38 protein-coding genes are annotated in these 48,182 nt (G+C 59.7%); 19 read left to right on the top strand and 19 right to left on the bottom strand.

Features of this window, described 5'->3' with window-relative positions; translation table 11 throughout:
- Positions 1–75: 75 nt before the first annotated feature.
- The 4 genes from F8N85_RS30545 to F8N85_RS30530 all read left to right on the top strand — a co-directional run bounded on the left by F8N85_RS30545 (position 76) and on the right by F8N85_RS30530 (position 3,564).
- The gene (locus F8N85_RS30545) at positions 76–786 is read left to right on the top strand and encodes an ABC transporter ATP-binding protein (RefSeq protein WP_150803151.1); all 711 of its coding nucleotides are present in this window, start codon (positions 76–78) and stop codon (positions 784–786) included.
- 1 nt (position 787) lies between these two features.
- Positions 788–2,053 carry an ABC transporter permease gene (locus F8N85_RS30540; protein WP_150807167.1) on the top strand — a complete coding sequence of 422 codons (1,266 nt, stop codon included), beginning with the start codon at positions 788–790 and terminating at the stop codon, positions 2,051–2,053.
- Between the two features lie 79 nt (positions 2,054–2,132).
- Positions 2,133–2,651 carry a DUF3299 domain-containing protein gene (locus F8N85_RS30535; protein WP_150807166.1) on the top strand — a complete coding sequence of 173 codons (519 nt, stop codon included), beginning with the start codon at positions 2,133–2,135 and terminating at the stop codon, positions 2,649–2,651.
- Positions 2,652–2,880: 229 nt separating this feature from the next.
- Positions 2,881–3,564 carry an OmpW/AlkL family protein gene (locus F8N85_RS30530; protein WP_150807165.1) on the top strand — a complete coding sequence of 228 codons (684 nt, stop codon included), beginning with the start codon at positions 2,881–2,883 and terminating at the stop codon, positions 3,562–3,564.
- Between the two features lie 60 nt (positions 3,565–3,624).
- Here the strand turns inward: F8N85_RS30530 and F8N85_RS30525 are convergent, their stop codons facing one another.
- Positions 3,625–4,554 carry an NAD-dependent epimerase/dehydratase family protein gene (locus F8N85_RS30525; protein ID WP_150807164.1) on the bottom strand — a complete coding sequence of 310 codons (930 nt, stop codon included), beginning with the start codon at positions 4,552–4,554 and terminating at the stop codon, positions 3,625–3,627.
- A complete protein-coding gene (locus F8N85_RS30520; protein ID WP_150807163.1) occupies positions 4,547–5,431 on the bottom strand; it encodes a sugar nucleotide-binding protein in 885 nt (294 codons plus the stop codon). Before F8N85_RS30520 ends, F8N85_RS30525 begins: the two co-directional genes overlap by 8 nt.
- Positions 5,432–5,679: 248 nt before the next feature.
- Here F8N85_RS30520 and F8N85_RS30515 point away from each other — a divergent pair, with 248 nt between their 5' ends.
- Positions 5,680–10,002: a DEAD/DEAH box helicase gene (locus tag F8N85_RS30515; RefSeq protein ID WP_150807162.1), complete on the top strand. Its 4,323-nt coding sequence runs from the start codon at positions 5,680–5,682 to the stop codon at positions 10,000–10,002.
- 141 nt (positions 10,003–10,143) lie between these two features.
- Here the strand turns inward: F8N85_RS30515 and F8N85_RS30510 are convergent, their stop codons facing one another.
- Positions 10,144–12,201 carry a mechanosensitive ion channel family protein gene (locus F8N85_RS30510; RefSeq protein WP_412072524.1) on the bottom strand — a complete coding sequence of 686 codons (2,058 nt, stop codon included), beginning with the start codon at positions 12,199–12,201 and terminating at the stop codon, positions 10,144–10,146.
- 202 nt (positions 12,202–12,403) lie between these two features.
- Entirely contained in the window at positions 12,404–13,504 is a 1,101-nt protein-coding gene (gene gbcB / locus F8N85_RS30505) for a glycine-betaine demethylase subunit GbcB (protein WP_150807160.1), read from the bottom strand.
- Between the two features lie 288 nt (positions 13,505–13,792).
- Here gbcB and gbcA point away from each other — a divergent pair, with 288 nt between their 5' ends.
- Entirely contained in the window at positions 13,793–15,085 is a 1,293-nt protein-coding gene (gene gbcA, locus F8N85_RS30495; protein WP_150643988.1) for a glycine-betaine demethylase subunit GbcA, read from the top strand.
- An 856-nt stretch (positions 15,086–15,941) separates the two neighbouring features.
- Here gbcA and F8N85_RS30490 read toward each other — a convergent pair.
- The 8 genes from F8N85_RS30490 to F8N85_RS30455 all read right to left on the bottom strand — a co-directional run bounded on the left by F8N85_RS30490 (position 15,942) and on the right by F8N85_RS30455 (position 25,950).
- Positions 15,942–16,895: an RHS repeat-associated core domain-containing protein gene (locus F8N85_RS30490; protein WP_150807159.1), complete on the bottom strand. Its 954-nt coding sequence runs from the start codon at positions 16,893–16,895 to the stop codon at positions 15,942–15,944.
- Positions 16,896–17,575: 680 nt separating this feature from the next.
- Positions 17,576–18,142 (bottom strand): GNAT family N-acetyltransferase, encoded by a 567-nt coding sequence (locus tag F8N85_RS30485; protein WP_150807158.1) that lies wholly within the window; start codon positions 18,140–18,142, stop codon positions 17,576–17,578.
- A 23-nt stretch (positions 18,143–18,165) separates the two neighbouring features.
- A complete protein-coding gene (locus tag F8N85_RS30480) occupies positions 18,166–18,942 on the bottom strand; it encodes an electron transfer flavoprotein subunit beta (RefSeq protein WP_150807157.1) in 777 nt (258 codons plus the stop codon).
- 16 nt (positions 18,943–18,958) lie between these two features.
- Positions 18,959–20,179: an electron transfer flavoprotein subunit alpha/FixB family protein gene (locus tag F8N85_RS30475; RefSeq protein ID WP_150807156.1), complete on the bottom strand. Its 1,221-nt coding sequence runs from the start codon at positions 20,177–20,179 to the stop codon at positions 18,959–18,961.
- Positions 20,179–22,143 carry a dimethylglycine demethylation protein DgcB gene (gene dgcB, locus F8N85_RS30470; protein ID WP_150807155.1) on the bottom strand — a complete coding sequence of 655 codons (1,965 nt, stop codon included), beginning with the start codon at positions 22,141–22,143 and terminating at the stop codon, positions 20,179–20,181. The genes F8N85_RS30475 and dgcB overlap by 1 nt, the downstream gene beginning before the upstream one ends.
- 147 nt (positions 22,144–22,290) lie before the next feature.
- Positions 22,291–24,351: a dimethylglycine demethylation protein DgcA gene (dgcA, locus tag F8N85_RS30465; protein WP_150807154.1), complete on the bottom strand. Its 2,061-nt coding sequence runs from the start codon at positions 24,349–24,351 to the stop codon at positions 22,291–22,293.
- Between the two features lie 15 nt (positions 24,352–24,366).
- The gene (locus F8N85_RS30460; RefSeq protein WP_150807153.1) at positions 24,367–24,897 is read right to left on the bottom strand and encodes a DUF5943 domain-containing protein; all 531 of its coding nucleotides are present in this window, start codon (positions 24,895–24,897) and stop codon (positions 24,367–24,369) included.
- 75 nt (positions 24,898–24,972) lie between these two features.
- Positions 24,973–25,950 carry a dipeptidase gene (locus F8N85_RS30455; protein ID WP_150807152.1) on the bottom strand — a complete coding sequence of 326 codons (978 nt, stop codon included), beginning with the start codon at positions 25,948–25,950 and terminating at the stop codon, positions 24,973–24,975.
- 220 nt (positions 25,951–26,170) lie between these two features.
- Here F8N85_RS30455 and F8N85_RS30445 point away from each other — a divergent pair, with 220 nt between their 5' ends.
- Positions 26,171–26,572: a lysozyme inhibitor LprI family protein gene (locus tag F8N85_RS30445; RefSeq protein WP_150807150.1), complete on the top strand. Its 402-nt coding sequence runs from the start codon at positions 26,171–26,173 to the stop codon at positions 26,570–26,572.
- Between the two features lie 4 nt (positions 26,573–26,576).
- Here the strand turns inward: F8N85_RS30445 and F8N85_RS30440 are convergent, their stop codons facing one another.
- Positions 26,577–27,815: a type II toxin-antitoxin system HipA family toxin gene (locus F8N85_RS30440; RefSeq protein ID WP_150807149.1), complete on the bottom strand. Its 1,239-nt coding sequence runs from the start codon at positions 27,813–27,815 to the stop codon at positions 26,577–26,579.
- Entirely contained in the window at positions 27,812–28,108 is a 297-nt protein-coding gene (locus F8N85_RS30435) for a helix-turn-helix domain-containing protein (RefSeq protein ID WP_150807148.1), read from the bottom strand. Before F8N85_RS30435 ends, F8N85_RS30440 begins: the two co-directional genes overlap by 4 nt.
- A gap of 264 nt (positions 28,109–28,372) precedes the next feature.
- Here F8N85_RS30435 and F8N85_RS30430 point away from each other — a divergent pair, with 264 nt between their 5' ends.
- Entirely contained in the window at positions 28,373–28,789 is a 417-nt protein-coding gene (locus F8N85_RS30430) for a DUF3010 family protein (protein ID WP_150807147.1), read from the top strand.
- 108 nt (positions 28,790–28,897) lie between these two features.
- Here the strand turns inward: F8N85_RS30430 and F8N85_RS30425 are convergent, their stop codons facing one another.
- Positions 28,898–29,869 carry a GlxA family transcriptional regulator gene (locus tag F8N85_RS30425; RefSeq protein WP_150807146.1) on the bottom strand — a complete coding sequence of 324 codons (972 nt, stop codon included), beginning with the start codon at positions 29,867–29,869 and terminating at the stop codon, positions 28,898–28,900.
- A 195-nt stretch (positions 29,870–30,064) separates the two neighbouring features.
- Here F8N85_RS30425 and choX point away from each other — a divergent pair, with 195 nt between their 5' ends.
- From choX to F8N85_RS30400, 5 genes are all read left to right on the top strand, one after another.
- On the top strand, positions 30,065–31,009 hold the full coding sequence (choX, locus tag F8N85_RS30420) for a choline ABC transporter substrate-binding protein (RefSeq protein WP_150807145.1): 945 nt from the start codon (positions 30,065–30,067) through the stop codon (positions 31,007–31,009).
- A 72-nt stretch (positions 31,010–31,081) separates the two neighbouring features.
- Entirely contained in the window at positions 31,082–31,969 is an 888-nt protein-coding gene (locus F8N85_RS30415; RefSeq protein ID WP_150807144.1) for a 3-keto-5-aminohexanoate cleavage protein, read from the top strand.
- 218 nt (positions 31,970–32,187) lie between these two features.
- Positions 32,188–33,153 (top strand): L-carnitine dehydrogenase, encoded by a 966-nt coding sequence (locus F8N85_RS30410; protein ID WP_150807143.1) that lies wholly within the window; start codon positions 32,188–32,190, stop codon positions 33,151–33,153.
- Positions 33,154–33,315: 162 nt separating this feature from the next.
- Positions 33,316–33,792 carry a thioesterase family protein gene (locus F8N85_RS30405; RefSeq protein ID WP_150807142.1) on the top strand — a complete coding sequence of 159 codons (477 nt, stop codon included), beginning with the start codon at positions 33,316–33,318 and terminating at the stop codon, positions 33,790–33,792.
- 23 nt (positions 33,793–33,815) lie between these two features.
- Entirely contained in the window at positions 33,816–34,979 is a 1,164-nt protein-coding gene (locus F8N85_RS30400; RefSeq protein ID WP_150807141.1) for a gamma-butyrobetaine dioxygenase, read from the top strand.
- Between the two features lie 102 nt (positions 34,980–35,081).
- On the opposite strand, the gene F8N85_RS30395 is transcribed toward F8N85_RS30400, so the two are convergent.
- A complete protein-coding gene (locus F8N85_RS30395; RefSeq protein WP_150807140.1) occupies positions 35,082–36,026 on the bottom strand; it encodes an RHS repeat-associated core domain-containing protein in 945 nt (314 codons plus the stop codon).
- 418 nt (positions 36,027–36,444) lie between these two features.
- Between F8N85_RS30395 and F8N85_RS30390 the strand changes: the two genes are divergently transcribed.
- Entirely contained in the window at positions 36,445–36,708 is a 264-nt protein-coding gene (locus F8N85_RS30390; protein ID WP_150807139.1) for a hypothetical protein, read from the top strand.
- A gap of 199 nt (positions 36,709–36,907) precedes the next feature.
- On the opposite strand, the gene F8N85_RS30385 is transcribed toward F8N85_RS30390, so the two are convergent.
- Both F8N85_RS30385 and F8N85_RS30380 read right to left on the bottom strand, forming a co-directional pair.
- Positions 36,908–38,011, bottom strand: coding sequence for a GlxA family transcriptional regulator (locus F8N85_RS30385; RefSeq protein ID WP_150807138.1), 1,104 nt, complete (start codon positions 38,009–38,011; stop codon positions 36,908–36,910).
- 501 nt (positions 38,012–38,512) lie between these two features.
- Positions 38,513–39,889, bottom strand: a complete 1,377-nt coding sequence (locus F8N85_RS30380) for an L-serine ammonia-lyase (RefSeq protein ID WP_150807137.1) — start codon at positions 39,887–39,889, stop codon at positions 38,513–38,515.
- A 433-nt stretch (positions 39,890–40,322) separates the two neighbouring features.
- Here F8N85_RS30380 and F8N85_RS30375 point away from each other — a divergent pair, with 433 nt between their 5' ends.
- The 3 genes from F8N85_RS30375 to choV all read left to right on the top strand — a co-directional run bounded on the left by F8N85_RS30375 (position 40,323) and on the right by choV (position 43,359).
- Positions 40,323–41,270, top strand: coding sequence for a choline ABC transporter substrate-binding protein (locus F8N85_RS30375; protein ID WP_150807136.1), 948 nt, complete (start codon positions 40,323–40,325; stop codon positions 41,268–41,270).
- Between the two features lie 68 nt (positions 41,271–41,338).
- Positions 41,339–42,184, top strand: coding sequence for a choline ABC transporter permease subunit (gene choW / locus F8N85_RS30370; RefSeq protein ID WP_150807135.1), 846 nt, complete (start codon positions 41,339–41,341; stop codon positions 42,182–42,184).
- Positions 42,181–43,359: a choline ABC transporter ATP-binding protein gene (choV, locus tag F8N85_RS30365; RefSeq protein WP_150645410.1), complete on the top strand. Its 1,179-nt coding sequence runs from the start codon at positions 42,181–42,183 to the stop codon at positions 43,357–43,359. The genes choW and choV overlap by 4 nt, the downstream gene beginning before the upstream one ends.
- A 254-nt stretch (positions 43,360–43,613) precedes the next feature.
- Here the strand turns inward: choV and F8N85_RS30360 are convergent, their stop codons facing one another.
- Positions 43,614–45,554, bottom strand: a complete 1,941-nt coding sequence (locus F8N85_RS30360) for a BCCT family transporter (RefSeq protein ID WP_224795778.1) — start codon at positions 45,552–45,554, stop codon at positions 43,614–43,616.
- 472 nt (positions 45,555–46,026) lie between these two features.
- Between F8N85_RS30360 and betI the strand changes: the two genes are divergently transcribed.
- Together betI and betB are read left to right on the top strand one after the other, a co-directional pair.
- Positions 46,027–46,620 (top strand): transcriptional regulator BetI, encoded by a 594-nt coding sequence (gene betI, locus F8N85_RS30355; protein WP_150645411.1) that lies wholly within the window; start codon positions 46,027–46,029, stop codon positions 46,618–46,620.
- 108 nt (positions 46,621–46,728) lie between these two features.
- A partial coding sequence (gene betB / locus F8N85_RS30350) for a betaine-aldehyde dehydrogenase (RefSeq protein ID WP_150807133.1) occupies positions 46,729–48,182 on the top strand: 1,454 nt, incomplete at its 3' end.

The raw sequence follows: 48,182 nt of genomic DNA, 5'->3' as shown, positions 1-48,182 counted from the left end.
CGCGGGCAAGTCGGATCGCCGCACCGCCGCCCCCACAAGGACCGCGTATGACTTCACAGACGATATCTATTTCACATGACCCAAGCACTTATCGAACTGTCTGACCTGAGCTTCAGTTGGCCAGGACATCCGCAGTTGCTGGACATCCCGGCGTTTCGCCTGGACGCCGGTGAAACGCTGTTCCTCAAAGGTCCCAGCGGCAGCGGCAAGACCACACTGCTCGGCCTGCTCGGCGGGGTGCAAAAGCCCGATCGCGGCAGCATTCGCCTGCTCGGCCAGGAATTGACCGAACTTTGCGCCGGCGCCCGCGATCACTTTCGGGTCGATCACACCGGCTACATCTTCCAGCAGTTCAACTTGCTGCCGTTTCTCTCGGTGCGCGAGAACGTTGAACTGCCCTGCCACTTCTCGAAACTGCGCGCCAGCCGTGCTATCCAGCGCCACGGCAGTGTCGATCAGGCCGCTGCCACGCTGCTCGCGCACCTGGGGCTGAAAGATCCAGCACTGCTTGGCAGACGTGCCGATTCATTGTCCATCGGCCAGCAACAACGGGTTGCCGCGGCCCGGGCGCTGATCGGCCAGCCGGAGTTGGTGATCGCCGACGAGCCGACTTCGGCGCTGGACTATGACGCCCGCGAGGCGTTTATCCGTTTGTTGTTCGCCGAATGCCGCGATGCAGGGGCCAGCCTGTTGTTCGTCAGCCACGATCAAAGCCTGGCGCCGTTGTTCGATCGCAATCTGTCGCTGGCCGAACTCAATCGCGCCGCCACACCGTTCGAGGTTTGAGATGTATTTGTTTCGTCTAGCCATGGCCAGCCTGGCTAACCGCCGCTTCACCGCGATCCTTACCGCGTTCGCCATCGCCTTGTCGGTGTGCCTGTTGCTGGCGGTCGAGCGTGTGCGCACCGAAGCCCGCGCCAGTTTCGCCAGTACTATCAGCGGCACGGACCTGATCGTCGGCGCCCGTTCCGGATCGGTCAACCTATTGCTGTACTCGGTGTTCCGCATTGGCAACGCCACCAATAATATCCGCTGGGACAGCTTCGAACATTTCGCCAGCAACCCGAAGGTGAAGTGGGCGATCCCGATGTCCCTCGGCGATTCCCATCGAGGTTATCGAGTGATGGGCACCACCGACGCCTACTTCCAGCACTACCAGTACGGTCGTCAACAACGCCTGCAACTGGCCGGAGGCCGCGCCTTCGCCAGCGACCCGTTTGAAGTGGTACTCGGTGCCGAGGTCGCTGACGCCCTGCATTACAAACTCGGCGACAAACTGGTGCTGGCCCACGGCGTGGCGGTGATCAGCCTGGTCAAACACGACGACAAACCGTTCACCGTGGTCGGCATTCTCAAGCGCACCGGCACCCCGGTGGACCGCACGCTGCACATCAGCCTCGGCGGCATGGAAGCCATCCATATCGACTGGCAGAACGGCGCGCCGGCCAGGGGCAACGGTCGCATCAGCGCCGATCAGGCACGCAACATGGACCTGACACCGCAAGCCATCACCGCGTTCATGCTCGGACTCAACAGTAAGATTTCGACCTTTGCCGTGCAGCGCGAGATCAATGAGTTCCGTGGCGAGCCGATGCTGGCAATCCTCCCAGGCGTGGCCTTGCAGGAACTCTGGAGTTTGATGGGCACCGCTGAAAAAGCCTTGTTTGTGATTTCCTTGTTCGTGGTGCTGACCGGGCTGATCGGCATGCTCACGGCGATTCTCACCAGCCTCAACGAACGCCGCCGAGAGATGGCGATCCTGCGTTCGGTCGGCGCCCGGCCGTGGCATATCGCGACCCTGCTGGTGCTTGAAGCCTTTGCCCTGGCATTGTCCGGGGTAATTGCCGGATTGGGGTTGTTGTACCTGAGCATCGCCGTGGCGCAAGGTTATGTGCAGTCGACTTACGGTTTGTACCTGCCGCTGGCCTGGCCAAGCGAATATGAGTGGACGCTACTTGGCGGTATCCTGCTCGCCGCGTTGCTGATGGGCTGCGTGCCGGCCTGGCGCGCCTATCGACAATCGTTGGCCGATGGCCTGTCCATTCGTTTGTGAGTGTTTATAAGCATCTGTTTATGACCGCCCTTTTTATCGCTCTCTGTTTATGAGCACCCGTTTTATGAGGAGCCACGTCATGTCCCGCGCCCTGCTTGCGCTGTTATTGCTGGTCGCCATGCCGTTGTGGGCCGCCGAACCGATCGACCTGACCTGGTCGGAAATGATCCCGCCGGATGCGGCGCCGGAAGTCCCGAACATGACACCGCTGCACGACCTGTCGAAACTCGGCGACGCCCTGGCCGCCGAAGCTGCACCTGCGGCCAGGCAGGACATGCCCAACGCACCGGTAGTGAAAAGCCTCGACGGCAAGGACATCAGGCTGCCTGGCTATATCGTGCCGCTGGAAGTCAGCGAAGAAGGCCGCACCACGGAGTTTCTGCTGGTGCCGTATTTCGGCGCCTGCATTCACGTGCCGCCACCGCCATCGAACCAGATCGTCCACGTCAAAAGCGAGGTCGGGGTGAAACTCGACGAGCTGTATCAGCCCTATTGGATCGAGGGGGCGCTGCAGGTCAAGGCCTCCAGCAGTGAACTGGCGGATGCCGGGTATCAGATGGATGCCGAGAAGATTTACGTGTACGAATTGCCGGAGTAAGACCGACCGTTATGCGTCGCCCGCGATGGCGCCAAGATCGCAGCCGGAGGCAGCTCCTACAGGGCGCGCGTACACCCATGAGTCCGCGGTGGTACTCAATCGGCGTAGGAGCTGCGCCAGGCTGCGATCTTTTTTGGCCATCACGGTTTCATTGAGCTGAGTCAAAGCCTCGTTCCTGATGCTCTCTACCATTGGACGCAGACAACTTGAATCGTCCTTCGGAGCCTCCATGCACAAGTCTTTGCTTAGCGCTTCCCTGTTTGCCCTCGCGCTCGCAGCCCCGCTTGCTCACGCTCACCAAGCCGGTGATTTCATCGTTCGTGCCGGTGCCATTACCACCGCGCCTAACGAAGACAGCGGTGAGCTGAAACTTGACGGAGCGAAGGTTTCCGGCACCAAAGCGACCCTGACCAGCGACACCCAGTTGGGCCTGACATTCGCCTACATGATCACCGACCACGTCGGCCTCGAACTGCTGGCGGCCACACCGTTCGAGCACGAAGTCGGCGTCAAAGGCCTGGGCCCGGCGCTGGACGGCAAGCTTGCCGACGTCAAACAACTACCCCCGACCTTGTCGCTGCAGTACTACCCGCTGGATGCTTCGTCCAGGTTCCAGCCCTATGCCGGTGTCGGTATCAACTACACCCTGTTCTTCGACGAAGAACTGACCAGCCAGCGTAAAAACGAAGGTTTCAGCAACCTGAACCTGAAGGATTCGGTGGGTATCTCCGGGCAACTGGGCTTCGACTACATGGTTACCGAACACATGCTGGTCAACGCCTCGGTCTGGTACGTCGACATTGACACCGAAGCCAGCGTTGACGGCCCGACCGCCCTGGGCGTCGGCCGCACCAAAGTCGACGTGGACGTCGATCCATGGGTCTACATGGTAGCTATCGGCTACAAGTTCTGAGTCAACGACAATAAAAAAGGCGCCTCAACCGGGCGCCTTTTTCATGTTTTCAATAAAGCTTCAACGCCCCAGCAACCGCGCAAGCCCGACACTCATCGGTGTCTGTTCAGGAAACTTGAAACGCTGCAGCAGCCGCTGATTATTCGCCCGCGAGTGACGGATATCACCGGAACGCGCCGGACCATAGGTCACCGGCGGCAACTCCCCCACCACCTCGGCCAGGGCTGCGAGCATTTGCTTGAGCGTGGTTGCCTGGTTCAGCCCGACGTTGACCGCGCCCGTTTCCACCTGCGGCGCCTCGATGGCCTGCACCAGTACGTCCACCAGGTCTTCGACATACACGAAATCGCGAGTCTGCTCACCGTCACCGAATACTGTGATCGGCAGACCCTTTTGCGCCCGCTCGCTGAAAATGCTGATCACTCCGGAATACGGCGATGACGGATCCTGGCGCGGACCGAAGATGTTGAAGAAGCGGAACACCACCGGCTCCAGCTCGTGCTGACGGCGGTAGAAGTCGAGGTAGTACTCGCTCGCCAGTTTGTCCGCGGCATAAGGCGTCAGCGGTGCCTTTGGTGTGTCTTCGTCGATCGACTCACCCTCGCCATTGTTGCCATAGACCGCTGCGCTCGAGGCGAACAGCACACGTTTGACCCCGGCCTGACGCATCGCTTCGCAGACATTCAGGGTGCCAATGAAATTGCTCTGATGGGTGCGCACCGGGTCATCTACCGAGGCCTGCACCGAAGCCACGGCCGCAAGATGAGCGACCGCCTGGCAACCGAGCATGGCCCGCACCATCAGAGCGGCGTTGGCGACATCACCTTCGATAAGTTCGAGCCGAGGGTTGTCCAGTGCCAGGTTGCTGCGTTTGCCGGTGGACAAGTCATCGAGAATCCGCACCGAATGACCCTTGGCGAGCAAGGCGTCGACCAGGTGCGAACCAATAAAACCAGCACCGCCGGTAATCAAAACAGGGCCGTCAGCCATGGCGATAAAACCTATCCAGTAAGCCCGGGAGTGCCGCTCGCCAGGCGCGCGGCTTGATCCCGAAGGTGTGGAGAATTTTCTTGCAGGCCAATACCGCGTGCTGTGGCTCTTCGGCAGCATCCGGGCGCGCGGCATGGGCTTGTGCAGTCGGCGACTCAATTGCTAACGAGTGTAGCTGACGCGCCTCGGTCAGGATCGCCTGGCCCAATGCCAGCGGCGTGGTCGCTTCCTGCCCGGCGTAGTGGTAGGTGCCCCACAGCGGTGCCGAGCAATCCAGTTGCTTGAGCACCGAGATAATCACTCGCGCCGCATCATCCACCGGCGTCGGGTTGCCCCGCCGGTCATCGGCCATCAGTAATTCTTCAGGTTGTTCAGCACGCGCAAGGAAACGCCCAAGGGTTCCGTCGGCGCTGTCATCGAGCAGCCAGCCAAATCGCAACAACACATGTTGTGGACAGGTCGCACGGACACTCTGCTCGATCCGCCACAAGGCCTGGCCACGCGAGCCTAGCGGTACCGGTTCGTCTTTTTCGCTATAGGCCGTGGCCCGCGAACCATCGAACACCCGATAGCTGGACGGTTGCAGCAGGACGATGTTGTGATGCTTGCACAGCTCGGCAAGCCGCTCGATCGCCCGTTCCTGGCCGGCCAGGCGCGCCTCGGGTACCGACTCCGCCTGAAACCAGTCGAAGTAGTACGCAAGATTGATCAAAGCATCCGGCCGGGTGTCGTCGAGCAGTTGCGTCAGGCTCGCGGCATCCCAGCCGGCTTCTGGCGGACGGGGGGCGAGGAAACCGATGTCTTCCTCCGCACCGAGGCGAATCAGCGCCTGCCCAAGGGCATTTCCGCCGCCCAGTAACATAAGGCGCATTCGCATAGAGTCAGCAGGCCCAGTCTGTGTAGAACGATGGTTTTATCGCAAAGCCTTATGGGCCTTACCGTTGATAATGACCAGAATCGTTGCATTTTGCGGGTTTCCAGCGCAACCGTCACCCGTAAATAGTATATCCGCTGTATTGCGCGGTCTTTGTGGGACCGGGCTTGCCCGCGAAGACGACCTTGGAACCCATGACGATCCTGGGTCAGGACTTGCAACTTTGCGTGTCCACCCGCATAAATCTCTTCATGAATCTTCCCGAATCAGCGGACAACGCCCTGACGGGTTTTCACCCCGCCGTCAGCGCCTGGTTCAACGCGACTTTCCCCTCGGTCACCGCCGCTCAGGCCCAGGCGTGGCCGTTGATCCGCCAGCGCCGTTCGACCCTGGTCGCCGCGCCCACCGGCTCGGGGAAGACCCTGACTGCGTTTCTCGCAGTGCTGGATGACCTGGTCCATCGCGGCCTGGAGCACGGTGGCCAACTGCCGGACGAAACGCTGGTGGTCTACGTCTCGCCGCTCAAGGCACTGTCCAACGATATTCAGATCAACCTGCAAAACCCGCTGGCGGGGATAACCGAGCAATTGCGGCGCATGGGTTTGCCTCAGTTGCAGATCAACACCGCAGTGCGTACCGGCGACACCCCGCAAAAAGACCGCACGGCCATGCGTAAAAGTGCCCCGCATATTCTGGTGACAACCCCGGAATCGTTGTACGTGTTGCTTGGTTCGGACTCCGGCCGACGCATGCTCGGCAGCGTGCGCACGCTGATCGTCGACGAAATTCACGCCATCGCTGGCAGCAAGCGTGGCAGTCATCTGGCCCTGAGCCTGGAACGCTTGCAAGCACTGTGTCGCGAACCCTTGATGCGCATCGGTCTGTCAGCCACGCAAAAGCCCATCGAAGCAGTGTCGCGCTTTCTGGCAGGTCGCGACCGCCCTTGCGAGATTGTCGACATTGGCCACGCCCGCCCACGGGACCTGGCCATCGAGGTGCCGCCGGTGCCGTTATCGGCAGTGATGGCCAATGACGTCTGGGAGCTGGTGTATGACCGGCTCGCCGTGCTCGCCCGCGAACACCGGACCACGCTGATTTTCGTCAACACCCGGCGCCTGGCCGAACGCCTGAGCCGTCATTTGAGCGAACGTCTGGGCAAAGAAGCGGTGGCGGCCCACCATGGCAGCCTGGCCAAGGAGTTCCGCCTGGACGCCGAACAACGGCTCAAGCGAGGCGACTTGCAAGTGCTGATCGCCACCGCATCGCTGGAACTGGGCATCGATATCGGCGATGTCGACCTGGTCTGTCAGATCGGTTCGCCGCGCTCTATCGCGGCCTTCCTACAACGGGTCGGTCGCTCCGGACACCAGGTCGGCGGCACTCCCAAGGGACGGTTGTTCGCCACCACCCGCGATGACCTGATCGAATGCGCGGCCCTGCTCGACTGCGTGCGCCGCGGTGAACTCGACACCTTGTTGATCCCCACGGCACCGCTGGATGTTCTGGCCCAGCAAATCGTCGCCGAAGTCAGCTGCCAGGAATGGCAAGAGCAGCCGTTGCTGGAGATGATCCGCCGCGCCTGGCCCTATGCCGGGCTCGATGAAGAGCACTACCAGGCCATATTGCGGATGCTCGCCGAGGGCTACAACGGTCGGCAGGGCATCCGTAGCGCCTACCTGCATCGCGATGCCCTGACCCGTACCCTGCGCGGCCGGCGCGGCAGCAAACTGACCGCCGTGACCAGCGGCGGAACCATCCCGGACAACGCCGACTACAGCGTCCTGCTGGAACCCCAGAGTCTGAACATCGGCAGCGTCAACGAGGACTTTGCCGTTGAAAGCATCGCCGGCGACATCTTCCAGCTGGGCAATACCTCGTACCGGATCCTGCGGGTCGAAACCGGCAAGGTTCGGGTCGAAGACGCCCAGGGACAACCGCCGACCATCCCCTTCTGGCTCGGCGAAGCACCGGGGCGCAGTGCGGAACTGTCGTTCGCCGTGGCGCGCTTGCAAGCCCGCCTCGATGAATTGCTCGGCGCGACGCCCGGCGAACTACAAAGCAGTCTCGACTGGTTGACCGACAGCCTCGGCCTGGATTTCGCCAGCGCCGGGCAGCTGGTGGAATACCTGGCGCGTGCACGTTTGACCCTGGGCGCCTTGCCATCCAGGGACACGCTGATCATGGAGCGGTTTTTCGATGAGTCCGGCGGTACCCAGCTGATCATCCACAGCCCGTTCGGTAGCCGGATCAATCGCGCCTGGGGTCTGGCGCTGCGCAAGCGTTTTTGCCGTACCTTCAACTTCGAGTTACAGGCCGCCGCCAGCGAGGACGCCATCGTGTTGTCGCTGTCCACCAGCCACAGCTTCGAGCTGGATGAAGTCTGGCGCTACCTCAACAGCAACAGCGCCGAGCACACCCTGATTCAGGCCGTGCTGGAGGCGCCGTTGTTCGGCGTGCGCTGGCGCTGGAATGCCGGCGTCGCACTGGCCCTGCCACGTTATAGCGGCGGCCGCAAAATCCCGCCGCAGATCCAGCGGATGAAAAGCGAAGACCTGATCGCCAGCGTGTTTCCCGATCAGATCGCCTGCCTGGAAAACCTCGCAGGGGAACGGGAAATTCCCGAGCATCCGCTGGTGGAACAAACCCTCGATGACTGCCTGCACGAGGCCATGGACAGCGAAGGTTGGCTCGCCTTGCTGCGACGCATGGAGAACGGCGAAATCCGCTTGATCAGCCGCGACCTGCCGGCCCCCTCGCCCCTGGCCGCAGAGATTCTGAGCGCGCGGCCCTACACCTTTCTCGATGACGCACCGTTGGAAGAGCGGCGCACCCAGGCTGTGCTCAACCGCCGTTGGAGCGACCCGCAATCGACCGATGACCTCGGTGCCCTGGATATCGAGGCGATTCAAGCGGTGCGCGACGAAGCCTGGCCGACGCCCACCGGTGCCGATGAAATGCACGAAGCGTTGATGAGCCTGACGTGCATTACTGATGCCGAGGCGCAAGCCAATGAGCAGTGGCTGACCTGGCTGCAGGCCCTGGCCGACACTGGTCGCGCCAGTCGCTTGCAGATCAATGCCGGGCAATCGTTGTGGCTGGCACTGGAACGTCTGACGCTGCTGCGCACGCTCTATCCCCAGGTTCTGTTGCAACCTGAGTTGCAGGCCCTGCCCGGCTTCGATGAGGCGTGGAATGGCGATGAGGCGCTGGTGGAAGTGATCCGCGCGAGACTCAGCGGGTTCGGGCCGCTGCCGCTAAGCGAGATCGCCGAACCGCTGGCGCTGCCGCCGGCCCGCATCACTCAGGCCCTGGCGCAACTGGAAGCTGAAGGATACGTGCTGCGCGGCCGCTTCAGCCCAGGCGCAACTCAGGATCAATGGTGCGAGCGGCATTTGCTGGCGCGCATTCATCGCTACACGGTCAGACGCCTGCGCCGGGAAATCGAGCCGGTAGCGTTGCAGGACTTCATGCGTTTTCTATTCGACTGGCAGCATGTTTCCAATTCGACCCAGGGCCAGGGCAGTGCCGTTTTGCCAGAAATCGTCAGCCAGTTCGAAGGCTATCCGGCGGCGGCCGCGGCCTGGGACAGCGATATTCTGCCGGCGCGCCTCAAGGGTTATAGCGCCAGTTGGCTGGATGACCTGTGCCGCAGCGGCAAACTGGTCTGGAGCCGTTTGACCGCGCACAGCAAACCGGCGAGTGCGGCGCTGCGCAGCACCCCGATCGTGTTGCTGCCGCGTAGCCAGGTGGCGCTCTGGAGTAGTTTGACCGAACAGACCGACAGCAGCGAGTTGTCACCAAAAGCCCAAAAGGTCCACCTGGCCTTGAGTCAACAGGGCGCATTGTTTTTCGACGAACTGCTGCATGAAGCCCATCTGCTGCGCAGCGAACTGGAAAGCGCATTGCAGGAGCTGGTGGGCGCCGGGCTGGTAAATGCCGACAGCTTCGCCGGGTTGCGCGCGCTGATTACCCCGGCGAGCAAACGCCAGGCCCGCAGCGGTCGTCGTGGACGCGGGGCGTTTATCGGCGGCATGGACGATGCCGGGCGTTGGGCCCTGTTGCGCCGAACGGCGCCGACTGCGGTGAGCGAAGTCACTCGTCCCGGGCAAACGCCAGCGGCAACCCTGGAGCATGTCGCAATGACCTTGCTGCGGCGTTATGGCGTGGTGTTCTGGCGTCTGCTGGAGCGCGAGGCCGATTGGCTGCCCAGCTGGCGCGAACTGCTGCGCACTTTCCATCGGCTGGAGGCCAGAGGCGAGATTCGCGGAGGACGTTTTGTCAGTGGTCTGGCGGGCGAGCAATTCGCGTTGCCAGAGGCGATTCCGTTATTGCGCGAAGTACGTCGGCGGCCCCATGACGGCAGCCTGATCGGAGTCTGCGGTGTCGATCCGCTGAACCTCGCTGGCACGCTGCTGCCGGGCAACAAGGTCCCGGCACTGGCCAGCAATCGACTGGTGTATCGCGACGGCCTGCCTGCTGCAGCGGAAATCGCCGGCAAGCAGTACTACTGGCTGGAACTGGATCAGCAGGCCAGCGCAGAGCTGCGCAACAAACTGATCCAGCATCGCACCTGAGAACCACATTGAACTTGAGAACAACATCAACCCTTGTGGGAGCCGGGCTTGCCCGCGAAGGAAGCGGCGAGGTCTGTATGAGACACCGCGTCATGTTCTTCGCGGGCAAGCCCGGCTCCCACAGGTTTTGCGCAGACCTGACTATTGCGCAATCGGCCGATCCGGCAGCAACAGCGTATGACTTTCCGCTAGCGGCCCCTCAACCTCAGGCTCATCCACCTGCCCGCCGCGCACAGGCAGCAAAACCTGCTGTGGATAAGTTTGCGCGAAATGCACCCAAGGGCTGTTATCCACAAGCTTTTTCAGCCGCTGATTGAATGCCCGGTTCACCACGTATTGCCCACCCGACACCGTGCGGAACTGCGCGGTCAGCACCACGCCGTTGAGGTCCATCTTGTCCACGCCGAACACTTCCAGCGGCCCTTGCAGGTTGTATTTGAGGAATGGATCTTCACTGATGGAACGCCCGGCCTCGTGGATCAGTTCAATGGCCTTGTCGACATCGGTATCGTAGTTGAACTGCACCGAGAAGAACGCATAGGCGAATTGCCGCGACTGGTTGGTGACCGCCTTGATCTGGCCGAACGGCACCGAATGCACGAAGCCCTTGCCATCACGCAGGCGCAGGGTGCGAATGGTCAGGCCCTCGACCGTGCCGGCGTGGCCGGAATCGAGCACCACCCAATCGCCAATCGACAGCGTGTCTTCAATGATGATGAACAGCCCGGTGATCACGTCCTGCACCAATTGCTGCGAACCGAACCCGATCGCCAGCCCGACCACCCCGGCACCGGCCAGCAGCGGCGCGACGTTGATCCCCAGGTTGGCCATAGTGGTGATCGCACAGATCACCACCAGAATGATTTTGATCGCGTTGCGCAGCAGCGGCAGGATGGTTTTCACCCGAGTGCTCGGCTGGCGCGCCGAGCGCTTGCTGACCGGTGGTTTCAAGGCCTCCTGAATCGCCGTATCAAGTACCACCCACAACAGCCAGGTCACCAGCAGGATCAGCCCGATGCTGCTCAACGAGTCACTGATGGCCCGGCCCATCGAATTGCGCTCAGCGAACTCGAACAACGACACGCCCCAGATCCGCCCCAACACTTCGATAAACGCGACGGCCAGGACAATCCTCAGCAGCGCATGCAACAGGCTGAGGAATCGTTCCCTATACGCGCTGATTCGCTGGAGAGTCAAGATAGTGCGAGGTTTGAACAGATGCTGGAGCAAGGTGCTCAAGAACACCATGGCGATCAGCAACACCGTGGTCATCAACGCACAGCGCAGCGCCTTCTGGCTGTCCTCACCGGCGCCGATCACGTTGATTGCCGAGACCAGCACCATCAGCAGGATCGGCCAGTACCAGAGCCCGGAAAAAATCCGTAACGACTCCTGCAACGCGGGCTGCTTCATGCGCTGGGACAGCGATCGATTGCGAATCAGATGAGCGACCGGGCGGCGCAGACGGATCACCAGCACACCGAAGATTATCGAAGCGAAAAACCCGGTGAACACCGCGACGCTGCTGGTGATATTGCCACCCAGCTGGCGGGCGATCTGCGGGCTGGTCAGGGCATCGCTCAGCGCGGCGAAAAAGCCGATCAGGAACAACGGCAGCGCCGAGTAGCCACGGATGATATGCACAGCCTGGCGCTTGTGTCCGACGTTGAACATCACGATCAGACACAATAACGCCGAGGTCGAGAAAATACCGCTGCTGGTGGCATAGGCAAAACACAAGGCCAGCGCCTTGCCGATCGAGGCTTGCAGAAAGTGGCTGACGAACAGCATCAATGGCAGGCAGATTACTGCCGGCAAGGTGTACGGCAGCAGGTAGCGGAGCAGCGCCCGGCTGCGCGCACGGGTACCCAGCCATCGATGCTGGTTGAGGCGCTTGACAAGCAGGCCGCCGAGCAGGCTGAGAAGCGCAAAAGCGCCGGCCCACACCCCGGACAACAGCAGAAAATCACCGATCAGGCTCCAGGTCGAACGCGACGAGGGCTGGTTGACCAGCCGGTCCACCTCACTCACGGCCCGATCGGCGCGCAAGCGCCAGGCGTCCACCAGGTCTTCATTGAGGTCGAGCTGGTCCTGGACTTCATCGATGCTTGAACTGATTGCCCCGAGCAATCCGCCCTCGACCAGCAGTTCCGGTTTTTCCGGTGGTGGGGCAACGGTCGGGGTCGTTGCCGCCTCCATTTCGCCGCTGCCGAAGATCAGCAGCGTTCCCAGCAGTAACGCGGTCCTGAGCTTGAACAAAATGCAGGGCTCCTTCAGCAGAGTGGGTAAAGAACTGATCGGGAAAAGCCCGGCAAGTTCGCCTTCGCGATGCCCTTGCCCGAAAAACCCCGACCATCTTGACCCTTTAAGCGCCTGTCAGCCCAGCCTTTATGCCCTCACATCAGAATTCGATCCGTACATCACCCTTTGGCACGCTGCAGCACGAAAGAATGAAACCTTCGGCCTCGTCTTCTTCGGTAATCCCGCCGTTGTGCTCCATCTCGACCTCCCCGCCGAGTTTCATCACCTTGCAGGTGCCGCAGATGCCCATGCCGCAGGCTTTGGGGATCAGCAGGCCAAGCTTGGCGGCAGCGGCGTGGACGGTTTCGCCCGGTGCGACGCGAATGCTTTTGCCGGAGGCGGTGAATTCCACCTGATGCAGGTCGGCGAGGTCGATTTCCGGGGCATCGGCCGCTTGTTCGGCTTGTTCCACGGCATCGGCCCGCGCTTCCGGCGGAGTCGCGCCGAAGGACTCTTCGTGATAGCGCGACATGTCGAAGCCCTGGGCTTCGAGCATGCGTTTGACCGCGTTCATGTACGGCGTCGGGCCGCAGCAGAAGACTTCGCGCTCAAGGAAGTCCGGCGCCATCAGTTCGAGCATCTTGTGGTTCAGGTAACCGCGATAACCGGCCCAAGGCTCGCCCAGCCCATGCTTCTCGCAGATCAGGTGCAGGCTGAAGTTGTCGATCCGCGACGCCATGTGCTCCAGTTCGCGGTGATAGATGATGTCTTTCGGTGAGCGGGCGCTGTGGATAAACACCATGTCGACATTGGCGTTGGTGTCGTAGAACCAGCGGGCCATGGACATTACCGGAGTGATACCGACGCCGCCGCTGAGGTAGAGCACTTTTGGCGCGGTGAAGTCCATGGCGTTGAACAGCCCGACCGGGCCGTGCACTGCCAGCTCCTGGCCTTCATGCAGGGTGTCGTGCAGCCAGTTCGAAACCTTGCCGCCCGGCACACGCTTGATGGTCACGGAAAAGCTATAAGGCACCGAAGGCGAGCTGGAAATGGTATAGGAGCGCATGATCGGCACTCCGTCGATTTCCAGCTCCAGGGTGACGAACTGCCCGGGTTTGAAGAAGAACAGGATTGGCTGATCGGCCATGAAACAGAAGGTGCGCACGTCCCAGGTTTCCTGGATGACTTTGACGCAACGGACGATGTGCCGACCATTGGCCCAGGTCTGGGTTGTTACCGGGTTCAGGAAGCTGTTGGACATGCGGGTCTCCACGGCCGACTGTCGGCCTCATGTTGGCGATTCTGCTCAAGGTGCGAACCGACCACTTACCTATCTGCGACATTCACATACTTATCGCGACCAGCCCCCAACCACCGGGGGTTGCGCGTCGGGAACAGATTGGGCCATGTCGCCCATGGATAAGGTTCGGGATGCGCGCGACCGCACACTCGCTTCAACAGATAGACGCTATTTTAATAGCCTTGCGTAGCACCATGATTGATCAGCCACTTTCGCCGGCCACACAGAATGGCCATGAGGACTTAAACGATGGACGTCACCGCAACCCTGAGCTTGGGCGATCCGCTGGAACCCGCACGCAAGGCCACCGCAGAGATGCTGCAAAGCCGCGAGCGGACTTTCTCTCTGCCGCAGCCGTTTTACTCTGATGAGCGGTTGTTCGATATCGATATGCAGGAAATCTTCCAGAAAGAGTGGTTGATCGCCGGCATGACCTGCGAGATCCCGACCAAGGGCAACTTCCTGACCCTGCAGATCGGCAAGAACCCGATCATCGTCATTCGTGGCGCCGAAGGCCAGGTGCATGCGTTTCACAACGTCTGCCGCCACCGCGGTTCACGGCTGTGCACCAGCGAAAAAGGCAAGGTCGCCAAGCTGGTTTGCCACTACCACCAGTGGACCTACGAGCTGGACGGGCGCCTGCTGTTCGCCGGCACCGAGATGGGCGCCGACTTCGACATGAAGCAGTACGGCCTCAAGCCGGTGAATGTGAAGACCGCGGGTGGTTACATCTTTATCAGCCTGGCGCAGAACCCGCCGGCCATTGATGACTTCCTGTCGACGCTGAACCATTACATGGAACCGTACGACATGGAGAACACCAAGGTGGCGATTCAGACCACCTTGTTCGAAAAAGCCAACTGGAAGCTGGTGCTGGAAAACAACCGCGAGTGCTACCACTGCAACGCCTCGCACCCGGAACTGCTGAAAACCCTGCTGGAATGGGACGACGTCACCGACCCCCGCGCCGACCAGGCATTCAAGGACCACGTAGCCGCCTCCGCGTCTGCCTGGGAAGCCGAGAAAATCCCTTACGCGCACGCCAGTTTCGGCCTGCGTAATCGCATCGTGCGCATGCCGCTGCTCAAGGGCGCCGTGTCGATGACCATTGATGGCAAGCAAGGCTGCAAAAAACTCATGGGCCGGATCCAGAACCCGGACCTGGGCTCGATGCGCATCCTGCACCTGCCGCACTCCTGGAACCACTGCATGGGCGATCACATCATCGTCTTCACCGTGTGGCCGATCAGTGCTCAGGAAACCATGGTCACCACCAAGTGGATCGTGCACAAGGATGCGGTCGAAGGCGTCGACTACGACGTCGAGCGCATGCGCCAGGTCTGGGATGCGACCAACGACCAGGACCGTCGTCTGGCTGAAGAGAATCAGCGCGGGATCAACTCCACGGCCTATCAGCCAGGTCCGTACTCCAAGACTTATGAGTTTGGCGTAGTGAACTTCGTGGACTGGTACAGCGAGCGTCTGCTGAATAACCTGGGCGCCGAAGCTCCGGCCTACCTCAAGGGCGTCGCGGCGCAGTAAAAGCTTCGCGGGCAAGCCCCCACAGGGCAAATGTCTGGCCACAATGTTGTGACCGACCGATATCCCTGTGGGAGCGAGCTTGCTCGCGAAAGCGTCCTGATAACCAACACCAGTCCATACCTGAAAACCCGATCAAATCGACACCCACCTCAATCCCCCTCTCCGACAATGTCTGCCTGGTTCGCTCCCATGGGCCTTATAACTGTATGAAATATGATCTATCGCTGCCGGACCTATACGCAGCAAGGGTCCTGGCGCTTCGCCAACAAGTTATCCACATAGCCACCCACAGTTAATGTGGGCAAGTCGAGATTCGCCCTCAATTTTATTCACATAAGCTCAAGAAAAACCGTGACTTATCCAGAAGCAGGGTTTTAAACAAGTATTGGCTGTTTTTTGATCATGTTGCGCAAAGCCACGCAGAACGTAGCCTGCAGAGGAAGGCAAACACCTTATCCACAGAAGCGCCAACAGACTTTGGGGGCAACTTTGGATAAAACCATTCTCTCTGTGGAAAACCGCTCTAACCCGCGAAATATCGAGCTTACAGCGCTGTTTCCAGTGTAAAAAGGCTTGATTGATCGTTTTACGATCAATTCTCTGAGCGCAGCTATTTACGTGGCCTACAGCCGATAGCGAACATCTTATCCACAGAACCGCCAACAGACTTTGGGGGCAAGTATTCACCGGGAGGGAGACTGGGGATTTCCTTATCCACAGAAAAAACTCGGAAACCCGGGAAGTTAAGTTGGTCGATTTTCGTACAGAGCCCTTAGAGGGTTGATTTGTATGATGCGTAGAGAAGCGCGAACAACTTATCCACAGAAGCGCTAACAGGGATTGTGGGTAAATCGCTTTAAGCCCAAGGCCTGAATATCCTCGAATTGCCGTCCAGATCTACATAGTGAACTGCCCCGTTTCTTATCTCTGTGCCTGTTGCTGTGGTTTTTTTTGTTTCGGTGCCTGCGGAATGCATCGACGATAGCCTTATCCGAGTCATCTCAAGATCGTCGATTCGTTGCCCAGGAAAAGAAGATCCGGACCTTTCGACAATCGATCTCCTAGGGGTAACCCCCGGAAAAAAAGAGGTAGGCTTCTTTTTAACGCCGAAAAGGTTCCTGAGGCCATTGCGCAAATGCGATCCACGGTCTGGCTTGATCAGCCAGTTTTTTATACCCACACCTGTTCTGGTGGCCACCGCGCCGATAGAAAAGGCCGTGCCAATAGCTGAAACAATTTTGCCTTCCTCTTTGGCTCCCGCCAACTGCATGACAGAACCCCCGATCGCCACTGGCGAGCCAACCAGACTGGTACGGGCAGCCCACAGAGCCAACCCCGCAGGGGGGGCCATGACCGCCGTCACTACGGTTGCGGCAATTATTCCTATATGCAACCCAATGGTCAGTACCGGTTGAAGCCATTCGGGGACTTGGCCCGACGGATCGGCGAAGTTGACCGGATTCCCCACACAATAGACATACGGATTCATTCCACCCTTCCCAAACGGACTCAACCGATCCGGGCTGTGAAAGCGCATCAGCACCGGGTTATACACGCGATGACCATTTCCCAGGTGATAGCAACCGGTGGGACGCTCTCTAAGCTGTCCGTTGAAGCCCAGGTGGCTACCCGCTGTACGCTGGCCGCTCTGCGAACCATAGGCGGTATAAACGAGACGGTTCGGGTCGCTGCGGTCCAGTTCGGCGAGGATGCTCTGCTGCAGATCAGTCGCCAGCAACAAGGTTCGCGAGAGCGCGACATTCGTCGCTGGAGAGCGGGGAGACCCCTGAGCTTGGCGGGGAGCGGGCATCAACGGCGTCCTTACACAGAACTGATTGACCCGCAGCGTGATGCGTTTTTCGCGGGCTGAACCTGTGGTCTCACCCGCTCACGACAAGCGGGCATCACCTGTTCAATACCCTAACAAACAGCCGTAAAAACCAACACTAGCAGTTCTGCTAGGATCGCCTCAGGACTGGAGAACCATCAATAACCTGTGGGAGCGGGCTTGCCCGCGAAAGCGTCCAGACAGTCACCACTTATCCAAGGCTGTATACCCGATCCATTCGACGTCCACCTTATCCCCCCTCCAATAAACTCCTCGATGATGTTTTCCACAGCAGCCGCACGTCGAGAACATACTTATAACTGTACGAAATATGATCTATGGCTGCCGAGCCTATACGCAGCGCAGGTCCTGGCGCTTCGCCAACAAGTTATCCACAGAGCCACCCACAGCTAATGTGGGCAAGTCGGAATTCCTCCACAATTTTCTTTACCAAAATCCAAGAAAATCCGTGACTTATCCAGAAGCCCGGTCTTCATCAAGGATTGGTTATTTTTTGAACGTATCGTGCAAAGCCACGCAGAACGTGGCCTTCAGCGGAAGGCAAACATCTTATCCACAGAAGCGCTAACAGGGATTGTGGGTAAAGTGCATGGGACGCCATACACAACCTTGAGTCCAGCAAACCAGAATGACTCGCAGGCCTATGGCCACTGCATCAGATAGGCTTCGCCCGTCACCCGGATCATTGGATGGGGCGTGACCTGGCATTTGTCGACTATGCGGAATCCATGCCGCTCATAAAAGCGACAGGCTCCGGTATTAGCCCCATAGTCGATCAAACTCAGACCGTCGAGCTCTAGATCGCTTGAGCGTTGTCGGGCATGCGCCAGGAATTGAGCACCAAGCCCCTGGTTGCGCCAGCCTTCATGCAGCGCCAGGCTCGAAATATAGAGTGTGTCGGGTATTTCCAGGTCCGCATAAGGTGCCAGGACCGGGTCGGTGACGGTTGCCGCTTGAGGATCGTGATGCATCACGTAGCTGTGCATCATTCCAACAACCTGCCCGTCTGCCTCGGCAATGAGGCAGTTCTGGTAGGAAAAATCCACATCATCCCGAGCATAGCGACTGGCGCCTACGTCCAGTAAGTCCTGCCCGGGTTGCGCGAGTTGGCTCCAGATGTAATCTGCAGCGCCTTCTGAGGAGATCTGGAACAAACGAGCAATCTCACGTGCATCGTTGCGCAGAGCCGCACGAAATTTAACTGCCATTACTCTAGCCCCCAAGCCATCATTCAACCCTGACGAACCACACCCTCTTCGATCAGTAACTTCAAGATCGCCTCAGCACCCTCTTGGGCACTCACCCCCTTAAGCACCTGCCCGCCGCCGCCACTGGCCTTGGCGGTCGCCGCTTTCATCCGATCCGCCCCGCTCTTGGCCTTGATCACCTTCAAGCGTTTTGGACGCGGCTTGGCCGGTTGCAGCGTAGCGACTGCGAGCAGCTCATCGTCGACGACTTCAACTTCATCGGCCTGCAACACCCCGCGTCGCGCCGGGCCATAGGCACTTTGCCGAGGTTTTGGCGCGGCGTTATCCACAGTCGCGAGAAACGGCAAACGGACTTTCAGGCGTCGACGCTGGCCCCGAGGCAGGGCTTGCAGGACCAGCGCCACACCACCGTCGATGGACTCGACCTGGGCCAGGCCCACCACCAGCGGCCAGCCCAGATTCTCGGCCAACAGGAATGGCAGCATGCCCGAACCTTCACCGGTTTCCGCCTGGCTGCCGGTGAGCACCACTTGAACTCCGGCACCGCGCAAATACTCGGTCAATGCCGGCAGCGCATCGGCGCCCAGTGCTTGTTCCAGCACATGCAACTGCTCCAGGCCCATGCCCAGATAGGCGCGCAGCGCCGGCTCGGCGATATCGCCGGCGTGCAGCACTTGCAGCTTGTCCCCCGCCAGTTGCAGGCCCAGCTCAACCGCCCGGGCATCCTGTTCGGCACGCCGAGGCCGCCCTGAGGTCGGGTGGGCGCCGATGGACACCAGACTGATCACATTGGTACTCATAAGCTAAGTCCTTCCCTTAAGCCGCATCGCGCTTGGCTTCGTTGCGGTAAGCCTCTACCGCGGCGATCAAGGCTTGAAGAATCTCTGCACTCTCGCCGATCACCGACAGGTCGGCGCGTTTGATCATGTCGCAACCCGGATCGAGGTTGATCGCCACCACCTTGTCGCAGGCACCGATGCCTTGCAGGTGCTGGATCGCCCCGGAGATCCCCACGGCGACATAGACCCGTGCCGTGACCCAGGTGCCGCTGGCCCCGACCTGACGGTCGCGGGCCATGAAACCGTCGTCCACCGCCACCCGCGAAGCGCCTTCGGTAGCACCGAGGGCCATTGCGGTCTTGTGGAACAGCGGCCAGTCCTTAACCCCATTGCCGCCGGAGAAAATGAATTCGGCTTCGGCCATCGGAATCGCCGCCGGATCGACTGCCACCGCTCCGAGGTCTTCGATGCGCGACAAACTGCGCGCAGCCGCTGTGGATAACTCCACCGGCAAGGCTTCGTGACGGGTTTCGCTGACCGGCTCGGCGCACTCGGCAGCCGCCAGAATCAAGCGTGCCACTGGCCGTGCCAAGTCCTGCAGGCCGGCACCGGCGCGACCGATACATTCCTCGCCCTTGACCTGCCAGACCCGCGTCGCCGGGCGCTCGCCCAGGGCAGCAGCAAAGCGCCGGCCCAATTCGCCACCACCGCTGCGGCTGTCCGGCAGCAGCCAGTGCCGTGGACTGAACTGGTTATCCACAGACCGCAGCCCCTGGACCCGCTGTTCCGGTGCATAACCACTGAACTCATCGCCTTCAAGCACCAGCAAGCGGTCGACACCCGCCGTGGCGAAAGCGTTTTCCTTGTGTTCGCCGAAGACCACGGCCAGTACCGCACCATCGTTGCCGGCCAATTGATGGGCCAGGCCCAGCAAGTCGCGGTCGTGGCTGCTCAAGCGGCCACCGACCATGTCCGGAACGACGCTGATGTAGAACGCCGGCTGCGCCACCTGATGCAGCGGTAGTTGAACTTCAACCGTGGCCGATCGCTTGGCCGCGCCACCCTGCTGGGCACCGCTGCGGTCGATCCGTTTGATCCCGTTGGGACCGATGAAACCGATACCGTGGGGATTCTTGCGAATGATGCCGTTCGGCCCCATCCAGCTGTGTTGCACCGGCTGCATGGCCGCGTGCAGCGGGTGCAGGCGGTTGCGGGCGATCCATTCAGCGTGAGGGTCGCGGCGGATAATGTCGCTCATCAATGCACCTCCGCAGGTTCACGTTTGGCCGGTGCCGAGGGCTTTCCCGGCGTTGCGTCTTCGAGCAACGCATCGGCTACCAGTTCGGCAATGTCCTTGATCAGCGGCCGTGGCTCGACCACGCCCTCCAGCATCGCGGTGCACTGTGGGCAACCCACGGCCACCAGCTCGGCCCCGGTTTCGCGGATGTCTTCCATGCGCATGTCGGGGATCCGTTGCTTGCCGGGAATGTCAGTGATCGGCGCACCGCCGCCACCGCCGCAGCAGCGCGAGCGGAATCCGGAGCGTTGCATCTCCTTGATCTCGATCCCCAGCGCCCGCAGTACTTCACGGGGTGCCTCGTATTCGCCGTTGTAGCGGCCGAGGTAGCAAGGATCGTGATAAGTCACGCTGCTGCCTTTGTGCTGGCCGAGGTTGAGCGCGCCGGCACCGATGATTTCTGCCATGTAGGTGCTGTGGTGCTGCACCACATAGTTGCCGTCAAAGGCGCCGTATTCGTTTTTCAGCACATGGAAACTGTGGGGGTCGCAGGTGACGATGCGCTTGAAGCTGTACTTGGCCAGGGTCTGGATATTGCGTTTGGCCAGAGTCTGGAAAGTCGCTTCATCACCCAGGCGCCGGGCCACGTCGCCGCTGTCGCGCTCTTCGAGACCCAGCACGGCGAAGTCGACCTTGGCCGCTTTCAACACTTTGACGAAGGCGCGCAGGGTGCGCTGGTTGCGCATGTCGAACGCACCATCGCCGACCCAGAACAGCACGTCGGTGGTTTTCTTCTCGCTGAGCAGGCTGAGGTTCAAGTCCGCCGCCCAGTTCATCCGCCCGCCCGGGGCGAAACCGCCTGGGTTGTCGGTGGCAATCAGGTTTTCCAGGACTTCGGCACCCTTGTTCGGGGTCGCGCCTTTTTCCAGGGTCAGGTGACGACGCATATCAACGATGGCGTCGACGTGCTCGATCATCATTGGGCACTCCTCGACGCAGGCGCGGCAGGTGGTGCAAGACCACAGGGTTTCTGCGTCCACCAGGCCGTTGACGATCGGTTGATGGGGATTGCCGCCGTGTTCGCCGATTGGTTTGCCCCTACCGTCAAGGGATGGATAGGGGCTGCCAGCGAATTTGGCGTCGGTACCGCCAGCCAGGCCGACCACCATATCTTGAATCAGTTTTTTCGGGTTCAACGGCTGGCCGGCGGCAAAGGCTGGGCAAGCCGCTTCGCACTTACCGCACTGCACGCAGGCGTCGAAGCCCAGCAGTTGGTTCCAGGTGAAATCCTTGGGTTTCTCTACGCCCAGCGGTGCGTTTGCATCGTTCAGGTCCAGCGGCTTCAAACCGGTGGAACGACCACCGCCAAAGCGCTCGGCGCGGCGGTGCCAGGCCAGGTGCAAAGCACCGGCGAAGGCGTGCTTCATTGGCCCGCCCCAGGTCATGCCGAAAAACATTTCTGACACGCCCCACAGCACACCCAGACCCAGCACGGCGGCGAGCAGCCAGCCACCGAAGTCCGCAGGGAGAATCCCGGCCACCGGCAAGGTCACCAGGAAGAAGCTGACGGAAAACGCCATCAGGCTTTTCGGCAGACGCATCCACGGGCCTTTCGACAGCCGCGCCGGCGGGTTGCGCCGACGCAGGGCAACGAAGACCGCGCCGACGAACATCAGTACCGAGGCGAACAGCAAGGCATAACCGAGGATGCGGTTGTGCAGGCCGAAACCGTGCACCAAAATTGCCAGCAGCGCAGCCAGCACAAAGCCGCCAGCCGTGGCGACGTGGGTATTGGCGATATATTTGTCTCGCGCCACGACATGGTGCAGATCGACCATGTAGCGTTTGGGCATGGCGAACAGGCCGCCAATCAGGTCGACCTTGGAAGCCCGGCCCTGACGCCACATAGCCACCCGCCGCAACGCGCCGAGGACAGCCAGGCCCAGGGCAGCGAACAGCAGGATTGGAAGAAGGGTGTTTAACATGGTGAAGCTCCCACCAGTACATCTTGGAAAAACACGGTCGGCGTAGGAGCTGCCGCAGGCTGCGATCTTTTAATCTTCATGAGGCGCAATACATCAAGGTCAAAAGATCGCAGCCTTCGGCAGCTCCTACACAGGGGTTCGCCAGGCTTAGAAATCCTTGCACAACCGCAGTGCGTCGTAGATCGCCGCGTGGGTGTTGCGCTGGGCCACGCAGTCACCGATGCGGAACAGCAAGTAGCCGTCACCTGCCTGGCTCAGCGAAGGCTGCGGTTTGATCGCGAACAGGGCTTCGATGTCCATCTGGCCCTTGTTGCGCGAACCTTCCTTCAGTGCGTAGTAGATTTCTTCGTCAGGACGCACGCCGTTCTCCACCACCACCTGGTCGACCACCCGCTCCTCTTTGGCGCCGGTGTATTCGTTTTCCAGCACCGCAATCAACTTGTCGCCTTCGCGGTAGACCTTTTCCAGCATCATGTCGCCGGTCATGATCACTTCTTTGGGGTACATGCTGCGGTAGTAGGTCGGGAACGACGTACCGCCGACAGCCACGCCTGGCTTGATGTCGTCGGTGACGATCTCGACCTGGCTGCCTTTGTCGGCCAGGAAGTCGGCGACCGACATTCCGGTGAATTCACAAATGGTGTCGTAGACCAGCACGTTCTTGCCCGGCGCGACTTTGCCGTCGAGCACGTCCCAACTGCTGACCACCAGGCCTTCAGCGGCGCCCCAATGTTCGTTCTGCTCCAGAAATGGATGACCGCCATTGGCGAGCACCACCACATCCGGACGCAGGTCGAGAATGGTCGCGGGATCGGCCGCGGTGCCCAGGCGCACGTCGACTTTCAGACGAGCCAGCTCCAGCTGGAACCAGCGGGTAATACCGGCGATCTGGTCCCGTTGCGGGGCTTTCGATGCGGTGGTGATTTGCCCGCCAAGGGTATCTTTCTTCTCGAACAGGGTCACGTCGTGGCCACGCTCTGCAGATACCCGTGCGGCTTCAAGGCCGGCAGGACCGGCACCGACCACGACCACCTTGCGTTTCACACCCGTCGATTTCTCGATGATGTGCGGTACGCCCATGTATTCACGGGAGGTTGCGGCGTTCTGGATGCACAGTACGTCCAGGCCCTGGTACTGACGGTCGATGCAATAGTTGGCACCCACGCATTGCTTGATCTGGTCGACCTGGCCCATCTTGATCTTGGCGATCAGGTGCGGGTCGGCGATGTGGGCGCGGGTCATGCCGACCATGTCGACGTAGCCACCTTCCAGAATCCGTGTGGCCTGGTTCGGGTCCTTGATGTTCTGCGCGTGCAGTACCGGGGCCTTGACCACTTCTTTGATACCGGCGGCCAAATGCAGGAATGGCTCCGGTGGATAACTCATGTTCGGGATAACGTTGGCCAGGGTGTTGTGGGTGTCGCAACCCGAGCCTACGACGCCGATGAAGTCGATCATGCCGGTGTCGTCGTAGTACTTGGCGATCTGCTTCATGTCCTCGTGGGACAAGCCGTCCGGGTGGAATTCGTCACCGCACAGACGGATGCCGACGCAGAAATCCGGGCCGACTTCGGCCCGCACAGCCTTGATCACTTCCAGGCCGAAACGCATGCGGTTCTCGAAGCTGCCGCCCCATTCGTCGGTACGCTTGTTGACGCGAGGGCTCCAGAACTGGTCGATCATGTGCTGGTGCACCGCCGACAATTCAACGCCGTCCAGGCCACCAGCCTTGGCCCGCCCGGCAGCGCTGGCGTAGTTGCCGATCACCCGCCAGATTTCTTCCGGCTCGATGGTTTTGCAGGTCGCACGGTGCACCGGCTCACGGATGCCCGACGGCGACAGCAGGGTTGGCCAGTGCTCGCCATCCCAGCGCGAACGACGGCCCATGTGGGTAATCTGAATCATGATCTTGGCGCCATGCTTGTGCATGGCGTCGGCCAGATTCTGGAAGTGCGGAATGATCCGGTCGTCGGCCAGGTTGACCGATTTCCACCAGCCTTGCGGGCTGTCGATGGCCACACTGGAAGAACCGCCGCAAATCGCCAGGCCGATCCCGCCCTTGGCTTTCTCTTCGTAGTACTTCACATACCGATCGGTGGTCATCCCGCCGTCGGTGGCGTAGACCTCGGCGTGCGCGGTGCTGAGCACGCGGTTGCGGATGGTCAGTTTGCCGATCTGGATCGGCTGGAACATTGCTTCGAAAGCCATGGCGGGTTCCTCGACTTACAACGGCTTGACGGTGAACAAGCCGTCGTCGTGGCCTTCTTCAGAGCCACCGTAAACCTGTTCTGCTACGGTACGGATCGAGCTGCCGCGGGCCTGGAGAATCTGGTCCATGGCGCCGGCGAACCAGCCAGTGAACATGTAGTCGACCTTGCGCCCGACCTTGCCGTAGACGTAGACGAACGCCGAATGCTCGAGCTTGACGCTGGCGGTGCCTTTTTCCAGGTCAATGTCCTGGATTTTGAACAGGCCCCAGCCGCGTTGCGACAGGCGTTTCATGTAATGCTCGAATACCGCGACGCCTTCCAGGCCGTGGCACTCGGCTTCTTTCTCGCACCAGTGCCAGGCGGATTTGTAGCCGGCCTTGTAGAGAATTTCCGCGTAGGCGTCGGCGCCCAGTACTTCTTCGATGCCCATGTGGTTGTTGACGAAGAAATGACGTGGCACATACAGCATCGGCAGGGCGTCAGAGGTCCAGACACCGGTCTCACTGTCGACTTCGATTGGCAATTGCGGGGCGATCTTGGCCATGGAAACTTAACTCCAGAAAATTCGTTTTGTTGCCCCCTGCGCGGACGGCAGGGGGAAATGGATTAGGTGGAGGGCTTATTCGCCCCAGACATCCTTGAGGACGCTCACCCAGTTTTCGCCCATGATCTTGCGCACCACGCGCTCAGGGTGACCGCGCTTGAGCAGGGTCTCGGTGAGATTCGGGAACTCGCCCACGGTGCGGATGCCCAGCGGGTTGATGATCTTGCCGAAACTGGTCAGACGGCGGGCGTAGCCCTTGTCGTGGGTCAGGTATTCGAAGAAGTCCTGGCCATGGCCCTGGGTGAAGTCGGTACCGATACCGATCGCGTCTTCGCCGACAATGTTCATGGTGTATTCGATGGCTTCGGCGTAGTCGTCGATGGTCGAATCGATGCCCTTGGCCAGGAACGGCGCGAACATGGTCACGCCGACGAAACCGCCGTGATCGGCGATGAACTTCAGCTCTTCGTCGGACTTGTTGCGTGGGTGCTCTTTAAGGCCTGACGGCAGGCAGTGGGAGTAGCAGACCCGTTTCTTGGACTCGAGGATGACTTCCTCGGAGGTCTTGGAACCGACATGGGACAGGTCGCACATGACCCCGACGCGGTTCATTTCGGCAACGATCTCGCGACCGAAACCCGACAGGCCGCCATCACGTTCGTAACAGCCAGTGCCCACCAGGTTCTGGGTGTTGTAGCACATCTGCACGATACCGACGCCCAGCTGCTTGAAGATCTCGACGTAGCCAATCTGGTCTTCGAAGGCGTGGGCATTCTGGAAGCCGAAGAGGATGCCGGTCTTGCCCTGCTCCTTGGCCTTGCGGATATCGGCGGTGGTGCGCACCGGAATCACCAGGTCGCTGTTCTCGCGAATCAACTTCTGGCTGGCGGCGATGTTGTTGACGGTGGCCTGGAAGCCCTCCCACACCGACACGGTGCAGTTGGCTGCGGTCAGACCGCCTTTGCGCATGTCTTCAAACAGCTCACGGTTCCACTTGGCAATGATCAGCCCGTCGATAACGATGCTGTCGGCGTGCAATTCGGCTGGGCTCATCAGGCTGTCCCCTATTAGCGATTCATGCGCCGAATCGTCTGCCGGCGCTTTGGGGTCAGCATATGCCTGAGGGCTGGGGCAGCCGGGTGCAAAAACGACAGGGGAATTGCCGAAAGCGTCAATCCGCGACAAAGGGTATCAAGACACGACCAAAGCTCATCTGTTCTTTGCCTTGCGCTTGGGCCAGAATTCGCCGCATTAACGGATTTGGGGCGACGCAATGAAATCGATCTTCCTGGCTTTGGCACTGATAGCGACTGGCGTACAGGCGGCTGAAGAAGCCGAGATCACGCCGTGCGATGACGTGGAACATGACCAACAGACTCTGGAATGCGCGACTTTCAACAAAACTACGGCCGAACAATTGCTCAACGACAACGTCCAGGCCCTGTTCGAGCGGCTGGGTACCCTGTACGGCAACGACAAGGCCCAGCTCAACGACATCACCGGCAAAGTCAAAAGTGCCCAGCTACTGTGGCAAAAACAACGCGATGCCGACTGTGCAGTGGAGTCATTTCCCGCCAAACCCGGCAGCAAGGCCTACACCATTGCGCAAAATGATTGCGTGGCACGGATGAGTGACGAACGGTCGGAGTTTCTGGAGTCTATCGCGCAGGAGTAGAACGCTAGAGTGCTGTCCAGACAGCCTCAAGCACTGTCAGCAATTTCTGACTCTGCTCGCTATCGACGCCTAACTCGGCGCAACAGATGCTCCAGTCAGAAAAAGCATCCAGTGTCTGCTCGATGTAAAGCTCGGGCTCAAGGAAGCTGAACGGTTTGCACACTTCATTGAGTGCCTTGCGCGTGGGTTTGCCTACTCCGGCGAATGCCGTGGTGTGTTCGTTGCCCCGCCCGCCAGTGCTGGAAAATGTCAGGTCATAAGCCGGGGCCATTTTCCAGCCGTCCTGACCACCAAAGAACGAAAAGTTTTTCGCGTGATCATCGCGGTTGTGGGCCAAGGCGTTGAACACCATCAATCTGGCCATTTTCTCGACTTGCGCCGCATCACGGGTCATCGCCAGGGTTGCGCGCAACAACTCGCTGTAATCAAGGCTTGGGGCACGAAAGTCTGCGTACAGAATTGCCGCCGCGCTGAGCATATGGCGCTTGGAACCGGATTCACGGTCAAAACGTTTCGTGGCGAAGAATTGCTCGACACCCTTGGTAGTTTCAACCTGAAACAGCTTCGATTCGGAGATCTCGACCCCCGCTTTACGCGCCATCAGGGCATAAGCCTGCTCGATGGCGCCACTATCGCGGTGTTCGTCTTCGCTGCGGAATTTGATCAACCAATGCTTGTAGCCTTCGGGCATCTCACCGAATGACGAGACCGCGCGACGCGTGTCCGCAGACAGCCCGATAACGGCTTTTGGCCGCGCCCCACCGGGCGAACCGCCGGCAAGGCGCAAGGACGTTATGACCTCGCCAGCACTCCCTGAAAGGATTGTCTGCGATGCCGCATAGAGAGCCGCAAGATCGAGCTCTTGCTCGGTCTCGACGGTTTCGAACATTGGCACATATTCCAGCGCGCCCATGCTCCGATTACCCATATATGCCAAGCGGTCCAGTGGGCCTATCCCGTGACGCTCGACACCTAACTCGCTTCGAAAGAACCGGTCCATGAGCAACAAGCCCCAACCGTCCGGCAGCGAATCGCTGAATGCCCCATGCAGGCCGTCGAACAGCAGCGGGTCAGCCGCTCGCTGGGGATTGACCGAGAAGTCCATATGAAATGGAGCGAGATTAAAACCGTTTGCCAACCAGCCTGGGTCATAGGAGAAAAACAGGCCTTGGCGAGGGATTGCCAGCAGTTCACCCACTCTTGAACCCTGGAGCATGACGCTCAGCGCAGTTACTGATTTCATAGTCGCCCCCGTGACCTGTCGTAGTTTTTAAGCTCCTGAAGACTCAGCGACTGCGGTGCTCCAAACAAGTTGGCCAAGGGCTCCTCCGCTCCCAGACAAATAGCGATCAACAACAATCCGTCCAGGGAAATTTTGCCGGTGGTTTCAAAGCGCTTGATGTTCGATTCGGGAACGCCTGATTTCAACGCGAGCATTCGACGTGAAAAATTTTTGCTCAGCCTCAGCCTTTTGGCATTTTCGGCGATCTGCGACGCGATCTCGCCGGGCGAGTAAAGGACGTGGGTCAGGGCCATGATTCAACCTCTGGGTGAATGCGGACAAGTGTAGCGTCGGGAACGATAAACACAATTAATGGACAACATATTATCCAAAAGCTACTAAATAAACCACCAAGAGGTAATATAATGTCTTTTATAAAAAATTATCAATGCCTTCGAAATCCAACCAAACCTGGACTTTCCCCCTGAACAATTCATAACCCATCGGTTCGTTGCTTTGACCCCGGGCATCAGGTGCGCGACCATCGCCCGCATCTCAACATTTCCCAAGGCGGATCCATGAAAATCTGCGGCATCGAAATCAAAGGCAGCGAAGCGATCATCGCCGTCGCCTCCCTCGACAATCAGGTCCTGACCCACGTCGCTCTGGCCACCAAGAAAATCGCCCTCGACGACGATGACGAAACCGCCAACGTCAAAATCTTTGCCGCTGAGGTAGGGTCTTTTGTTCGCGAAAACAGCATCGACCGGATCGCCATCAAGAAACGCAGCAAAAAAGGTGAATTCGCCGGCGGCCCGACCACGTTCAAGATCGAAGGGATTTTCCAGTTGCTGGAAAACTGCGACGTCACCCTGCTCTCCCCGCAAACCATCAATGCGCAGAACAAGAAATTCGACTTCGAGTTGCCCGCGACGCTGAACAAGTATCAGCATGAGGCGTTTAAAGCGGCGTGTTCGGCGCTGATGAAGCAATAGGTGAGCCGCTTTCGAGTGGATTTATACCCAATTATTGTCCCGACTATAATTTATAGTCGCGGCAATAATTGACTATAAATGGCTGCATATTCGCCTCTTTCTCCGACGTCACTTGGCCGCAGAAACACCCTCGCGAACCTCACTCAACCTTCGTCGGTCCTCCCGTGGACACCGCGCAAACCTCGCCCGATAACTCCTGGTGAAATACGACGGCGATTCAAAGCCGCAGGCAATGCTTACCTCCAGCACGCTCATGTCAGTCTGGCGCAGCAGTTGCCGGGCCTTCTCCAGGCGCAAGCCCAGGTAGAAGTTGCTCGGAGTATCGTTGAGGTGCAGGCGAAACAGTCGCTCCAGCTGTCGGCGGGTTACCTTGATCGAGTCCGCCAGTTCCAGAGTGCTCAAAGGCGGCTCGCTGTGCTGTTCCATTTCGCCAATGACATGCACCAGTTTCTTGTTGCTGATGCCGTAACGGGTAGCGATTTGCATGCGCTGGTGGTCTTTGCGCGGTCGGATACGGCCGAGTACGAACTGTTCCGACACCTGGATCGCCAATTCCGGGCCGTGGGCCTGGCCAATCAGGTCGAGCATCAGGTCGATGGACGCGGTGCCGCCGGCGGAGGTGATGCGGCGGCGGTCGATTTCGAAGAGTTCCTGGGTGACTTCCAGCTGTGGATAAGATTCCTTGAAGGCATCGATGGCTTCCCAGTGCAGGGTGACCCGATGGCCTTCAAGCAGCCCGGCCTCGGCCAACAGCACACTGCCGGTGTCGATCCCGCCGAGAGTCACGCCTTCATGGTCGAGGCGGCGTAGCCAGTGCTCCAGCGCGGGCGTAGCAAATTTCAGCGGTTCGAAACCGGCCACCACCAGTAAGGTCGCCCCCTTTTTCAACGGCTCCAGCGCCGCATCGGCGTTGACCGACATGCCATTGCTGGCCAGCACCGCCCCGCCATCGGCGCTCAGCACATGCCAGCGGTACAGCTCGCCACGAAAACGGTTGGCCACGCGCAGCGGCTCGATGGCCGAGATAAAGCCGATGGCCGAGAAACCCGGCATCAACAAGAAGTAGAAATCCTGGGACATGGAGCGCACTCGGTTGGCGGGTAGCGTGTGGACGTTGATACGCCAGTTGCACGCGGCATTCAAGAGCGCAGGTCGCTACAGTGCAAGAGCTGGTCGCCGCAGTGCTCTTTCACGGGCCTTGAGCTGCGTAACTTGGCATCACCGGCGCACGAAGACGCCGGAACCCACAATAACGATCTGCCGAGGACCCTCCCCATGAAACGACTGATCAGCAGCTGTGTTCTTGCACTCAGCGGTACCGCTTTCTTGAGTTCCGGCGCCATGGCGGCCGACGCCGCCGCGTGCCAGAACGTGCGCATGGGTGTGGTGAACTGGACCGACGTAATCGCCACCAGTGCCATGACCCAAGTCCTGCTCGACGGCCTCGGCTACAAGACCAAACAAACCAGCGCCTCCCAGCAAATCATCTTCGCCGGCATCCGCGACCAGCGCCTGGACATGTTCCTTGGCTACTGGAACCCGCTGATGACCCAGACCATCACCCCGTTCGTCGATGGCAAGCAAGTCAAAGTCCTGGCCGAGCCAAGCCTCAAAGATGCCCGCGCCACCCTGGCGGTACCGACTTACCTCGCCGACAAGGGCCTGAAAACCTTTGCCGACATCGCCAAATTCGAGAAAGAACTGGGCGGCAAGATCTACGGCATCGAACCCGGCTCAGGCGCCAACACCCAGATCAAAGCGATGATCGCCAAGAACCAGTTCGGCCTCGGCAAATTCCAGTTGGTCGAATCCAGCGAAGCCGGGATGTTGTCGGCGGTGACCCGTGCGGTGAAACGCAACGAAGCCATCGTGTTCTTCGGCTGGGCGCCGCATCCGATGAACGTCAACCAGAAGATGACCTACCTCACTGGCAGCCAGGACGCCCTCGGCCCGAATGAAGGCATGGCCACGGTCTGGACCGTCACCGCGCCGAACTACGCCGAGCAATGCCCGAACGTCAGCCGCCTGCTGAGCAACCTGACCTTCACCGCTGAAGACGAGAGCCGGATGATGCAACCGCTGCTCGATCACAAAGACGCATTCGAATCAGCCAAACAATGGCTCAAGGATCACCCGCAAGACCAGCAGCGCTGGCTTGAAGGCGTGACCACTTTCGACGGCAAGCCGGCTGCTGAAAACCTCAAGCTGACCGGCAAATAACCCGAATCAAATCAATCTGCGCAGCGCCAAATGGCTGCGCAGTGACTCACAACGCCTGAAGGAAACCGCCTCATGAACCACGACGTCATCATCACCTGCGCACTCACCGGTGCTGGCGACACGACCGGCAGAAGCCCACACGTGCCAGTCACCCCGAAACAAATCGCCGCGGCCGCAGTGGAAGCCGCCAAAGCCGGCGCCACGGTAGTCCACTGTCACGTTCGCGACCCCGAGACCGGCAAGTTCAGCCGTGATGTGGCGCTGTATCGCGAAGTGATGGAGCGCATTCGTGAAGCCGACGTCGACATCATCGTCAACCTTACCGCGGGCATGGGCGGCGATCTGGAAATCGGTGCCGGTGAAAACCCGATGGAATTCGGCCCTAACACCGACCTGGTGGGCCCGCTGACCCGTCTGGCCCACGTTGAAGCACTGCTGCCGGAAATCTGCACGCTGGACTGCGGCACCCTGAATTTCGGCGACGGCGACACCATTTACGTCTCCACTCCGGCGCAACTGCGTGCTGGCGCCAAACGCATTCAAGAACTGGGCGTTAAGGCCGAGCTGGAAATCTTCGACACCGGTCACCTGTGGTTCGCCAAACAGATGATCAAGGAAGGCTTGCTGGACGATCCGCTGTTCCAGCTGTGCCTGGGTATCCCTTGGGGCGCGCCGGCCGACACCACCACCATGAAAGCCATGGTCGACAACCTGCCGGCCAATGCGGTCTGGGCCGGGTTCGGCATTGGTCGCATGCAAATGCCGATGGCGGCTCAAGCGGTACTGCTCGGTGGCAACGTGCGAGTCGGGCTGGAAGACAACCTCTGGCTGGACAAAGGCGTGCTGGCGACCAATGGCCAACTGGTTGAACGCGCTTCGGAAATCCTCAGCCGCCTGGGCGCCCGCGTGCTGACCCCGGCCGAGGGCCGGGCAAAGATGGGCCTGACCAAACGCGGTTAAACCCAGACACACCGCTCCCCCTGTGAGAGAGCGAGCTTATGTGGCGAGGGGGCTTGCCCCCGTTGGGTCGCGAAGCGGCCCCAAAACCTGCAGCCGTGGTGTGTCAGCCACACCGCATGCAATGTTTTACGACTGCTTCGCAGCCGAACGGGGGCAAGCCCCCTCGCCACACAAGCCCGCTCCCACAAGGGATCACCGAATTTCTTCAGGAAGTCACCATGAGCTTTATCACCGAAATCAAAACCTTCGCCGCGCTGGGCAGCGGTGTCATTGGCAGCGGCTGGGTGTCCCGCGCCCTCGCCCACGGCCTGGACGTCGTGGCCTGGGACCCGGCGCCCGGCGCCGAAGCAGCCTTGCGCAAGCGTGTCGCCAATGCCTGGGGCGCGCTTGAGAAACAAGGGCTTGCACCGGGCGCTTCGCAAGACCGCCTGCGCTTTGTTGCGACCATTGAAGAGTGTGTGAAGGACGCCGATTTCATTCAGGAAAGCGCCCCGGAACGCCTGGAACTGAAACTCGAACTGCACGGCAAAATCAGCGCCGCGGCCAAGCCCGACGCACTGATCGGCTCCAGCACTTCAGGCCTGCTGCCCAGCGAGTTCTACGAAGGTTCGACCCATCCGGAACGCTGCGTGGTCGGTCATCCGTTCAACCCGGTATACCTGTTGCCGCTGGTGGAAGTGGTCGGTGGCAAAAACACCGCGCCAGAAGCGGTGCAAGCGGCGATGAAAGTCTACGAATCCCTGGGGATGCGCCCGCTGCATGTGCGCAAGGAAGTCCCGGGGTTCATTGCCGACCGCCTGCTCGAAGCCTTGTGGCGTGAGGCGCTGCACCTGGTCAACGACGGCGTGGCGACTACCGGCGAAATCGACGACGCGATTCGTTTCGGCGCGGGTCTGCGCTGGTCGTTCATGGGCACATTCCTGACTTATACCCTGGCCGGTGGCGACGCTGGCATGCGGCACTTCATGGCCCAGTTCGGCCCGGCGCTGAAACTACCCTGGACCTATCTACCGGCACCGGAGTTGACCGACAAACTGATCGACGACGTGGTCGACGGCACCAGCGATCAACTCGGAACACACAGCATTTCGGCGCTGGAGCGCTATCGTGATGATTGCCTGCTGGCGGTGCTCGAGGCGGTGAAAACCACCAAAGAGAAACATGGGATGGCCTTCAGCGAATAACCCCCAGGCTGATGGGCCAGCAGGTCTGGCCCCTTCGCGAGCAATCTTCCACAGGGATCTGTTGGGTGACACAAATAGCAATCACACCCCAAATCAACTGTGGGAGCGAGCTTGCTCGCGATAGCGGCAGTCCAGCCACCACCAACATTCGGACTCCACACCATGCCAACCCTCACCACCTACAAAACCACCATCATCCCCGACTGGGTCGACTACAACGGCCACCTGCGCGATGCGTTTTACCTATTGATCTTCAGCTACGCCACCGACGCGTTGATGGATCAATTGGGCATGGACAGCAACAACCGCGAAGCCAGCGGCAACTCGCTGTTCACCCTCGAACTGCACCTCAATTACCTGCACGAAGTGAAACTCGGTACCGAGGTAGAAGTACAGACCCAGATCATCGGTCACGACCGTAAACGTCTGCACCTCTATCACAGCCTGCACCTGGTCGGCGAAGAACAGGAGCTGGCAGGAAACGAGCAAATGCTGTTGCACGTCGATATCGCCGGTCCACGCTCCGCGCCTTTCAGCGAGGCGGTGCTGGACAAATTACGGGCCATTACTGCGTTGCAGGTCGATCTGCCAAGACCGGCCTACATTGGCCGGGTAATTGGCCTGCCAGCGGAAAAATAACACGCCAAAAACAAGGAGACCGCATGAACACCGCCGCCGCTTTTGCCGACTTCCGCAGCTATCCGCTGATCAGTGCCCTGACCGCCGCGCAGACCCTGGCGGACCGTGTTCAGGTGCAGTGGGCCGATGGCCGATCGAGCCCGTTTCACCATCAGTGGCTACGGGACAACTGCCCGTGTCCGATCTGCGTCTATAGCGTGACCCGTGAGCAGGTGCTGGAAATCGCCGACGTCGCCGAAGACCTGGCGCCCCTCCTGACCCATATCGATGACGACGGTTGCCTGTGCATCGAGTGGCAGGACGGCCACAGCAGCCGCTTCGATCCCGGTTGGTTGCGAGCCCACGCTTACGACGATCAATCTCGTGCCGAACGGCGCGCCGGCCGGGCAAAAAGCCAGTTATGGAACAGCGAACTGAAGCTGCCGGTATTCGAGTATCAAGCCGTGATGGACGATCCCCAGGCGCTGCTGCAATGGCTGCTGGCGTTGCGTGATATCGGCCTTACACAAGTACGTGGCGTGCCCACCGAACCAGGCTCGCTGACGCAGATTGCCAAGCGCATTTCGTTTATCCGCGAGAGCAACTTCGGCGTGCTGTTCAACGTGCAATCCAAGGCCGATGCCGACAGCAATGCTTACACCGCTTTCAACCTGCCGTTGCACAGCGATTTGCCGACCCGCGAGTTGCAACCGGGGCTGCAATTTCTGCATTGCCTGGTCAATGAGGCGGACGGTGGCGAGAGCATTTTTGTCGATGGTTTTGCAATAGCCGAAGCCTTGCGCCAGGAAGATCCGCAAGCCTTTCGCAGCCTCTGCGATATCCCCGTGGAATTTCGCAACAAGGACCGCCATAGCGACTACCGCTGCCTGGCGCCGATCATTGCGCTGGATGCGCTCGGCCAGGTCAGCGAGATTCGCATGGCCAACTTCCTGCGCGGGCCATTCGATGCATCGGCAGAACAAATGCCCAAGCTGTATCACGCCTATCGCCGCTTTATCGCCATGACCCGCGAGGCACGCTTTCGCCTGATGACCCGGCTCAACCCCGGCGAAATGTGGTGCTTCGACAATCGCCGCACCCTCCACGCCCGCAACGCCTTCGACCCCACCACCGGGGCCCGGCATTTCCAGGGCTGCTACATCGACCGTGATGAGCTGTTGTCGCGGATATTGGTGTTGCAGCGCTAGACCGCGTCGCCACATATCTCCCCCACCGAACGGTCGCTCCAACCCTTTCCCCTATTGGGGCGAGGGAGATCGCCAGGACGATGACTTACCGGGGGAGAATTTTTAGATGTCCAAGAACAAGTTGGCTCGCCTTCTCCGTTGTGCCGGGGCGACCCCGTCCGGCTCCCTCTCTGCCGCTCTTCTTATAGCTAATCCCCGTGGTGCTAGCGGGTTACCTTGCACACCAGCTGCTAGACGTCGAAATGCTTCATCTGGATCTATCACTTTTGGCCAATGATCTTTCGGCGCTGGAGCTGTTGTTCTTTGAAGTTTATTGGTATCGAAGGTCTTGCGCGAATTACCGGCTTGAAGGGGCGTTGCAGTGATTGCCGTACCCTTCGATTTTGCGTTCGGGTATAGAGAATCATAGGAAGGAGGCGAGTCGCTAGGTCTTGATCTGGTCGAGGAGAGTGCGCTGCTAATTGCGCCCTTTTTAGTCGTATTGGTCAGGCGTTTTTGCAGCCCATTACCAAACCTCATAAAACCGGCTCCGAGACCCGCTGCCACACTGAGTACGATCAATGCCGTGCCGATGCTGGAGCCGGGATCGCTTGCTTGCGCTATACCCCCGCCGACCCCGGTTACGATTGAGGTCGCCATTAATGCACCGACAGGCGTTTTCAGATGCCTGAAAAGCAGAGACCCAACACCTATATGCCCCGTAGGGTCTAAGTAATTGATCGGATCTCCTGTGCAATACATATAGGGGTTCAGCCCGCCCGCGCCGAACGGACTGAAGTTATCCGGGCTATGAAAGCGCATCAGTACCGGATTGTAAGCCCGGTAGCCGTTACCCAGCATATACCAGCAAGTTTGTTGTTCTCGAAGTTCGCCATTGAACCCCAGCCGGGATGCGGGCTGCTGTTCCGCCGATTGCTGGCCGTAGGCTAAATAGGTCACTCGGTTGACGTGGTTTTGATTCACTTCGGCCAACACTGAGTTTTGTCTGTCGGTGGCAATCATGATCGTGCGCTGGTTGTTCTGAATGTCGCGGTAGGGAGAGCCCATAGAAGAACCAATCCTGAGAGCTGGCGATAAGGAGGGTCGTCTGTAGTTTTACGTGAGGCCATCGGGATTGTGTACTAGCAGAACTGCTAGGAAGAACCTGCTATAGCTGTGCAAAGCTAGCGACATCTCGATCACCACGCTGCGAATGCCCCCTCAAATCAAGACAAAAAAAAGCCCCGATCAAGCCGTGACAAGATCGAGGCAGAGGTTTGTTGCTGAGGAGCTTTGCGCGGAGGGTGACCAAACCGTTCGACACATGAGCTGAGGTCCAGTGTGCCCACTCATATCCCCTGTGAGTTAGCCGAAAACGACCTGTTCATAGGTATTGCGGCCATTACGACAAATCGCCCTTGCCGAGGCCCCCGAGTGCCTACCAGAATCGAGCCACGACCACGCTCCCTGAATAAGGATAAGAGTCATGATGCACGCAGATTTGATTGACCAGGACGACCTGCTGGGCCAGTTGAGAGCCCTGGGTTTTGAAGTGTCCAGCGGTGCGACCGCCGAGCAAGCCTGCGAGTGCGCGGTACGCGGCTTGAGCGATGCGCGGGCCCAGGCACTCAAAGGAATGGTCGAGCAGATGTACACCGGCAGCGCGACGATTCTGCCGGCAGTGCGTCAGGCTATCGACCGGCAATTGTTGCCGGCTTTGGCGCAGTACAAGCAGAGCCGTAGCGCCTGATAGATCGTCTCTCCCCGCTGATGCAGGGGCAGGAAGTGACACCGACCTGTGGCGAGGGGGCTTGCCCCCGCTGGGCTGCGAAGCAGCCCTGAAACCTGTGATCGCGCCTTGTCAGGCAGAACACTATAGCCGAGTCGACGACCGCTTCGCGGCCGAACGGAGGCAAGCCCCCTCGCCACAATGACCGCGCAAGGTTCGTTTACAGCCTCACACTGGCAAACGTCGACTCATTCCTCGCCTGGCTCAACGCCGACAGCGGTCCGGACAATGGGGCCAGTACCAGCGCCTGCGGAAGTGGCAACATCGCCACCTGTTGGGCGGTGTTGGAGCCGACACGCTCATCGCGTGGTGGAATGCCGAAGTATTCGCGGTAGCACTTGGAGAAGTGTGGCGTTGAAACGAAGCCACAGACCGAGGCCACTTCGATGATCGACATGGGTGTTTGCTTGAGTAGCTGCCGGGCGCGGATCAGGCGCAGTTTCAGATAGTAGCGCGACGGCGAGCAGTGCAGGTATTTCTGGAACAGGCGCTCCAGCTGACGCCGCGATACGGCGACATACACCGCCAGCTCGTCGAGATCGATCGGTTCTTCCAGGTTGGCTTCCATCAGCGCGACGATTTCCTGCAACTTCGGCTGGTTGGTGCCAAGCATGTGCTTGAGCGGCACGCGCTGGTGGTCCTGCTCGTTACGGATGCGCTCGTAGACGAACATCTCGGAGATCGCTGCCGACAGCTCACGGCCGTGATCGCGACTGATCAGGTGCAGCATCATGTCCAGTGGCGCGGTGCCGCCGGAGCTGGTGAAACGGTTGCGGTCGAGGGTGAACAGCCGGGTGCTCATGGAGACCCGCGGGAACGCTTCCTGCATCGACGCCAGGCATTCCCAGTGCACGCTGCAATCAAAGCCGTCCAGCAGGCCGGCGCAGGCCAGGGCCCAGCTGCCGGTGCAGACTGCACCGAGGCGGCGTGACTGGCGGGCCTGGCTTTGCAGCCATGACACGTGTTCACGGGTTACGGTGCGTTGGATACCGACACCGCCGCAGACAATGATGATGTCCATGGCGGGCGCTTTGTGCATCGAGGCGTCAGGGGTGATTTGCAAGCCATCGCTGGCCCAGACCTGGCCGCCGTCGGCGGTGAGGGTCGTCCAGCGATACAGCTCGCGACCGGACAATTGGTTGGCCATGCGCAGGGGTTCTACTGCGGAAGCCAAAGAAATAAGCGTGAAATTGTCCAGCAGCAAAAAGCCGATGGATTGAGGCGCACGGTTCTGGGGTTGGGCCCCGGAGTTGAACGACGTCATCGCGGTATCTCCTCACACAAAGCGGGTGATGGCCTCAGGCGGAGGCTCTTGTTATTGCCATCGTTCTCGCGCGGGAGACGGGCTTTGTTATGACAGAGCAATTGCCATGCCTAAAGTTGAATGAGCATTCAATAACTCCTGAAAACGACGTCGCGATGTGTCTATATAAGCCGTGCGCCGAGTGGGGGTTATAAGTGCCATTAATGCAGGCAAGTGCTCTAGCCCGTTGCGTGTGAGCAAATCGGTAGCACTTGTGGGAACGGCGTTGAGAAGCCTCGTAATGGAGTGTCACCAGAAGCACGGGTGACCGATGGTCAGGGCCGAATTCGAGCCCTGACCTGAGGATGATTCACTTATCTGTAAGCGACGCGCCAAAAGGTGGCGCGTTTGAAAGCGGGTGTTCACTTAGCGCGCAGTTTTGACTGGTCTGGCCTCATCGCGAGCTTGCTCCGGGCGGCGTTCCGACGATGAGATCAACTCGGTATCACTGTCTGAACCGAATCAACACTCCACCGCACTCACCGCCAGCCCACCCCGTGATGTCTCTTTGTATTTGTCGTGCATGTCAGCCCCGGTATCGCGCATGGTGCGGATAACCCGGTCCAGGGAGATAAAGTGCTGACCATCCCCACGCAAGGCCATCTGCGCGGCATTGATAGCCTTCACTGCGGCAATCGCATTACGCTCGATGCACGGCACCTGGACCAGGCCTCCGACCGGATCGCAGGTCAGGCCCAGGTTGTGCTCCAGGCCGATTTCCGCCGCGTTGCAGAGTTGCTCCGGGGTCGCACCGAGAATTTCCGCGAGCCCGGCCGCGGCCATGGCGCAGGCCGAGCCGACCTCGCCCTGGCAACCGACCTCGGCCCCGGAAATCGAGGCGTTCTTTTTACACAGAATCCCCACTGCCGCCGCGCTCAGGAAATAGTCGACGACATTCGCCTCGGTCACCACTTCGCTGAATTTCATGAAATAGTGCAGCACTGCCGGAATGATCCCGGCCGCGCCGTTGGTCGGTGCGGTAACCATGCGCCCACCAGCGGCGTTTTCTTCGTTGACCGCCAAGGCGAACAGGTTGACCCATTCCATGGCGCTCAGGGTCGAGCCGATCACATTGGGCTTGTTCAGCTCCTGCAGGCTGCGATGCAGCTTGGCCGCGCGGCGCCGTACATTCAGTCCACCCGGCAAGATGCCTTCGTGCTTGAGCCCTTGCTCGACGCAGTCCTGCATGGCGCGCCAGAGCGTCATCAGGCCACTGCGAATCTCTTCTTCCGAGCGCCAGACCTTCTCATTGGCCAGCATCAGCTCGGCCACCCGCAGGTTGTGCTTCTGGCAGAGGCTGAGCAGTTCAACCGCACTGGAGAAATCGTACGGCAGCACGGTGCGATCAAGGTCCGCTACACCACTGCTGGCTTGCGCCTCATCGACGACAAAGCCGCCGCCAATCGAGTAATAGGTGTCGCGATGCAATTCGCCATTCTCGCCTTCGGCGACCAGGGTCATGGCGTTGGGATGGAACGGCAGGTTTTCATCGATCAGGCGCATGTCCCGCGCCCAAACGAAGGGGATTGGTAAACGACCGTCGAGCAGCAAGGTATTGGTTTCGCGCAGGGTCTCGATGCGCACGCCGATCTGCGATGGATCGATCACGTCCGGCCATTCGCCCATCAGGCCCATGATCACTGCATTGTCACTGCCGTGACCGATGCCGGTGGCCGACAGCGAGCCATACAGCTGAACTTCGATGCGCTGCACTTGTTCCAACACATTACGTTCACGTAAAACCTGCACGAAGAGCGCGGCTGCGCGCATCGGCCCAACCGTATGTGAACTGGATGGGCCGATACCAATCTTGAACAGGTCAAACACACTGATAGCCATTACCGCGAACCTCCTGATGAGCACACTCCAGGCGCCAAGGCGCCCGGTGACGGAGCTGCTACGCTCAACGCCGAGACCACCGCATCATCAGGCTTTTACAGCAAGGCACGACGTCTCACACCGACTCACTCATGCCCACTAACGTCGCTATCTGCCAACAGCAGGTTCCGGCCGTTTTTTGCGGTGCAGATGGGTAAAAAGTGCGGTTGCCGGGCTGAAAAAACCTGTAAACGACGTCACCAACACTGGATGCGACCCTCCCTGTACTGGATACGACGCACCCTGTAGGCGTCAGATTTTCACTGGTACATGATCGTATCGACTCGATTGCAAGGCGCCGTGGTAGAAAGTTCCAAAAACGCCATCCAACCGCAACATATAAGCGCGGTCGTCCAGTCGGAATACCGCCGAAAAAACACCAAGGAGTCCACCCATGAAAGGTTCCCAGTCGTTGTTGTTGGCCGCCATGCTGAGTCTGCCGGTTCTGGCTCAAGCCGCAGAACCGGCTCAATGCAGCACCGTAAACTTCTCCGATGTCGGTTGGACCGACATCACGGTCACCACCGCGACCACCAGCGTCGTCCTCGATGCGCTGGGCTACAAAACCAAAACCACGATGATTTCCGTGCCAGTGACCTACAAGTCCCTGGCCGATGGCAAGAACATGGATATCTTCCTGGGTAACTGGATGCCAACCATGGAGAACGACATCAAGGCCTACCGCGATGCCGGCACCGTGGACACCGTGCGCGCCAACCTGGAAAACGCCAAATACACCCTGGCCGTGCCAGAAGAGCTGTACAACAAGGGCCTGAAGGACTTCGCCGACATTGCCAAGTTCAAGAAGGAACTCGACGGCAAGATCTACGGCATCGAACCGGGTAACGACGGTAACCGCCTGATCCAGAGCATGATCGACAAGAACGCTTTCGGCCTCAAGGACGCTGGCTTCAAGGTGGTCGAGTCCAGCGAAGCAGGCATGCTCTCGCAGGTTGATCGCGCCCAGCGCCGCAACACCGCGGTGGTCTTCCTGGGCTGGGAACCGCACCCGATGAACACTCGCTTCAAGATGAAGTACCTGACTGGCGGTGACGACTTTTTCGGCCCCAATTTCGGTCAGGCAACCATCTACACCAACACCCGCAAGGGCTATGCCCAGGAATGCAGCAACGTTGGCCAGCTGCTGAAAAACCTGTCGTTCACCTTGAACATGGAAAGCACCCTGATGGGCAACGTCCTGGACGACAAGATGAAGCCTGATGTGGCGGCCAAGGCCTGGCTGAAGAAGAACCCAGAGGTGCTCGACACCTGGCTGGCTGGCGTGACCACCATTGACGGTAAACCAGGCCTGGAGGCCGTTAAAGCCAAGCTGGCGAAGTAACCGCAGGCTCCCGGCGGGTTCGCCCGCCTGGATACGTAATTTTTCCTTGCATGTGGACGTTCAATACCATGCTGACTGATCACAAAATCCCCCTGGGCCAGTACATCTCTTCGTTCGTTGAATGGTTGACGCAAAACGGCGCCAGCACCTTCGATGCGATCGCTGTGACACTGGAAACGATGATCCATGGCGTGACGTTTGCGCTGACCTGGTTCAATCCGCTGGCATTGATTGGCCTGATCGCGCTACTGGCACATTTCATTCAACGCAAATGGGGTCTGACGGCCTTTGTCGCACTGTCCTTCCTGCTGATTCTGAACCTGGGATACTGGCAGGAAACCATGGAGACCCTGGCCCAGGTGCTGTTCGCGACACTGGTCTGCGTGGTGATTGGCGTGCCGCTGGGCATCGTCGCGGCGCACAAGCCCATGTTCTATACTTTCATGCGTCCGGTACTCGATCTGATGCAGACCGTACCGACCTTCGTTTATCTCATTCCTACCCTGACCCTGTTCGGCCTGGGTGTGGTACCCGGTCTGATTTCAACGGTGGTGTTCGCGATTGCCGCGCCCATCCGTCTGACTTACCTGGGTATCCGCGATGTACCGCAAGAGTTGATGGACGCCGGCAAGGCCTTTGGCTGCTCGCGCCGTCAGTTGCTCTCGCGCATTGAACTGCCCCACGCCATGCCAAGCATCGCTGCCGGCATCACCCAGTGCATCATGCTCTCACTGTCGATGGTGGTGATCGCGGCACTGGTGGGTGCTGATGGCTTGGGTAAACCCGTGGTCAACGCACTGAACACTGCCGATATCGCCCTGGGCTTCGAAGCCGGCCTGGCGATCGTATTGCTGGCGATCATGCTCGACCGTATCTGCAAACAACCCGACGCCAAGGTAGGGAGTGACGCATGAGCATAATCCGCTTCGATAAGGTAGACGTTGTCTTCTCCAAAGATCCGCGTGAGGCCCTCAAGCTGCTGGACAAGGGCATGACGCGTGACCAGATCCTGAAACAGACCGGGCAGATTGTCGGTGTTGAAAAGGCCAGCCTGGACATCGACAAAGGCGAAATCTGTGTACTGATGGGCCTCTCCGGTTCCGGGAAATCCAGCCTGCTGCGCTGCATCAACGGGTTGAACACTGTCAGCCGCGGGCAACTGTTCGTCGAGCATGAAGGCAAGCAAATCGACATCGCCTCCTGCACCCCGGCCGAACTTAAAATGATGCGCACCAAACGCATCGCCATGGTCTTCCAGAAATTCGCCCTGATGCCCTGGCTGACGGTGCGCGAGAACATCAGCTTCGGCCTCGAAATGCAGGGCCGGCCAGAGAAGGAACGGCGCAAGCTGGTCGATGAAAAGCTTGAACTGGTGGGCCTGACCCAGTGGCGCAACAAGAAACCCGATGAACTCTCCGGCGGTATGCAGCAACGGGTCGGCCTGGCCCGTGCGCTAGCGATGGACGCCGACATCCTGCTGATGGACGAACCCTTCTCGGCACTCGACCCGCTGATCCGCCAGGGCCTGCAAGATGAATTGCTGGAACTGCAAAACAAGCTGAACAAAACCATCGTATTCGTCAGCCACGACCTCGATGAAGCCCTGAAGCTGGGCAGCCGCATCGCGATCATGAAAGACGGCCGGATCGTCCAGTACAGCAAGCCGGAAGAAATCGTGCTGAACCCGGCCGATGACTATGTACGGACCTTCGTTGCCCACACCAATCCGCTCAACGTCCTCTGCGGTCGCAGCCTGATGCGCACCCTGGACAAATGCAAACGCATCAACGGCTCGGTATGCCTGGACCCGGGCGGCGACTCCTGGCTCGACCTGGCCGAAGGCAACACCATCAAGGGCGCACGCCAGAACGGCGCCAGCCTTGATCTGCAGAACTGGGTACCGGGTCAGGCAGTGGAAGGCCTGGGCCGTCGGCCAACCCTGGTGGACTCCAATATCGGCATGCGCGAAGCGCTGCAGATCCGCTACCAGACCGGCAACAAGCTGGTATTGCATGACAACCAGCACGTAGTCGGGATACTCGGCGACAGCGAGCTCTACCATGCGTTGCTAGGGAAGAATCTGGGATAAGGACAAGACACACAAAAACGCCGCGAGAGGATCGCGGCGTTTTTGTTAGTGCACGTGTTGGGCTGTAAACACGGACAAATGTGGCGAGGGGGCTTGCCCCCGTTCGGCCGCGGAGCGGTCGTAAAACTGACGACTGAGTTCTACCTGGCAAACCGCAATTGCAGATTTTAGGGCTGCTTCGCAGCCCAGCGGGGGCAAGCCCCCTCGCCACAATGGTGCTGCGGTGCACCTGCTGCACCGCATCACCTCAAGCCTCAGCTATACACCCGGCCAAGGAGCTGCCGATGGCTTTCAAACTGATCGAGCACGTCACGGGTGATCTGATCCTGAGTGAAGCCCATCAAGTCATAGTCCTGGCTGCCGTTGTGCAGATACACCTCGGCGCGGTAGTAACGCTGGCGCGCCTCATCGGACTGAGCCGACTCGGTCGGTGTCGCAAGATAACCCTCCAGGCTCACTTCGTAGACAAAAGGGTTGCCCTCTTCCATCTCGAGCCGCACGCCCATGCAACGCTTGGCCTTGCCCAGCAACGTTTGCACATCCAGGCCCTGAGCGCGCAGTTGAGCAGCGGCATCTTCCAACGCCGGGCTGACTTGCTTGTCCATAAAGCGCTGAACAATCGATTGGCTCGGTTGCAGGTCCAACTGAGTCAAACGCTCGCTGAAACCACGGCGACCGCGAGCGGCCAGTTCCGCTTGCTCCTGTTCGATCTGCACGTCCTGGCGCATGGCCTTGTGCAAGCCGAACATGAACAGCACCAGCACCACCGAGAACGGCAGCCCCGCCAGCACCACCATGGTTTGCATGGCTTCGAAGTTACCGGCGAACAACAGACCGATGGTGACCAGGGTGATGACCACCGACCAGAAGATCCGCAACCAGTGTGGCGCGTCTTCGTCGACAGTGCCGCCCTTGCAGGACAGGTTGGCCATCATTACCGCGCCGGAATCCGCCGGGGTCAGGAACAGCACGAAGCCGACAAAGATCGACACACCGATCACGATCTTCGACGCCGGGTAATGCTCAAGCAGTTGATAGATCGCCATGGACGGTTGCTCCAGGGCTGTTCGCCCGAGCTCCACCGCCCCATGGTTCATCACCAGGTCCAGCGCCGAGTTACCGAAGATCGACAGCCAGGCCAGGGTGAAGCCCAGCGGAATCAGCAACACGCCGGCTACCAATTCACGCACGGTACGGCCACGGGAAATACGCGCGATGAACATGCCGACGAATGGGGCCCAGGAAATCCACCAGGCCCAGTAGAACAGGGTCCACAGGCCCAGCCAGCGGTCGGACTTGTCGCTGTCGCCTTCGTACACATAGAGGTCGAAGGTCTTCAGCACCACACCGTTGAGGTAATCACCGATGTTCTGCACGAAGCCGTTGAGCAGGTGCAGGGTCGGGCCGAACAGCAGCACGAAAATCAGCAGCCCACTGAACAACACGATGTTCAGGTTGGACAACCGGCGGATGCCGTTTTCCACCCCGGACACGGCAGCGATGGTCGCCACGGTGCTCATCACGATGATCACGATCAGCAGATTGGTGTTGCTGTGTTCCATGCCGAACAGGTTTTCCAGCCCCGACGACACCTGCAGCGAGCCTATCCCCAGGTTGGTCACCAGGCCCAGCAGGGTCACAAACATGCCGAAGCCGTCCACCGCGTGACCGGCCGCGCCCTTGACCCAGCGCTCGCCCATCAGCGGGTACAGCGCCGAACGCAGGGCCAGCGGCTGGTTATGACGGTAGGCAAAGTAGGCCACGGCCAGACCGACCAGGGCGTAGATCGCCCAGCCATGCAGGCCCCAGTGCAGGAATGTCAATTGCACCGCCTGACGTGCGGCGAGGTTGCTGCCCGCGACACCTTCCGGCGGATTGAAATAGTGGTCCAGCGGCTCGGACGCACCGAAGTACAGCAGCGAGATGCCGATGCCCGACGAGAACAACATCCCGGCCCAGGCGCCGTAGCTGAAATCCGGGGTGTCGTCCTTGCTGCCCAGTTTGAGCTTGCCGTAGGACGAAAACGCCAGGCCTACGACGAATACGAGGTAAGCGGCAATCACCACCATGTAGTACCAGCCGAAGCTGCGGGACAACCAGGCCTGGGCAATACCGAGCAATCTGCCGGCCTCTTGCGGGGCGATGATCAGAATGGCGGTCAACAGCAGAATCAGCGCGGTGGAGGTGTAGAACACCCAACCGTTGACCGTCACCTTCTCGGGCGGGGTCTTTATAAGAGAGGCAGAACTCATGGCACAGATGCTCCAGGCAGTGCGAGAGAAAGACACAAGGCAGTGCATCACCCGACCAATCGCTTAGTTGGCAGCCGACCGACGGGTGATATAAAGACACCCCGAAAAAAGCCCGAACCCACAGAGACTGCGTTGAGAACCGGTTACGAAGACCTGGCACGAACAATTGCCAGCCCTTTGGGCCGCAGCGTCCAATACTTCGGTCTTCGGCGGTTCACGCCATGCCCTGCTTGGGTTTCGAGCTTTTCGGGATTTCACTTTTTCGCCATTTACACGTAGGAAAAATCTGTAAGCAGCGACGAATTGTCGCAGATCTTATTCTTTGTTGATTGAACGTTCAATCAAAACAAAATAGACTGGCCTTCACGCCGGTAGCCGTTTGACGACTGCTGGCAGGCCTAAGGAGATGTGCAAGATGCCCAAGGTCGGTATGCAACCCATACGCCGCCAGCAGTTGATCGAAGCCACGCTACAGGCGGTCGATCAGGTCGGAATGGGGGATGCCAGCATTGCGCTGATCGCCCGTTTGGCCGGTGTCTCGAATGGCATCATCAGTCACTATTTTCAGGACAAGAACGGCCTGATCGCTGCCACGGCGCAGTATCTGATGAGTGTCCTCAGCGAGAACGTCACCGCGCGCCGTCAGGCGCTGGAGGACAACAGCCCACGGGCCCACCTTCAGGTGATTATCGAAGGCAACTTCGACGCCAGCCAGGTCAATGGCCCGGCAATGAAAACCTGGCTGGCCTTCTGGGCCACCAGCATGCACCACCCGTCATTGCACAGGTTGCAGCGGATCAACGATCACCGCCTGTATTCCAACCTGTGCTGCCAGTTCCGCCGTGTGTTGCCGCTTGATCAAGCGCGCAGCGCCGCCCGTGGTCTGGCAGCCCTCATTGACGGCTTGTGGTTGCGCGGCGCGCTGTCGGGAGATGCTTTCGACACTGAGCAAGCGCACCAGATCGCTTACGAATACATGGATTTCCAACTGGCCAAGCAGGTGAGTTAGAGCACACATAACCGCTCAGCCCCTGAACCGCCACTGACCAGCGCTGCCCCAGCTGATACGGCACGCCCAGTGGTCAACGCCAACCACTTATGCACTTGCGAGGACACTATGGCCCGTTTCGAACTGCAAAAACTTTACATCGATGGCGGTTACTCCGACGCCAGCAGCGACGCCACCTTCGATGCCATCAACCCGGCTAACGGTGAAGTCCTCGCACAAGTGCAGCGTGCGTCCAAAGAAGACGTCGAGCGTGCGGTTGTCGCCGCCGAAAAGGGCCAGAAAATCTGGGCCGCCATGACTGCCATGGAGCGTTCGCGCATCCTGCGTCGTGCCGTTGACATCCTGCGCGAGCGCAACGATGAACTGGCGGCCCTGGAGACGCTGGACACTGGCAAGTCGTACTCCGAAACCCGTTACGTCGACATCGTCACCGGCGCTGACGTGCTCGAGTACTACGCAGGTCTGGTCCCGGCCATCGAAGGCGAGCAGATCCCGCTGCGCACCACTTCCTTCGTCTACACCCGTCGCGAGCCTCTGGGCGTTGTGGCCGGTATCGGCGCGTGGAACTACCCGATCCAGATCGCCCTGTGGAAATCCGCACCTGCCCTGGCGGCCGGTAACGCGATGATCTTCAAGCCAAGCGAAGTCACGTCCCTGACCACCCTGAAGCTGGCCGAGATCTACACCGAAGCCGGTTTGCCGGACGGCGTGTTCAACGTCCTGACCGGTAGCGGCCGTGAAGTCGGCACCTGGCTGACCGAGCACCCTCGCATCGAAAAAATCTCCTTCACCGGCGGCACCGACACCGGCAAGAAGGTCATGGCCAGCGCTTCGAGCTCCTCGCTCAAAGACGTGACCATGGAACTGGGCGGCAAGTCCCCACTGATCATCTTCGACGACGCCGACCTCGATCGCGCCGCCGACACCGCGATGATGGCCAACTTCTACAGCTCTGGTCAGGTCTGCACCAACGGCACTCGCGTATTCGTACCGAGCCACCTGAAAGCCGCTTTCGAAGCCAAGATCGTTGAGCGCGTAGCGCGCATCCGCATCGGCAACCCGCAAGACGAGAACACCAACTTCGGCCCGCTGGTCAGCTTCGCCCATATGGAAAGCGTGCTCGGCTACATCGCCAAAGGTAAGGAAGAAGGCGCTCGCCTGCTGTGCGGCGGTGATCGTCTGACCGACGGCGAATTCGCCAAAGGCGCATTCGTGGCACCGACCGTGTTCACCGACTGCACCGACGACATGACCATCGTTCGCGAAGAAATCTTTGGTCCGGTGATGAGCATCCTCAGCTATGAAACCGAAGAAGAAGTGATCCGTCGTGCCAACGACACCGACTTCGGCCTGGCCGCCGGTGTGGTCACCAAGGACCTGAACCGCGCTCACCGCGTGATTCACCAGCTGGAAGCCGGTATCTGCTGGATCAACGCCTGGGGCGAGTCCGACGCCAAGATGCCAGTCGGCGGCTACAAGCAGTCGGGCGTGGGCCGTGAGAACGGCATCAGCTCGCTGAACAACTTCACTCGCATCAAATCGGTACAGGTCGAGCTGGGCGA

The organism is Pseudomonas fluorescens (assembly GCF_902497875.1).
Classification (GTDB): Bacteria; Pseudomonadota; Gammaproteobacteria; order Pseudomonadales; family Pseudomonadaceae; genus Aquipseudomonas; species Aquipseudomonas fluorescens_BR.
This window is presented reverse-complemented; position numbering and strand designations above follow the sequence as displayed.

What these genes read in the sequence shown, in the direction of transcription:
- F8N85_RS30545 (WP_150803151.1), top strand. Translation starts at nt 76, where the DNA reads ATGACCCAAGCACTTATCGAACTGTCTGACCTGAGCTTCAGTTGGCCA.
- F8N85_RS30540 (WP_150807167.1), top strand. Translation starts at nt 788, where the DNA reads ATGTATTTGTTTCGTCTAGCCATGGCCAGCCTGGCTAACCGCCGCTTC.
- F8N85_RS30535 (WP_150807166.1), top strand. Translation starts at nt 2,133, where the DNA reads ATGTCCCGCGCCCTGCTTGCGCTGTTATTGCTGGTCGCCATGCCGTTG.
- F8N85_RS30530 (WP_150807165.1), top strand. Translation starts at nt 2,881, where the DNA reads ATGCACAAGTCTTTGCTTAGCGCTTCCCTGTTTGCCCTCGCGCTCGCA.
- F8N85_RS30525 (WP_150807164.1), bottom strand. Translation starts at nt 4,554, where the DNA reads ATGGCTGACGGCCCTGTTTTGATTACCGGCGGTGCTGGTTTTATTGGT.
- F8N85_RS30520 (WP_150807163.1), bottom strand. Translation starts at nt 5,431, where the DNA reads ATGCGAATGCGCCTTATGTTACTGGGCGGCGGAAATGCCCTTGGGCAG.
- F8N85_RS30515 (WP_150807162.1), top strand. Translation starts at nt 5,680, where the DNA reads ATGAATCTTCCCGAATCAGCGGACAACGCCCTGACGGGTTTTCACCCC.
- F8N85_RS30510 (WP_412072524.1), bottom strand. Translation starts at nt 12,201, where the DNA reads ATGGAGGCGGCAACGACCCCGACCGTTGCCCCACCACCGGAAAAACCG.
- gbcB (WP_150807160.1), bottom strand. Translation starts at nt 13,504, where the DNA reads ATGTCCAACAGCTTCCTGAACCCGGTAACAACCCAGACCTGGGCCAAT.
- gbcA (WP_150643988.1), top strand. Translation starts at nt 13,793, where the DNA reads ATGGACGTCACCGCAACCCTGAGCTTGGGCGATCCGCTGGAACCCGCA.
- F8N85_RS30490 (WP_150807159.1), bottom strand. Translation starts at nt 16,895, where the DNA reads ATGCCCGCTCCCCGCCAAGCTCAGGGGTCTCCCCGCTCTCCAGCGACG.
- F8N85_RS30485 (WP_150807158.1), bottom strand. Translation starts at nt 18,142, where the DNA reads ATGGCAGTTAAATTTCGTGCGGCTCTGCGCAACGATGCACGTGAGATT.
- F8N85_RS30480 (WP_150807157.1), bottom strand. Translation starts at nt 18,942, where the DNA reads ATGAGTACCAATGTGATCAGTCTGGTGTCCATCGGCGCCCACCCGACC.
- F8N85_RS30475 (WP_150807156.1), bottom strand. Translation starts at nt 20,179, where the DNA reads ATGAGCGACATTATCCGCCGCGACCCTCACGCTGAATGGATCGCCCGC.
- dgcB (WP_150807155.1), bottom strand. Translation starts at nt 22,143, where the DNA reads ATGTTAAACACCCTTCTTCCAATCCTGCTGTTCGCTGCCCTGGGCCTG.
- dgcA (WP_150807154.1), bottom strand. Translation starts at nt 24,351, where the DNA reads ATGGCTTTCGAAGCAATGTTCCAGCCGATCCAGATCGGCAAACTGACC.
- F8N85_RS30460 (WP_150807153.1), bottom strand. Translation starts at nt 24,897, where the DNA reads ATGGCCAAGATCGCCCCGCAATTGCCAATCGAAGTCGACAGTGAGACC.
- F8N85_RS30455 (WP_150807152.1), bottom strand. Translation starts at nt 25,950, where the DNA reads ATGAGCCCAGCCGAATTGCACGCCGACAGCATCGTTATCGACGGGCTG.
- F8N85_RS30445 (WP_150807150.1), top strand. Translation starts at nt 26,171, where the DNA reads ATGAAATCGATCTTCCTGGCTTTGGCACTGATAGCGACTGGCGTACAG.
- F8N85_RS30440 (WP_150807149.1), bottom strand. Translation starts at nt 27,815, where the DNA reads ATGAAATCAGTAACTGCGCTGAGCGTCATGCTCCAGGGTTCAAGAGTG.
- F8N85_RS30435 (WP_150807148.1), bottom strand. Translation starts at nt 28,108, where the DNA reads ATGGCCCTGACCCACGTCCTTTACTCGCCCGGCGAGATCGCGTCGCAG.
- F8N85_RS30430 (WP_150807147.1), top strand. Translation starts at nt 28,373, where the DNA reads ATGAAAATCTGCGGCATCGAAATCAAAGGCAGCGAAGCGATCATCGCC.
- F8N85_RS30425 (WP_150807146.1), bottom strand. Translation starts at nt 29,869, where the DNA reads ATGTCCCAGGATTTCTACTTCTTGTTGATGCCGGGTTTCTCGGCCATC.
- choX (WP_150807145.1), top strand. Translation starts at nt 30,065, where the DNA reads ATGAAACGACTGATCAGCAGCTGTGTTCTTGCACTCAGCGGTACCGCT.
- F8N85_RS30415 (WP_150807144.1), top strand. Translation starts at nt 31,082, where the DNA reads ATGAACCACGACGTCATCATCACCTGCGCACTCACCGGTGCTGGCGAC.
- F8N85_RS30410 (WP_150807143.1), top strand. Translation starts at nt 32,188, where the DNA reads ATGAGCTTTATCACCGAAATCAAAACCTTCGCCGCGCTGGGCAGCGGT.
- F8N85_RS30405 (WP_150807142.1), top strand. Translation starts at nt 33,316, where the DNA reads ATGCCAACCCTCACCACCTACAAAACCACCATCATCCCCGACTGGGTC.
- F8N85_RS30400 (WP_150807141.1), top strand. Translation starts at nt 33,816, where the DNA reads ATGAACACCGCCGCCGCTTTTGCCGACTTCCGCAGCTATCCGCTGATC.
- F8N85_RS30395 (WP_150807140.1), bottom strand. Translation starts at nt 36,026, where the DNA reads ATGGGCTCTCCCTACCGCGACATTCAGAACAACCAGCGCACGATCATG.
- F8N85_RS30390 (WP_150807139.1), top strand. Translation starts at nt 36,445, where the DNA reads ATGATGCACGCAGATTTGATTGACCAGGACGACCTGCTGGGCCAGTTG.
- F8N85_RS30385 (WP_150807138.1), bottom strand. Translation starts at nt 38,011, where the DNA reads ATGACGTCGTTCAACTCCGGGGCCCAACCCCAGAACCGTGCGCCTCAA.
- F8N85_RS30380 (WP_150807137.1), bottom strand. Translation starts at nt 39,889, where the DNA reads ATGGCTATCAGTGTGTTTGACCTGTTCAAGATTGGTATCGGCCCATCC.
- F8N85_RS30375 (WP_150807136.1), top strand. Translation starts at nt 40,323, where the DNA reads ATGAAAGGTTCCCAGTCGTTGTTGTTGGCCGCCATGCTGAGTCTGCCG.
- choW (WP_150807135.1), top strand. Translation starts at nt 41,339, where the DNA reads ATGCTGACTGATCACAAAATCCCCCTGGGCCAGTACATCTCTTCGTTC.
- choV (WP_150645410.1), top strand. Translation starts at nt 42,181, where the DNA reads ATGAGCATAATCCGCTTCGATAAGGTAGACGTTGTCTTCTCCAAAGAT.
- betI (WP_150645411.1), top strand. Translation starts at nt 46,027, where the DNA reads ATGCCCAAGGTCGGTATGCAACCCATACGCCGCCAGCAGTTGATCGAA.